The 57671-nt window shown below is 63.0% G+C and carries 46 protein-coding genes, 1 tRNA gene and 1 pseudogene (1 of these 48 running past the window's edge); 30 read left to right on the top strand and 18 right to left on the bottom strand.

From position 1 onward, the window contains the following. The 8 genes from glyA to RS027_RS05180 all read left to right on the top strand — a co-directional run. A protein-coding gene (gene glyA, locus RS027_RS05215; RefSeq protein WP_311954890.1) for a serine hydroxymethyltransferase crosses the window boundary here: on the top strand, positions 1–636 show its 3' portion. It extends 663 nt beyond the left edge of the window; only the last 636 of its 1299 coding nucleotides appear in the window; its start codon lies off the left edge, out of view; the stop codon is at positions 634–636. A 24-nt stretch (positions 637–660) separates the two neighbouring features. Beyond that, the gene (locus RS027_RS05210) at positions 661–1911 is read left to right on the top strand and encodes a sarcosine oxidase subunit beta family protein (protein WP_311954867.1); all 1251 of its coding nucleotides are present in this window, start codon (positions 661–663) and stop codon (positions 1909–1911) included. Positions 1912–1923: 12 nt separating this feature from the next. Continuing rightward, positions 1924–2346 carry a sarcosine oxidase subunit delta gene (locus tag RS027_RS05205; protein WP_311954866.1) on the top strand — a complete coding sequence of 141 codons (423 nt, stop codon included), beginning with the start codon at positions 1924–1926 and terminating at the stop codon, positions 2344–2346. After that, positions 2343–5384: a sarcosine oxidase subunit alpha family protein gene (locus tag RS027_RS05200; RefSeq protein ID WP_311954865.1), complete on the top strand. Its 3042-nt coding sequence runs from the start codon at positions 2343–2345 to the stop codon at positions 5382–5384. The genes RS027_RS05205 and RS027_RS05200 overlap by 4 nt, the downstream gene beginning before the upstream one ends. After that, entirely contained in the window at positions 5377–6027 is a 651-nt protein-coding gene (locus RS027_RS05195; RefSeq protein ID WP_311954864.1) for a sarcosine oxidase subunit gamma, read from the top strand. The genes RS027_RS05200 and RS027_RS05195 overlap by 8 nt, the downstream gene beginning before the upstream one ends. Positions 6028–6088: 61 nt before the next feature. Then, entirely contained in the window at positions 6089–6433 is a 345-nt protein-coding gene (locus tag RS027_RS05190) for a cupin domain-containing protein (RefSeq protein ID WP_311954863.1), read from the top strand. Between the two features lie 45 nt (positions 6434–6478). Beyond that, entirely contained in the window at positions 6479–7348 is an 870-nt protein-coding gene (purU, locus tag RS027_RS05185) for a formyltetrahydrofolate deformylase (protein WP_311954862.1), read from the top strand. A 13-nt stretch (positions 7349–7361) separates the two neighbouring features. Further along, complete coding sequence (locus RS027_RS05180) at positions 7362–8741, top strand: L-serine ammonia-lyase (protein WP_311954861.1); 1380 nt, start codon at positions 7362–7364, stop codon at positions 8739–8741. 229 nt (positions 8742–8970) lie between these two features. Here RS027_RS05180 and RS027_RS05175 read toward each other — a convergent pair whose 3' ends face one another. From RS027_RS05175 to RS027_RS05160, 4 genes are all read right to left on the bottom strand, one after another. Then, positions 8971–9894, bottom strand: a complete 924-nt coding sequence (locus RS027_RS05175) for a CobW family GTP-binding protein (RefSeq protein WP_311954860.1) — start codon at positions 9892–9894, stop codon at positions 8971–8973. Then, positions 9881–11512, bottom strand: a complete 1632-nt coding sequence (locus tag RS027_RS05170; protein ID WP_311954859.1) for an amidohydrolase — start codon at positions 11510–11512, stop codon at positions 9881–9883. Before RS027_RS05170 ends, RS027_RS05175 begins: the two co-directional genes overlap by 14 nt. Before the next feature lie 20 nt (positions 11513–11532). After that, on the bottom strand, positions 11533–12996 hold the full coding sequence (locus RS027_RS05165; RefSeq protein ID WP_311954858.1) for a sodium:solute symporter family protein: 1464 nt from the start codon (positions 12994–12996) through the stop codon (positions 11533–11535). Between the two features lie 108 nt (positions 12997–13104). Next, positions 13105–14337: a Zn-dependent hydrolase gene (locus tag RS027_RS05160; protein WP_311954857.1), complete on the bottom strand. Its 1233-nt coding sequence runs from the start codon at positions 14335–14337 to the stop codon at positions 13105–13107. 137 nt (positions 14338–14474) lie between these two features. Between RS027_RS05160 and RS027_RS05155 the strand changes: the two genes are divergently transcribed. Further along, positions 14475–15362 (top strand): LysR family transcriptional regulator, encoded by an 888-nt coding sequence (locus RS027_RS05155; protein WP_311954856.1) that lies wholly within the window; start codon positions 14475–14477, stop codon positions 15360–15362. 165 nt (positions 15363–15527) lie between these two features. Here RS027_RS05155 and RS027_RS05150 read toward each other — a convergent pair whose 3' ends face one another. Genes RS027_RS05150 through RS027_RS05135 form a run of 4 tightly spaced genes read right to left on the bottom strand, consistent with a single transcriptional unit; the run spans position 15528 to position 22188 of the window. Continuing rightward, positions 15528–16688 (bottom strand): DUF3322 domain-containing protein, encoded by a 1161-nt coding sequence (locus RS027_RS05150; protein ID WP_311954855.1) that lies wholly within the window; start codon positions 16686–16688, stop codon positions 15528–15530. After that, on the bottom strand, positions 16685–20062 hold the full coding sequence (locus tag RS027_RS05145; RefSeq protein ID WP_311954854.1) for an ATP-binding protein: 3378 nt from the start codon (positions 20060–20062) through the stop codon (positions 16685–16687). Before RS027_RS05145 ends, RS027_RS05150 begins: the two co-directional genes overlap by 4 nt. After that, positions 20062–20694, bottom strand: coding sequence for a DUF4194 domain-containing protein (locus tag RS027_RS05140; RefSeq protein WP_311954853.1), 633 nt, complete (start codon positions 20692–20694; stop codon positions 20062–20064). Before RS027_RS05140 ends, RS027_RS05145 begins: the two co-directional genes overlap by 1 nt. Positions 20695–20751: 57 nt before the next feature. After that, positions 20752–22188, bottom strand: coding sequence for a DUF3375 domain-containing protein (locus RS027_RS05135; RefSeq protein ID WP_311954852.1), 1437 nt, complete (start codon positions 22186–22188; stop codon positions 20752–20754). A 239-nt stretch (positions 22189–22427) separates the two neighbouring features. On the opposite strand from RS027_RS05135, the gene tehB reads away from it, so the two are divergent. Then, positions 22428–22994, top strand: coding sequence for a tellurite resistance methyltransferase TehB (tehB, locus tag RS027_RS05130; protein WP_311954851.1), 567 nt, complete (start codon positions 22428–22430; stop codon positions 22992–22994). A gap of 157 nt (positions 22995–23151) precedes the next feature. Here the strand turns inward: tehB and RS027_RS05125 are convergent, their stop codons facing one another. Beyond that, positions 23152–23586: a universal stress protein gene (locus RS027_RS05125; RefSeq protein ID WP_311954850.1), complete on the bottom strand. Its 435-nt coding sequence runs from the start codon at positions 23584–23586 to the stop codon at positions 23152–23154. 384 nt (positions 23587–23970) lie between these two features. On the opposite strand from RS027_RS05125, the gene RS027_RS05120 reads away from it, so the two are divergent. Further along, positions 23971–24903 (top strand): EamA family transporter, encoded by a 933-nt coding sequence (locus tag RS027_RS05120; RefSeq protein WP_311954849.1) that lies wholly within the window; start codon positions 23971–23973, stop codon positions 24901–24903. A 41-nt stretch (positions 24904–24944) separates the two neighbouring features. Here the strand turns inward: RS027_RS05120 and RS027_RS05115 are convergent. The 3 genes and pseudogenes from RS027_RS05115 to RS027_RS05105 all read right to left on the bottom strand — a co-directional run. Next, a pseudogene (locus RS027_RS05115) lies at positions 24945–25220 on the bottom strand (proline racemase family protein); the annotation flags it as partial. 240 nt (positions 25221–25460) lie between these two features. Further along, a tRNA-Met gene (locus RS027_RS05110) sits at positions 25461–25537 on the bottom strand. Positions 25538–25575: 38 nt separating this feature from the next. Further along, positions 25576–28404 carry a DUF349 domain-containing protein gene (locus RS027_RS05105; RefSeq protein WP_311954848.1) on the bottom strand — a complete coding sequence of 943 codons (2829 nt, stop codon included), beginning with the start codon at positions 28402–28404 and terminating at the stop codon, positions 25576–25578. A gap of 194 nt (positions 28405–28598) precedes the next feature. Here RS027_RS05105 and minC point away from each other — a divergent pair, with 194 nt between their 5' ends. From minC to RS027_RS05075, 6 genes are all read left to right on the top strand, one after another. Continuing rightward, positions 28599–29375, top strand: a complete 777-nt coding sequence (minC, locus tag RS027_RS05100) for a septum site-determining protein MinC (protein WP_311954847.1) — start codon at positions 28599–28601, stop codon at positions 29373–29375. A 99-nt stretch (positions 29376–29474) separates the two neighbouring features. Continuing rightward, positions 29475–30293: a septum site-determining protein MinD gene (minD, locus tag RS027_RS05095; protein ID WP_311883152.1), complete on the top strand. Its 819-nt coding sequence runs from the start codon at positions 29475–29477 to the stop codon at positions 30291–30293. Further along, positions 30290–30541, top strand: a complete 252-nt coding sequence (minE, locus tag RS027_RS05090) for a cell division topological specificity factor MinE (protein ID WP_311883150.1) — start codon at positions 30290–30292, stop codon at positions 30539–30541. The genes minD and minE overlap by 4 nt, the downstream gene beginning before the upstream one ends. An 18-nt stretch (positions 30542–30559) precedes the next feature. Beyond that, entirely contained in the window at positions 30560–32053 is a 1494-nt protein-coding gene (sbcB, locus tag RS027_RS05085) for an exodeoxyribonuclease I (RefSeq protein WP_311954846.1), read from the top strand. Positions 32054–32330: 277 nt separating this feature from the next. Further along, on the top strand, positions 32331–33374 hold the full coding sequence (locus RS027_RS05080; RefSeq protein WP_311954845.1) for an IS110 family RNA-guided transposase: 1044 nt from the start codon (positions 32331–32333) through the stop codon (positions 33372–33374). Positions 33375–34215: 841 nt separating this feature from the next. Continuing rightward, a complete protein-coding gene (locus RS027_RS05075; protein WP_311954844.1) occupies positions 34216–35094 on the top strand; it encodes a group II intron maturase-specific domain-containing protein in 879 nt (292 codons plus the stop codon). Positions 35095–35336: 242 nt separating this feature from the next. Here the strand turns inward: RS027_RS05075 and RS027_RS05070 are convergent, their stop codons facing one another. Continuing rightward, on the bottom strand, positions 35337–38207 hold the full coding sequence (locus tag RS027_RS05070; RefSeq protein ID WP_311954843.1) for an insulinase family protein: 2871 nt from the start codon (positions 38205–38207) through the stop codon (positions 35337–35339). Positions 38208–38221: 14 nt separating this feature from the next. Further along, positions 38222–38896: an SOS response-associated peptidase gene (locus RS027_RS05065; protein ID WP_311954842.1), complete on the bottom strand. Its 675-nt coding sequence runs from the start codon at positions 38894–38896 to the stop codon at positions 38222–38224. Positions 38897–39096: 200 nt separating this feature from the next. Between RS027_RS05065 and RS027_RS05060 the strand changes: the two genes are divergently transcribed. Next, complete coding sequence (locus RS027_RS05060; protein WP_311954841.1) at positions 39097–39711, top strand: TetR/AcrR family transcriptional regulator; 615 nt, start codon at positions 39097–39099, stop codon at positions 39709–39711. 26 nt (positions 39712–39737) lie between these two features. Then, positions 39738–40391: a 1-acyl-sn-glycerol-3-phosphate acyltransferase gene (locus tag RS027_RS05055; RefSeq protein ID WP_311954889.1), complete on the top strand. Its 654-nt coding sequence runs from the start codon at positions 39738–39740 to the stop codon at positions 40389–40391. On the opposite strand, the gene RS027_RS05050 is transcribed toward RS027_RS05055, so the two are convergent. Next, positions 40388–41653: an HlyC/CorC family transporter gene (locus RS027_RS05050; RefSeq protein WP_311954840.1), complete on the bottom strand. Its 1266-nt coding sequence runs from the start codon at positions 41651–41653 to the stop codon at positions 40388–40390. The genes RS027_RS05055 and RS027_RS05050 overlap by 4 nt on opposite strands. Positions 41654–41757: 104 nt before the next feature. Next, the gene (locus RS027_RS05045) at positions 41758–42555 is read right to left on the bottom strand and encodes a cytochrome C assembly family protein (protein WP_311954839.1); all 798 of its coding nucleotides are present in this window, start codon (positions 42553–42555) and stop codon (positions 41758–41760) included. Between the two features lie 237 nt (positions 42556–42792). Between RS027_RS05045 and ffh the strand changes: the two genes are divergently transcribed. The 11 genes from ffh to RS027_RS04990 all read left to right on the top strand — a co-directional run bounded on the left by ffh (position 42793) and on the right by RS027_RS04990 (position 54227). Beyond that, a complete protein-coding gene (ffh, locus tag RS027_RS05040) occupies positions 42793–44253 on the top strand; it encodes a signal recognition particle protein (protein ID WP_311954838.1) in 1461 nt (486 codons plus the stop codon). Positions 44254–44456: 203 nt separating this feature from the next. After that, positions 44457–44705: a 30S ribosomal protein S16 gene (gene rpsP, locus RS027_RS05035; protein WP_311954837.1), complete on the top strand. Its 249-nt coding sequence runs from the start codon at positions 44457–44459 to the stop codon at positions 44703–44705. Positions 44706–44737: 32 nt separating this feature from the next. Next, complete coding sequence (gene rimM / locus RS027_RS05030; protein ID WP_311954836.1) at positions 44738–45307, top strand: ribosome maturation factor RimM; 570 nt, start codon at positions 44738–44740, stop codon at positions 45305–45307. Between the two features lie 2 nt (positions 45308–45309). Next, complete coding sequence (trmD, locus tag RS027_RS05025) at positions 45310–46095, top strand: tRNA (guanosine(37)-N1)-methyltransferase TrmD (RefSeq protein ID WP_311954835.1); 786 nt, start codon at positions 45310–45312, stop codon at positions 46093–46095. Positions 46096–46276: 181 nt separating this feature from the next. Then, positions 46277–46630, top strand: a complete 354-nt coding sequence (rplS, locus tag RS027_RS05020) for a 50S ribosomal protein L19 (protein WP_311954834.1) — start codon at positions 46277–46279, stop codon at positions 46628–46630. A gap of 117 nt (positions 46631–46747) precedes the next feature. Then, the gene (xerD, locus tag RS027_RS05015; RefSeq protein ID WP_311954833.1) at positions 46748–47629 is read left to right on the top strand and encodes a site-specific tyrosine recombinase XerD; all 882 of its coding nucleotides are present in this window, start codon (positions 46748–46750) and stop codon (positions 47627–47629) included. A 6-nt stretch (positions 47630–47635) separates the two neighbouring features. Further along, a complete protein-coding gene (locus tag RS027_RS05010; RefSeq protein WP_311954832.1) occupies positions 47636–48370 on the top strand; it encodes a DsbC family protein in 735 nt (244 codons plus the stop codon). A 107-nt stretch (positions 48371–48477) separates the two neighbouring features. After that, positions 48478–49794: a homoserine dehydrogenase gene (locus RS027_RS05005; RefSeq protein WP_311954831.1), complete on the top strand. Its 1317-nt coding sequence runs from the start codon at positions 48478–48480 to the stop codon at positions 49792–49794. 4 nt (positions 49795–49798) lie between these two features. Further along, positions 49799–51187 (top strand): threonine synthase, encoded by a 1389-nt coding sequence (gene thrC / locus RS027_RS05000; RefSeq protein WP_311954830.1) that lies wholly within the window; start codon positions 49799–49801, stop codon positions 51185–51187. Then, positions 51187–52983, top strand: coding sequence for a single-stranded-DNA-specific exonuclease RecJ (locus RS027_RS04995; protein WP_311954829.1), 1797 nt, complete (start codon positions 51187–51189; stop codon positions 52981–52983). Before thrC ends, RS027_RS04995 begins: the two co-directional genes overlap by 1 nt. Before the next feature lie 47 nt (positions 52984–53030). Further along, positions 53031–54227, top strand: a complete 1197-nt coding sequence (locus RS027_RS04990) for an MFS transporter (RefSeq protein WP_311954828.1) — start codon at positions 53031–53033, stop codon at positions 54225–54227. A 141-nt stretch (positions 54228–54368) separates the two neighbouring features. Here RS027_RS04990 and RS027_RS04985 read toward each other — a convergent pair whose 3' ends face one another. Both RS027_RS04985 and RS027_RS04980 read right to left on the bottom strand, forming a co-directional pair. Next, a complete protein-coding gene (locus RS027_RS04985; RefSeq protein ID WP_311954827.1) occupies positions 54369–56975 on the bottom strand; it encodes a heavy metal translocating P-type ATPase in 2607 nt (868 codons plus the stop codon). After that, positions 56972–57385 carry a MerR family transcriptional regulator gene (locus RS027_RS04980; protein WP_311954826.1) on the bottom strand — a complete coding sequence of 138 codons (414 nt, stop codon included), beginning with the start codon at positions 57383–57385 and terminating at the stop codon, positions 56972–56974. Before RS027_RS04980 ends, RS027_RS04985 begins: the two co-directional genes overlap by 4 nt. Between the last annotated feature and the right edge of the window lie 286 nt (positions 57386–57671).

The following is a 57671-nucleotide window of genomic DNA, read 5'->3' as shown; positions in this document are numbered from 1 at the left end:
GTTACCACTACAACCCACAAGACCCTGCGCGGGCCCCGGGGTGGCTTGATTCTTGCCGCCGGCGGTGACGAGAAACTGTACAGAAAGCTTAATAGCGCAGTGTTTCCGGGCCAGCAAGGGGGGCCGTTGATGCATGTGATTGCCGCCAAGGCGGTGGCCTTCAAGGAAGCCATGAGCCAAGAGTTTGTGCAGTATCAGCGCCGCGTGATCGATAACGCCCGCGCCATGGCGGAAACGGTCATCGAGCGCGGCTACGAAGTGATTTCCGGCGGCACCGATGACCATCTGTTCCTGCTGTCGCTGATCCAGCAGGGAGTAACCGGCAAGGATGCAGACGCTGCCCTGGGGCGCGCCCATATCACCGTCAACAAGAATGCGGTGCCCAACGACCCGCAGAGTCCTTTCGTAACGTCGGGGCTGCGCATCGGGACGCCGGCAGCTACCAGTCGCGGCTTCGACGAAGAAGACTGCAAGGCGCTTGCCGGCTGGATTTGCGACATTCTTGACGTTCTGGCCGACCAGGGTAATACCGACGCGGTCGAGGCCGAGGTCCGGGAAAAAGTGGCCGCGCTATGCGAGCGTCATCCGGTCTATGCCGGACAAACAGATAGCGTTCGCGAAACCGCTGGCGCCTAAGCACAAACGTCTGGGAGACTTCCTATGCAACGTTATTCCGGCTTCGGGTTGGTCAAGCATGCGCTAAGCCATCATGCGAATTGGCAGCGTCAGTGGCGCAACCCCACGCCCAAGAAGCAGTACGACGTGATCATCGTTGGGGGCGGCGGCCATGGCCTGGCCACCGCCTACTATCTGGCGAAGAACCATGGCATCAAGAATGTCGCGGTGGTGGAGAAAGGTTGGCTGGGCGGCGGTAACACCGCCCGCAACACTACTATCGTGCGCTCCAACTATCTGTGGGACGAGTCGGCGCGGCTTTACGATCACTCTCTGGACCTGTGGAAGGGGCTGTCTCAGGAGCTCAACTACAACGTCATGTTTTCTCAGCGTGGCGTGATGAACCTGGGGCACAATCTTCAGGATATGCGCGATATTCAGCGCCGGGTGCATGCCAATCGGCTGAACGGCATCGATAGCGAGGTGATTCTCGCCGATCAGATCAAGGAAATCGTGCCGATTATTGACACCTCCAAGCGCGCTCGCTACCCGATACTCGGGGCTTCATGGCAGAAAACCGCCGGCGTTGCGCGTCACGACGCGGTGGCCTGGGGCTACGCCCGGGCGGCAGATGCTCTAGGGGTCGATATCCTGCAGAACACCGAAGTCACCGGCTTCAAGATCCGCGATGGACAGGTGTACGGCATACACACCAATCGTGGCGACATTGAGTCCAAGACCATCGGTTGCGTGACGGCGGGTAACTCCGGCGTGGTCGCGGGAATGGCCGGTCTCAAGCTGCCGCTGGAGTCGCACCCGCTACAGGCGCTGGTCTCTGAGCCGATGAAGCCGATCCTCGATACCGTGGTGATGTCCAACCACGTACACGGCTACATGAGCCAGTCTGACAAAGGTGACCTGGTGATCGGCGCCGGTATCAACGGCTATCTTGGCTACGGCCAGCGGGGCAGCTACTACACCGTAGAGCATACGCTGCAGGCCATTGTGGAAATGTTTCCGACCCTTTCTCGAGTACGCATGAATCGCCAGTGGGGTGGCATTGTGGACACCTGCGCGGATGCGTGCCCCATCCTTTCGAAGACCAAAGTCAAGGGGTTGTTCTTCAACTGCGGCTGGGGTACCGGCGGCTTCAAGGCAACGACGGGCTCAGGACACGTATTCGCGGCAAGTCTTGCCAAAGGCGAGATGCATCCCCTGGCTGCACCATTTTCCATCGATCGCTTCAATACCGGCGCGTTGGTGGATGAGCATGGCGCCGCGGGCGTTGCGCACTAAGGAGAAAATTATATGTTCTACATTAACTGTCCTTACTGCGACGAATATCGCGACGAAGAAGAGTTTGCCCCCAAGGGGCAGGCGCATATTGCCCGCCCGGCGGAGCCGGAGAGCTGCTCGGATGAGGAGTGGGGTGCTTATTTATTCTTCCGCGACAATCCGCGGGGTGTGCATCATGAGCTGTGGGTGCACGCGCTGGGCTGCCGCAAGTTCTTCAACATCACGCGTAACTCGGCAAGCTACGAGATCTTCGAGACCTACCGCATGGGCGAGCAGCCCCAGGTTACGGCACAAAGCCTGGCGGATAAGGCCAAACAGTCTGGCGCACAGGCGGCGGACGGCGGTTGGCAGACCGTTGGTTCACGCCCTGAAAACGAAACGCTCAACAAAAGCAGCGATACATCCGATGCGACCAGCAAGGAGGGAACGGCATGACCCAGGCAAATCGTCTGCAGCAGGGCGGTCGTATCGACCGCTCCCGCTCACTCAGCTTTACCTTCAACGGCAAGACCTATCACGGGCACGAAGGCGACACCCTGGCCTCGGCCTTGCTGGCGAACGGCATCGATATCATTAACCGCAGCTTCAAGTATTCTCGCCCTCGCGGCCTCGTCGCCGCCGGTGCGGAGGAGCCCAATGCGATTGTCCAGCTGGGCAATACGGAAGCCGCCCAGGTGCCCAACGTGCGCGCCACTCAGCAGGGGCTTTATGAGGGGTTGAGCGCGCGCTCGACCAACGGTTGGCCGAGTGTCCAGCGCGACCTGATGAGCTGGGTCGGCAAGCTGGGCGGTGGCTTCATGCCGCCGGGCTTCTATTACAAGACCTTTATGGCCCCGGCCTCCATGTGGATGACCTATGAGAAGTATATCCGCAAGGGGGCGGGTCTGGGGCGTGCGCCCAGTGAACTTGATCCGGACATTTATGACCACCTTAACCAGCACTGCGATGTCCTGGTGGTAGGCGCCGGCCCGGCGGGTCTGGCGGCGGCGCTGACGGCGGCTAACAGCGGCGCCCGGGTTATCCTCTGCGACGAGCAGGAAGAAATGGGCGGCTCGCTTTTGGACAGCCGCGACACCCTGGGCGGTGCGCCAGCGGCTCAATGGGTGAAGACGACTCTGGAAACCTTGGCCGGCTGGGATAACGTGACCCTGCTGCCGCGTACTACTGCCAACGGTTATCACGACCATAATTTTGTGACCCTGCACGAACGGCGTACCGAGCATCTGGCAGATACCGCACCTTTGGTCAACAATCGCCGCCAAGCGCGCGCGCGTTTGCATCGGGTGCGTGCCAACCGGGTGGTGCTGGCTACCGGCGCGCACGAGCGCCCGCTGGTATATGGCAACAACGACGTACCCGGCAATCTGCTGGCCGGTGCCGTGTCTAACTATATTCATCGCTACGCGGTGGTGCCGGGCAGTAAATTGGTGCTGTCCACCAGCAATGACCACGCCTATCGCGCGGCGCTGGATTGGTTCGATGCCGGGCGCGAGGTGGTGGCGATTGTGGATGCGCGGGCCAATCCGGAGGGCGATCTGGTCAAGGAAGCCAAATCCAAAGGCATTCGCGTGATCACCCGCTCCGCCGTGATCGAGGCCAAGGGGGCCGAACGTGTCAAAGGAGCCCGAGTCGCGCAGGTCGATTTGGAACGCTTTGCCGTTACTGGCCAGGTAGAAGAGCTTGCTTGCGATACCATTGCTACGTCCGGCGGTTATAGCCCGGTGGTGCACTTGGCGTCGCATACCGGATCGCGTCCCACCTGGCGAGACGACCTGCTGGGTTTTGTGCCCGGCGAGGTGAAGGGCATGTACCCGGTGGGCGGCGCTCATGGCATCTACGCGCTGAGCGATGTGTTTGCCGACGGTAAACAATACGGCGCGCAGGCGGCCGAGGCCAGCGGCATTGATTCCGTCGTTGAGCCAACACTGCCGCAGATAGAGGCACATCTGGACTCGCCGGCCTGTGCCCTTTATCAGGTGCCCCACGAGAAAACGACCCTGCGTGCGCCCAAACAATTCGTCGATCAGCAGAACGACGTCACCGCGGCGGGTATTGAAGTCGCGACCCGTGAAGGCTTTGAATCCATCGAGCACGTCAAACGCTATACCGCCATGGGCTTCGGCACCGACCAGGGCAAGCTTGGCAATATCAACGGCATGGCTATCGCTGCGCGGATGCTCAAGCGCACCATTCCGGAAGTGGGCACTACGGTGTTTCGCCCCAACTATACGCCGATCACCTTCGGCGCCATTGTGGGTCGTCACGCCCGTGAATTGTTTGAGCCGGAGCGCTACACCGCCATGCACGAGTGGCACGTGGAAAACGGCGCCGAGTTCGAGGATGTCGGTCAGTGGAAGCGGCCCTGGTATTTCCCCAAAAAGCAGGCTGGCAAGACGGAGTCCATGGATGACGCCGTGGCCCGTGAGAGCCTGGCGGTGCGCACCGGCGTCGGCATTCTGGACGCCTCGACCCTGGGCAAGATCGATATCCAGGGCCCGGATGCCCGGGAGTTTTTGGGTCGTATCTATACCAACAAGTGGGCCAAGTTGGCGCCGGGCCGAGTACGCTACGGGCTGATGTGCAAGGACGACGGCATGCTGATGGACGACGGCACGACTAGCTGCCTGGGCGAGAACCACTTCCTGATGACCACCACTACCGGCGGCGCTGCCGGCGTGATGGAGTGGCTGGAGCTGTGGCACCAGACCGAGTGGCCGGACATGCAGGTGTATTTCACCTCGGTGACCGACCACTGGGCGACGATGACCGTGACTGGCCCCGATGCTCGCAAACTACTCTCCGAGATCACTGATATCGATCTTGCTAAAGAACAGTTCAAGTTCATGGACTGGCGTAACGGCAAGGTCGCTGATGTGCCGGCCCGGGTGTTCCGCATCTCCTTCACCGGCGAGCTGGCCTATGAGATCAACGTCCAGGCGAACTATGCCATGCACGTGTGGAAGACCCTGTTCGAGCACGGCAAGAAGTACGACCTGACGCCGTACGGCACCGAGACCATGCACGTGCTGCGCGCCGAAAAGGGCCTGATTATCGCCGGGCAGGATACCGACGGCTCGGTGACACCGGAAGATTTGGGCATGTTCTGGGCCATTGGCTACGACAAGCCGTATTCCTGGATTGGCAAGCGCGCTTTAACGCGCCCCGATACCGCGCGCAAGGACCGTAAGCAGCTGGTGGGGTTGCGGCCTACCGACCCCAAGGTAGTGCTGGAGGAGGGCGCTCATATCGTTCTCGATAAAGACCAGCCCATTCCCATGGATATGCTGGGGCATGTGACCTCGAGCTATTACAGCCCGAATCTGGAAAGTGGCTTTGCCCTGGCGGTGGTCAAAGGTGGCCGGGATCGCATGGGCGAGAAGATCTATCTGCCCACGAGGGACGGTCAGGCTCATGAAGCCGAGATCGTCAGCACTGTATTCATCGATCCCAAGGGAGAGCGCCAGCATGTCTGATATTACTTACGGCAAGGTCGCGACCTTTGATACCCGCCCGGCTACCTCGATTCCCATGGAGTCACCGCTGTCCGTGGCCTACCACCGGGGCAGCGCCCCAATGCCGGCTCAGGACAGCCAGGTCGTTCTCGAGGAGAAGCCTTTCCTTGGTCATCTTATCCTGCGCGGCGGCGCTATCGTCCTTGATGAGGCGGTGCGCGATGTGCTGGGTATCAGCCTGCCTGGCCAGCCGTTGGGGCTGGCGCTGGATGCCAGCGGCGAGCGTAGTGTGCAGTGGTTGTCGCCGGACGAGTGGCTGGTGATTGTGCCCGGCGGCGAGGAGTTTGAGCTGGAAAATCGCCTCCGCGAGAAACTTGGCGATGCCCACTTCGCTATTCTCAACGGCAGCGGCGGCCAGACCCTCATCGAGCTGACCGGTGACAAGGCGCTTGAACTACTCATGAAATCGGTGACCTATGACGTTCATCCCAGCAATTTCCCGGTAGGCAAGGCGGTCAGTGTGCAGTTCGCCAAGGCCAGTGCCATTCTGCGTCATCCCAGCGAAGACCGCTTTGAACTGGTGCTGCGCAGAAGTTTTGCCGACTACTGCTATCGCTGGCTGCTGGATGCCGGTGAGGAGTACGGCATCGGCGTCACGCGCTGAGGCTGGGCAAGCGCTGAGCGCGGAAGCCGTTCCCTGTTATGACTCTTAAGAAGGAAAGATTATGTCTATCAAGATTAAAGCACTGCGTGATGCACAGCCGGACGTACTGCTGGACGCTACGCCGTGGGAAAAGCTCTCGGGTGAGCCGCATACCGTTAATCTCAACGCCTATGCGTCGGAAGACGGCACCAAGACTATGGGAACCTGGATCTGCACGCCAGGCAAATGGGCAGTGGACTATGACAAGTGGGAATACTGCGATTTCCGCGAAGGCTACTGCATTCTCACGCCGGAAGGCGGCGAACCTATTCACCTCAAGGCCGGCGATATCTTCATTGTCGAGCCCGGCTTTAAGGGGACTTGGGAAGTGGTAGAGACGGTGCGCAAGTACTTCGTTTTTGCCTAAACGCATTCGTCGCTCCCACCTTTTACGTTCAAAGGAGTTAAGCTCATGGGTCGTCGCACGGACAGCTGGATTCTGACTGCCCAGTGCCCTAGCCGGCTCGGCACCGTGGACGTGGTAACACGCTTCCTCAAAGAGAGCCGCTGTTACATTACCGAGCAGCAGTCGTTCGACGACCGTCTGAGCAGTCGCTTCTTTATTCGTACCGAGTTTTGGCCTGAAGGTGACGCTGACTTCGATGCCGACGCCTTTCGGGCCGGCTTTGTGGCGCGGGCCGCCGAGTTCGGCATGACCTTCGAGCTGACCCCGCCGGGACGGCGGATGCCAGTGGTCATCATGGTTTCGAAGGCCGATCACTGCCTCAACGACCTGCTTTACCGCTATCGCACCGGACAGCTTTCCATCGATATTCGCGCCATTATCTCCAACCACCCGGACCTGGAGTCACTGGCCGAGTGGCACGCGATTGCCTTCCACCACCTGCCCATTACCCCCGCTACCAAGACCGAGCAGGAGGCGAGGGTTTGGCAGGTGGTCGAGGAGAGTGGGGCCGAGCTTGTGATCCTGGCGCGTTACATGCAGGTGTTGTCCAGCGATATGTGCACCCGGCTGGCCGGACGCGCCATCAATATTCACCACTCTTTGCTGCCCGGATTCAAGGGGGCCAAGCCCTACCACCAGGCCTTCGAGAAGGGCGTCAAACTGGTTGGCGCCACGGCCCACTACATCAATGAAGACCTTGATGAAGGGCCGATCATCAGTCAGGGCGTGGAGCCGGTCAGCCACGCGGACTACCCCGAAGACCTGGTGGCCAAGGGGCGTGATGTCGAGTGCCTGACCCTGGCCCGGGCGGTGGCCCTGCACGTGGAGCGCCGGGTCTTTCTGCACGCCAGGCGAACAGTGGTGTTTGACCGTTAAGGGGTAAGAAAACATGTCAATCAGCGTTTTCGATTTGTTCAAGATTGGTGTCGGGCCGTCGAGCTCGCATACCGTGGGCCCCATGCAGGCGGCCTATGACTTTATCGATGAGTTAAAGAATCAGGATTTGCTCGAGCGCGTTGTTCGTCTCGAGATCCAGCTCTACGGCTCCCTGTCGGCCACGGGTATCGGCCACGGCACCGACCGGGCTGTCATAATGGGGCTGATGGGCGAGCGGCCCTACAGCATTGACCCCGCCCACATCGGGCCTTGTATAGAAGAGCTTCGGCAGTCCGCTACGCTACGTCTGGATAGCCGCTACAACGTATCCTTCCTGTGGGATCGCGATATGCAACTGCTGGAGGAAAGCCTGCCGTATCATCCCAACGGCATGCGCCTGATCGCCCATGGCGATACCGGCGAGCTGTACCGCAATACCTACTATTCGGTGGGCGGAGGCTTTGTCGTGGACCAGGCTCAGGTCGACCAGGGCAACCTCAATACGACTACCACCGAGTTGCCCTATGAATTCAACAGCGGTGATGAACTGCTGGCACTGTGCCGACAGCATGATCTGAGCATCAGTGAATTGATGCTGGAGAATGAGAAGGCGTGGCGCAGTGAGGCGGAGGTGCGCGATGGCCTGTGGCAAATATGGGAAGCCATGCAGGCCTGTGTCCAGCAAGGGCTTCTAGGTGAAGGGGTGCTGCCAGGCGGACTCAATGTCAAGCGCCGTGCGAGCGATCTGTATCGCCATCTGGAGGCAGCAGAAGGCGATAAAAGTCTGATCTCTACCACCTTCTCGGCCATGGATTGGGTCAACGTCTATGCCCTGGCGGTCAACGAAGAAAATGCCGCCGGCGGGCGTATGGTCACTGCGCCGACCAACGGCGCGGCCGGCATCATCCCGGCGGTACTGCACTACTACATGAAGTTCCAGGCCGATGCCGACGAGCGCTGTGTGGTGGACTTTCTGCTGGCCGCGGCGGCGGTCGGCACCCTATGCAAGAAGAATGCCTCCATTTCTGGCGCCGAGGCGGGCTGTCAGGGCGAGGTGGGCTCGGCCTGCGCCATGGCCGCCGCCGGCCTTACCGAAGTACTCGGGGGGGCTCCGGCCCAGGTAGAAAATGCCGCCGAGATCGGTCTTGAGCATAACCTGGGGCTGACCTGCGACCCGGTGGGCGGCCTGGTGCAGGTGCCCTGTATCGAGCGCAACGCCATGGCCTCGGTCAAGGCGATCAACGCCACCCAGCTGGCGCTGCACGGCGACGGCAAGCATTTCGTCTCCCTGGACCAGGTGATCCGCACCATGCGCGACACCGGTAACGACATGAAGGACAAATACAAGGAAACCTCTCGGGGCGGCCTGGCGGTGAATACTATCGAATGCTGAGGCAAAGAGCGGGGCACGCTCGCGCGTATTGTTGGATTGCGTTGCGCCGTGCTTGCGCAATGGTTCAAAAGCCTACGAGGCTGCCGTGGTCATTGAATGCGGCTACCCAGGTCGCCCCACAGAAGTAGACGTAGGCCACATGGCTGAGCTATGAGCGCTGAGTGATGGTGCAGTGCGACGTCGTTTATGTGCCTGGATTGGACATGTATAACCACCTCTAATGGACTGTTTATGATGAGCCCTTTAATAACAATCTCACGGCTTGTTCAAAGGCGCTGAAGCGTTCACCGGATAGGCCGATAAAGACGAGCCTGGTTTCCTTGGGCGCGCGCAGCGCGGGTTGCCAATGCAGCCTCCCTCCGGTGAATTGCAATAGTTCGATATCGCCACTGGCTTCGACAAGCATAAAGCCCTTGGCACGAAAAAGTACGTCCTGGTATGCCTCAAGCAGCGCCGAGAGACGTGTCTTGTCGATTTGTTCCTGGCCGGACAGGCTGAAGGTATGCCACTGACTGTGCGACGCGGCGTGGTGGCTGGATGGGCCTGGAGGGCGAGAAGAAATGGACGGCTGGGCAGGTGGGCTGCTCGGTGTTTCTTCTGCCTCGTACTGGATAAGGGCGTGTGGGTTGAACTGCCTTAACCACTGTTCGAATTCGCGTTTCCCGTGGGGAGTCAGACGGTTGATTCGCAGGGTATCCGCGGCCTTGACCTGGTCGTGCCAGGCATCACCTACCAGCGGGTCTGCTGCGTGTTGCCGCGCCCGGGAGCCATCGACGATGCACGCTACCTCGGCCAGGCGCAGCCTATGAGAAACACGAGCAATATCGGCAATACGTGCCGGGTTCGCGACACCGCTTGCCTCGATGATGATCGCTCCGGGCTCTGTACGGATACGCAACGCTTGAGCGAGCTGCTCTGCCAGAGTGCCGCCCAGGGTACAGCAGATACAACCATTGCTGAGCTGCATGACATTGTCATCACGATATTCAATCAGCGCCGCATCGATATTGATGTCGCCGAAGTCGTTGACGACGATCAGGGCATCCGGGGGCAAACCGCCTTGGATCAGGCGGTTGAGGTAAGTGGTCTTGCCCGTGCCGAGGAAGCCTCCGATGACCGTTACAGGAATCGGCGCGCACTTAGTCGTCGGCATGTACCTCGCCCCCCAGGACGGTGGCTTTCACACGGATATCCTTTAGATGGTTTGGCTCACAGGCCAGCGGATCCTCCTCGAGGACAGTAATATCAGCAAACTTGCCGATTTCCAGACTGCCGACCACATGATCCAGCCGCAGCGTATAGGCAGCGCCAAGGGTAATCGCCTCCAGCGCTTGCGGAACCGTGAGCTTCTCCTGTTCGCCAAGCTGAACTCCCGAGGCGCTACGCCGCATGACCGCACACCAGGCCGTGAAAAGCGGTCCGAGCGGCGTGACGGGTGCATCGCTGTGAATAGCCAGGGGAATATTCAAATGCCTGGTGGAAGCCAGAGGCTCGAGGCGCTGGCAGCGCTCAAAGCCCAGCGTGCGGGAAAGGTGGATATCGCCCCAATAATAAAGGTGGTTGGCGAAAATGTTCAGGCAGATGCCAAGCCGGGCAGCACGCCGCAGTTGCGCATGATCCATGATTTGACAGTGCTGCAAGGTGTGACGGTGATCGAAACGTGGCCAGAGCTCCTGGGCCTCCTCAATGGCATCGAGCATCAGCTCTACGGCCTCATCGCCGTTGCAGTGGATGTGCAGTTGAATACCGGCTTGATGGTAATGATGGACGATATCTTTCAACTGCTGCGGCGGTGCGTTCCAAATGCCGTTGGGGCTGCCATCATGATAATAGGGCCATTTCAGCCGTGCGGTGTAGCCCTGAATGGAGCCATCGGTCATTAGCTTGACGGGGCCGAAGTGGAGCTTGTCGCTGCCGCGGTGCTGACAATCGCGTAGTCTCGCCACGCCCTCTTCCGGAGACCAGTTCAAAGCCGCCATGGCAGGTACCATCCGTACCGGGTAGGCGGTATCAGCAGTGGCCACTTCCAGAGCAGTTATTCCTTCATCGGAAAGCGGGTTGTATAGGTCGGTAATCGTGGTAATGCCACTGTGTCGCGCGATGCGCGCGTAGCGTTGCAAGGTTTCGGTGGAGGCCACCAGATCGAAGATACTGAAGCCCAAAGCGTCGAATACCACATGCATGGCGGCCATTTCCTGTAGCTCGCCATCGGGTTTGCCATCCTCTCCCAGGCGAATGCCTTGGGTATCTTCTACCTGCTCGATACCGGCCAGCTTAAGCATGGCAGTATTGACCGTCAGAACGTGAAGGTTGGCATGAAACACCACGACCGGGCGTTCGCTGACGGCGGCATCCAGCACATGCCGATCCAGTCGTTCGCCGGGGAAGTAGACCGGGTCGAACCCCCAGGTGATGATCGGCGATGCCTCATCCACCGTGGCGGCATATGCCTTTAGCCGCTGCTGCATCGCTTTGATGCTGCGTAAGCCTTCCCAATAGCGCCCATCAGGATCGGTGCGTCCGAAATACCCCAGGTAACCGTAGTTCCATAAGGCGCCTTCCAACGCATGGCTATGCCCTTCGACGAAGCCCGGTAGAAGAATGTCGTTGGCAAACCGCGCGTCGTGATGGGCGCCCTTAAAATCTTGCATGGAATCCTGGGTCCCAACGGCTAGGATACGCCCGTCGCGTACAGCGATATGGGTGGCCTCCGGCTGGGAGGGGTTCATGGTAATGATGCGTTTGGCAGAATAGATTGTCGTCATGTTCATTATACTAGCCTTCCCATACATCACAGTTGATCTTTATCAGCATTTTTTTCACTAGGGTGAAGTCTTGATTTTGCAGTAGGAAGGTCTTCCCAATAAATAGCTTTAACACTTTCGTCCCTAGCGTGGTCAGTGACGAGGCTCACGCCAACAAGGAACACTAGTGAGACAAGAAACCCAGGGATAACAGGATCGATATTTGTACCAAGGAAGGGCCAAGCTATAGTGGTGATGGTTGCTAATGTCATGCTCATCAAGCAGGCGGTACCGGTAGCCCGACGCCAAAACATGACGGCAAGAAAGGGGATAACCAACGTTGTAGCGGTTATCCGCAGGGCCCACTGATACATGGTGATAATGTCTGTCACCAAGTATGCTAATAACACTGCTGATAAGGATATCAGTATCACGCTAAGCCGAGCAGCGAACATCTTGTTTTTTTCATCTGCGCCGGGGTTGATCATGCGATGATAGAAGTCCTGGGCGAGATTGGAGCTTCCCTGAAGAATAAAAGAGTCCGCGCCGGTCATTAATGCTGACAACAGGCCTACTATCACAATGCCGCCGATGGCGGGATGTAATAGCTCTACCGTGACATAGGAAAAAATTAAATCAGCGCGCATATCCAGGGGAACAAACTGTCTTGCAATAACGCCTATCATGTACGGCAATAAAGAGATACCCAATACTATTCCAAAGCCAGTCATTCCGGCCTTTATTGCCACGGCTTCGGTGCGGGAAGCAAAAATACGCTGCCATGTTGACTGCCATACTAGGTAAAAAGGCGCTACGGTCAGAGCGAAGATAAGTATTTCACCCAAGCCTTCTTTTCCTGTAGGGGATAAATATTCTTTAGGCGTGTTGGCTATAATATTATTAAGGCCTCCGCCAAAGGATACGGCGGCAACTGCCAAAATGATTATCCCTGAAAAAACGATGATGCTTTGCATTGCATCGGTTACTATAGTAGCAACCAGTCCGCCTAGTATAGTAAATCCCAGGATGAGTGCAAAAGAAAGCGCAATTCCGTAATTGAGAGGGATGTTGAAGACAATATTGAAGATTGTGCTCATTCCAACAATTTGTAGTGCAGTAGTAGGAATGGAATATACTATGGCAGAAAATATAGAGGGAAGTATTCCTGCTTTATGCCCAAATCGTTCGCTAAATAAGTCGGCCAATGTGTAAAGTCGCTGCCGTCTAAGCGGTTTGCTGAAAAAATAAATGAGAAGCATGCTGACAAGTATTCCGGGGAGTGCAAACTTAAAATAACCTGACATGCCAACACTAAATCCCATGCCAACCCAGCCAATAAAAACGGCAGCGCCACACCAAGTGCTTATGATTGTTCCGGCTATGCTCCAGAAGCCCATGTTCCAGCCAGCAATCAGGTAGTCATCAAATGTTTTTATCTTGGTAAAATAGTAGATTGCAATTGAGAACATGAATATAAAGTATGCAACTGTATAAGTTAGATACCAAGCCATAGAGTTTCTCCATTGTGTTTATTTTTATGATTAATAGTTTTCATTATTGATTTTGCTGTTTTTATCCTGCTTGTGTAACAATGAAAATTGTTGGTTTTGTTGAAAGGTTCAACGAGCTAACTTGAGCAATGCAAGAAGCAGTGTATTAGCGCCAGCGGAAAGGTCTTCAGGGGTAGCGCTTTCTGCTTCGTTGTGACTGAGCCCCCCAGCGCAAGGGACAAAGATCATGCTGGTAGGCGCTACGCGAGCTACATGACAAGCATCGTGGCCCGCACCGGAAAGCATGCGCCGATGGGGATAACCCAGTTGACGGACAGCTGATGAGACGGCATCAATGCAAAGCGTATCGAAGTAAACGGATGGCGTATCCATTATCCGCTGTATCTCGACTTCCGTACTTTCCTGATGCGCGGCCGTATTAGCCGCTTCATGAAGTTGGGCCTCCATGATATCGAGCGTTTCGATGGTGGCGTGGCGCATATCGACGGTAAGCGCTACTTCACCAGGTATGGTGTTATGGGAATTGGGTAAGCAATCGATGCGCCCTACGGTCGCAACGGCGGATGGCGCCTGCCTTTCTGCGATCTTCCTGACCGCATCAATCGTTTGAGCTGCGCTGAGCAGGGCATCACGACGGCCCACCATGGGAGTGGAGCCCGTATGCGCGTCCTGGCCGTGAAAAGTCACCCGATACCAGCGAGAGCCCTGGACACCGGTGACCACACCGATAGTTTCCTCTTGTCGCTCAAGGATTGGACCCTGCTCAATGTGCGCCTCGATGAAGGCACCGAAACGGTGATCGCCACAGGGTAGCGTTCCCGTATACCCGATATTTTCCAATGCTTCGCCAAGCGTGATGCCATCGGCATCCTCCCGACTGAGACCATAGTCGAGTTCATAGGTGCCGCCAAAGACCCCCGAGGAAATCATGGGTGGAGCAAAGCGGGCGCCTTCTTCGTTGGTCCAGACGCAGATTTCCAACGGAGCGGCGGTTTCAATATTTTGATCGTTTAGCGTTTCAAAAATTTCCACGCCGGCTAACACGCCATAGACGCCGTCGAATTTTCCGCCGTGGGGCTGGGTGTCGAGATGGCTGCCGCAGGCGATCGGCAGGCGCTGCGGATCAGTACCGGGGCGTCGGGCGAAAATGTTGCCCATGCGATCAATGCGAATTTCGCAGCCAAGCGCGCGGCACCACTCGATGAACAGATCGCGGCCTTGACGATCCTCCTCGGTGAGCGCAACCCGGCAGCTGCCGCCTGCAGGCGTGGCGCCGATTTCCGCCATGCGCATCAACCGCTGCCAAAGACGATCCTGATTAACTTTGATTTCTTCGGCCATAAAGCTTCTCTTGTCAATTGTTTTTGCTATTACCAAAGGGGCGATAAAGCGATTACCGCTTTAATGACAGTAGTAGAAGGTTTGCTGATACGTATAATATCAATATTCTATCCTTTGATGTTTTTAAGGTATCAGTGATGAGACATTTCCAGCCGTATGTTCGTCATTTTGTTGCGGTAGCGGAGGAGCTGCATTTCCGTCGCGCGGCGGAACGTCTGCATATTGCGCAGCCGGTACTGAGTCGAGCGGTTCAGCAGCTTGAGGAAAAAGTAGGGGTGGTACTGCTGCAGCGCAGCCGTCGGCACGTCGCCCTGACTGCCGCTGGAAAACTTTTTCTGGAAGAGTGCCGTGCTGCCCAGCGGATCATGGAGCGCGCGGAAAGGCGGGCAGTCAAAGCGCACCTTGGAGAGATGGGAAAATTAGTGATTGGTTATACCGATTTCGCCATCAATGGCCGTTTACCTTCGATCCTGGCGGCTTTTCATGACGCCTTGCCTGCGGTAGATATCGACTTGGTTCGGCGAGATTCCCATGAGCAGCTTGAAGATATCGCCAGCGAACGCCTGGACATGGGGTTTTTGACGGGGTCAGTCAGCGGAAATGAACTGCAGCACTACCCCGTTCATCAAACGCCATTTGTTGCAGTTTTGCCTGCTAATCATCGACTCGCCGCTTTAAAAGCCGTGCCGGTCAAGGCGTTAGCTGAAGAACATTTTGTGCTGGGGGAAATATATCAGTGGCGGCACCTGGTGCCACAGATCCAGGCTTTATGTCTGCAGGCCGGATTCGTGCCCAAAATCGCCCGGGAGGCCCCTAACAGCGATAGTATTTTTGGTCTGGTGGCTGCAGGGATGGGGGTTACCCTTTATCCGGATTGCCATCTCAATTATGACAGACCGGGTGTTGTTATACGGCCGCTCGCGGATAACGATACGAAGCTCATCACAGAGATGGCCTGGTTATCAAATAGCACAAATCCGACGGTATATCGGTTCATCGAGATAACCAGGGCACTACTGGAATAAGAGCGGCTTACCCTTGGTATCTGGGCTTGGTTTACTGGACTCGCTAGGTGTAGGAGCCGCTTTGTGGCCTTGATCGTGAGAGTTCAAGATGAGCGTAAGTTGTTGAGCCGGTGCATGGATCCGCTGGCCTAAGGGCACAGACCAGAGACAACTGCTGCCAGCGCGCTATAGCGCCGAGAACTTGATGTGCTCTTGCTCCAGGCGCAGGTGGCGGCCGGGCTCCAGGGTGCCAAGCAGGTAGTAAACGGTCTGCTCGTCGGCCGTCAGGTTGGGTAGCTCGCCGGTGTACGGTGAGGGCTCGGTGCCCCAGAGATGGCGGTGGTCTGTCAGCGTGGCGGTGTCCATCAGCAGAGAGCGGCTGTGGGGCAGGGTGTTGCGGAGCTGGCTGAGAATCCGCAGGCCGTGGGTGTCGATGTCGCCCCAGTAAAGCACCTCCTTGTCCTTGAGCCAGTGGGCATCGGCAAGCTGGTGGCCGATGCCGTAGCCCTGACCGAAGATCACCAGCGCCGACGGCGTAGGCGGAAAGGCCAGGGCGGTGATGTCGTTTTCCACGATATACACCCTGCTGACCGACAGGCGGAGCGCGGCAAACTGCTCAACGGGAATTTCGATATCGTCGAGTCCGGCCAGGCGGTGCGCGCTATCCAGAAGGCGCAGGCGCAGGCGGGAAGGCCGGCGGCGAAAGCCGTAGCGCTGTTCGAAGCGGCGCGCGCCGGTCGCGTCACGGTCAATCGCCTCTTCCGGCAGGAGCTGATCAAGCAGCTCGCCGAGCAGCCCGCGGTTGCCTTCAATAAACTTGGTGTGCACGCCGGGGATTTCCAGCTGGCGAATATATAGCCCTGGCCTGGGGTGCTGCGCCATCCATTCCAGCGTGGCCAGCAGGGCAGGCCATTGGGCCTCAAGCGCCAGCACTTTCAGCGGCTTGCGTCGGCACCAGTGGGCAAGCAGCGGAAAACGCCGGATGATATCGGCGGCGAGCGTTTGATATCGGCGAGCGTCGTCCCGCCGGCCGATCTGGCGCAGGGCGGCGTCAAGCGTGGGGATGACCACGGCCACCGGCAGCGTATTACGCCCCAGCTGGCGGTGGTTGACGGTGCGCCATTCCGGCACCAGGTCCTGGCCGGCAGCGTTTTGCCAGTGCGTGGCCCAGCGCCGGGCGTCGTGGAAGTGCTCCAGCAGCCCGCCCGCCGTGGGCTTGTTCAGCACCAGGCGAAGCGGAAAGGTATCGTCCGGCTGCTCGCCGGCGCGCAGCAGATCGCCTTTTTGCCAGCGCCTTTCCAGCTGCCGGCGTATATCGGATAAGCGGGTCCAGCGGGGTTGACTCATGAGTGGGGCCTGCCTTCTTCCCTTGCCGCGCGCTCTTCGCGAAAGGCCTCGATGGTGAGGTTACGCAGCAGCGACTCCCGGCCTTCGGGGTTGGCCACAAAGCTGACGTGGGAGACGTAGGGCTCAATGATGTGAATTTTTTGCAGCGGCGTGACGATCAGCAGCTGCAGGTTGAGCTGGCGGAACAGCTCCAGGCCGAAGCGGGCCGACTCGTCGGAGCCGCGGCCAAAGGCTTCATCGATCATCACGAAACGGAAGCTGCGCGAGCGCACTTCTCCCCACTCCAGCCCGAACTGGTAGACCAGGCTGGCGGCAAGCACGGTATAGGCCAGCTTTTCTTTCTGCCCGCCGGATTTACCCCCGGAGTCGGTGTAGTGCTCGTACTCGCTGCCGTCCTCACGGTAGCGTTCGGAGGCGGCAAAGGTGAACCACTGGCGCACGTCGGTTACCTTGCGGGTCCAACGCTGGTCCAGCTCGGTCGTGCCTTCGCGGCCGCGAAAGCGTTCGATAATCGCCTTGACCTGGAGAAACTTGCGCTCGTCGTACTGGTCGTCTTCAACGCCCAGGGTGGTGTTTTCGGTACAGGCCTTCAGGCTTTCCTGAAACTCGCGGATGTCCACGTCGGTATTGGGCTGGGCTTCCAGCAGGATGTAGCGCCCGGGGTTGTATTCGATATCGGCCAGCGAGCGGTTGATCTGGTCGATACGCTCGCGAATCAGCTGGCGTTCCTTGTGCAGCTGGCCCTGAAAGCTGGCAATTTCGTTGATGGTGTTTTCCTGCAGCAGCTCCTGGAAGCGCTGCTCGAAGCGGGGCAGGTTGTCGGCCTGCAAGGCGTGCAGCATGGCGCGGTATTCGGGCACGGCGTCGAGGCTTGCGTCCACCTCCTGGGTATCCAGCGGCCAGTCGTGCTGAAACCGACTCATGGCCTTGAGAATGCGCGCTTCCAGACGTCCCAGCTGCCCGGTTTCGTTGTCGATTTTTCGCTGCAGCCATTCGCGAAACTCCTGCTCGCGGTTGGTGCACGACTCCACCGTCAGCTGCTGCTCGCCCAGCGCTTCGGGGCGCAGGGCATCCAGTTCCTTGAGAGCCTCGGCCTGTCCGGGCTCCCGTTCTAAAAGCGCCTGGGCCTCTTCCAACGCCTGCTGCGCATTGCGCTGCTTGTCTTCGGTGCGGCCCAGCTCGCGGTTGAGCTGGCGCTCGGCGTCTTCCTCTTCGCGGATATGCGTTTCCAGCGCCGTTAGCTGCTCGGTCAGCATCTGCAGCTGGCTGGAGGCGGACTCCAGCGCCTGCTTTTCCCGGGTCAGCTCGGCGATGCGCTGTGCCGGAGTGTGCCAGTCAATCTCGCTGAAGCTTTGCACCTGCAGCAGGGCGGTGATGGCGTCCCGCTGGGCGGTCAGCTCACGGCGGCGGGTGTCGATCTCGGTCAGCTGTGTGGCCAACGCTTCGAGGGCTTTTTCCTGTTCGGCCTGGCGGTTTTCCAGGGCGGCGATTTTCTGCTCGTTGCTCCAGCCGAGGACAAAGCGGCTGCGGTCATCCAGGCGGTGGCGGTCGTCCTTTTCGTGGCGGTGATGGCCGGACTTGATCTGCCCGGAAGCGGTGAGGGCCCGAGGCTCACGGCGGAACTGCTCCAGGTCGTCGCAGCAGGCGTAGTCGAACCGGCGGGCCAGCTCCTGCTCAAGCCAGGGGAAAAAGGCCGAATCGGGGCGGATATCGAGCTTGTCGATCAGCGACCGGGCGTGCCGCTCAGGCGGCGCGGTCGCCTGGGGGCGGCGCACCCGGAAGTAGACCAGCCGCCCGCGCAGGTTGGTGGACTCGACCCAGCGGGCGACGCTGGCGTAGTGCTCGTCGGCGACCAAAAGCGACAGCGCAAAGCCGTGGAGCACGCGCTCGGCCGCGCCTTCCCAGGCGCTTTCCTGCTCGCGCACGCGAAGCAGCTCGCCGGCAAAGGGCAGATTGTCGGCGTCCAGCTCGAGGGCCTGGCACAGGGCGTCACGAATCCCCACCTGGTGCGAATGAATATTGGAGCGGCGCTGGCGCAGGGAGGACAGCTCGTTTTCCAGCGCCTCGTGCTCTTTGCCGTACGCTCGGCGCGATACCTCAAGCTCCGTGCGGCGGTTGTCCAGCTCGGCGGCCAGATCCTGAAGCTCGTCCTTGCGTGCGTTGAGCGTGCCCAGCTGGCGGGTAAAGGTGTCCAGGTCGGGCTGGCGTGTCATGTCCAGGCCGTCGGCAAGGCGCGCGTAGTCGTCGGCTTTTTGCCGGCGCCGCTGGCGTTCCTGGCCCTGCCGGTGGATGTCGGCAGCCAGCTGCTCCAGGCGGTCGCCGCCCTGCTGGGCAATGGCTTCCTTGATCTGGTCACGCTGGCCGCGCTGTTCGGTCAGGGCGTCGGCCTGCTGCTGCAGGCGACGGCGCTGGCGCTCGTGCTCGGTTTCCAGATGGCCAAGACGCTTTTTCAGCAGCTGCTGGCGATGCCAGGCAAAATAGCTTTTCAGCGCATCCCGGCTGTTTTCCCAGCGCTGGCGCAGGCTAACGCTTTGCGCGTGCCGGTCGCCGTCGGCCACCAGGGGCGTCAGCGCCTCAATCTGGCGGCGGGCCTTGAGCACGGCGGCATGGGCCCGGCTCAGGTCGTCAAAATGGTGGAGCAAACCGTCAATGCGCGGCTGCACATCGAAGGCTTCGAGCATGTGTTCGCGGACAAAGTCGGTCAGGTTGCCCACGGACTTCATCGACACGGTCTGGTGAAACAGCTCCAGCGCCTGGTTGTTTTTCAGCCCGAACAGCCGGCGGAAGGTCGCCTCGTAAGGCGGAAAACTATCGAACAGCTGAACGCCCGGGCGGGTGCGCAGCTGCTTGCGCAGCGTGGCGAGGTCGTTGTTGAAGTGGGCCAGATGCTCGCGGATCGTCAGGGCGTCTTCGGCGACCAGGTAAAAGCGGTCGGGCTGGCCGTGCTTGTCCCGGTGCCAGAAGACCTGGGCCAGGGTGACCTGCTGGTCGTAGCCTTCGTTGCCGAATACGGCGAGCAGCACGGAATAGCTGTTGTGGTCGCGCAGGGCGACGGGTTTGGCGGTGTGGCCGCTGTCGCTGCGCTCGGACTTGTAGTAGCCCTGAACGTAAGAGCGCAGCGAGCGCTCCCTGTGCTGCGCCCCGGCGGCCTTGTTGTAGGCTACGCGCTGGGTGGGCACCAGCAGCGTCGTCATGGCATCCACCAGGGTAGACTTGCCGGAGCCGATATCGCCGGTGAGCAGGCCGTTGTCGCCGTTGGCCTCCACCCGCCAGACCCGGCAATCAAAAGTCCCCCAGTTGAGCACCTCGAGGTATTGCAGCCGAAAGCCGGCGCGGGTGTCGCTCTCCACCATGTCAAGCAGCTGTTCCTGCATCAGTCCTGGCCCTCTTGTGTCGCTGACGGGTCGCCTGCCGGCGTGATGTGGCGCTGATAGTCCGCCAGGCGCTGGTCGAATTCGTTCAGCCACTGGGCGTCGACGTAGGCCTTGATGATCCGGCGGATTTCAATTTTATCCGGCTGGTCGCGCAGGCGGCGGATAAACCCCAGCTCGGCGACCCTGTTGAGGTGGCTGTCGATCCGGTCGACCAGGCGCGCCTCGTTGGAGCTTTCGGGGAGGAAGGTGCGCATCAGGCTGACTACCTCCTCGCGGTCCAGAATGACCCGGACGTCGCCGCCGGAGGTATCCGCCTCGGCCAGTTTGCGCCGCAGCAGGGCGATCAGTAGGCTGACCGGATAGGAAAGCTGGCGGCGGCTCATGAGCCGGGGCAGCGCCGCGGTGCCGGTATCGTCCTCCCGGGTGGCAAGCCAGGCGTAGCCCTCCGCCTCGTCCAGCTGGAAGGCGAGCCCCAGCACGGCCACGTAATCGCGGATGCGTGGCTGCAGCGTCATGATCTGCTGCCACAGGTCGGGATCGTCATCCCGGTAGACCACTCCCTTGAGCAGCTTGATCACGGCCAGGGACAGCGCGTTATCTGAAGCGGTGTCGTGAGGTTCGGGCGCGGTCATGTCAGCAGGGTCTCCACGGCAGGGGGAGGTAAGGATAAGATAACGCCAATACCCGGCCTAACGGGTAAAGATGACGCGTTGAATTCGCGCCAGGCGTCCGGTGCCGGTATCATCCATCCAGCGGATGCTATCCTGACGGCTGTCGTCAAAGCTTGCATGGCTATCCTCGCTGGCGATGCTGAGATAGGTAACCAGTTCGGCGAGCCCTACCTGCAGGGGGTGGCGCTGGATCACGTCGGCGAGCGTGGCCTGGGGGCGATTGCGCAGGGTATCGCGGATATGGCTTTCAAGGCGCTGGCGATCCACGATCAGCTGATTGAACAGGGCGTCGGGATCCACATCCGACTCGTCTCCGACGTCGACCTCGGACTCGATCACCGGCTTTAGCGGCGGCGAAAACAGCGGTCGCTCCATGGCCAGGTGTATGCCGGCCTGGGGCGATTCCATGGTCATCAGCGTGGCCTCGGGCGGCGTCTCGCGCAGCTCCAGCGCCCGGCCTTCCAGCGATTGGATCAGCTGCATGATACGCTTGTTTTCCAGGTAGGTCTGGTCATCCAGAAAGCGCCGCAGCTGCCGGGAGAGACGAGCCACGGTGCGCTGGGTCTGCTCGCCGGCGTCCAGCCAGTCAAAGTGAATCCGCTTGAAGCGTGCATCCGGCCGGAGCCTTTGCACCGCGTCCAGCTCGAAGACGCGAGCAAGGCCCTCAGACAGCTCCTGCTGGCGCGTAGGCGACATCAGGAACTCCCAGAAAGCGCGAAAGGTCCGCCCCTGGTCGGTGTCGGCAATGGCGTCGCGCTCGCCGAATATCTGCTCCAGCAGTTCGCCCTTGCTGCCCTCCCAGGCGGTAATCTGCTCCCGGGCTTCGCGGTCCAGCTGGCGGAAGTTATGTTCCACTTGACGAAAGTCTGCCAGCAGCTCCCGGGCGGTACCGCTCAGCTGTTGGAAGCGCTCGCGCTGGGCAGTGTCATCCATGATGGCGATTTCGCCGGCTTCCACCCGGGCGATCTCACGGTCAATGGCCGCGCGGCGCGAGTGCAGGTCGTCCAGCCGGGCCTGCTGGTCGGTCTCGGTCCCGGCGATCATCTGCTGGAGCAGGTCGAACACGGTGCGCAGGCGCGACTCGGTGCCCACAAACTGGCGCTGGGTGAGGCTTTCCAGCCAGCCGAGAGCCTTTTCCGTGGCCGGGGTCAGATCAAAGTGGGCCTCGTCGCTGCCCAGCGGGTAAAACTTGCGCAGCCAGCCCTTGTCGTTGTCTGCCCAATCATTCAGGTAGTCACCGGCGCTACGCGGAAAGGCCGCCTCGCCGTGGGTTTCCCGCAGCTGAAACAGCAGGTCTTCCAGCTGCGAGCGCAGCCCGGCCTCGGCCAGGGTGCGCGCATTGGGCTGGATAAAAGCCGCGTCGAGAAAGCTGATGATCAGCGCAGCGTGGTCGGCCAGCAAAAGCCGCCAGGCAGGGTGGAGGCGGCGTAGCTGACTGAGAGAGGCGTAATCCAAGGCGCGTACCTTAAAGGCGGTGACAAACATCGGATGATAGGGCAGACGGGCGTCGGGTTAAAGCCGGCCGATGGTGTGGACTCTGCCATCAATCATGACTTTCTCCGGCTTTCTGTATAGCGGAGCTGATTGGATGACCTGAAGCAATACACTGGCGAAAATGCCCGGATAGTGCACCCTGCTCCTGCGAGCAAAGTGGTAATATAGGTGCACCTTTTCAACAGCTCCAGGTGGACACCATGACCTCCGATTTGAACAGCCGCTACGGCTTGAACCCTGCCCACAGCGAAGTGGTAGAAGCGTGCAAGGTGATTGAGCCCTGCCATGCCCTGGACATGGGCTGCTCCAGCGGACGCAACGCGCTATATCTGAGCGGGCTCGGCTTTGACGTTACCGCGGTGGACAGTAACCCCGGTGCGATCAGTAGCCTGCAGCAAATGGTTGATGCGGAAGGCATCACCAACGTCAAGGCGCAGGTATACGACATCAGCACCGCTGCCCTTGACGCCGATTACGGCTTTATCGCCTGTACCGTCACGCTGATGTTTCTCAACCCGGCAAGCGTTCCCGCGGTGCTGGCCGACATGCAGGCACACACCCAGCCCGGCGGCTACAACCTCATCGTCTGCGCCATGAGTACCCAGGAACACCCTTGCCCGATGCCTTTCCCCTTTACCCTGCAGGAAGGCCAGCTACGCGAGGCCTATGACGGCTGGGAGCTGGTCAAATACAACGAAGCTCTGGGCACCATGCACAACGGCGCGCAGCTGCAATTTTCCACCATGCTGGCGCGTAAGCCGGCGTAGGGGCTTCAGCTTGAAACGGGCGCTGAAGGGCAAAACGCCCGTTGGTTTTATTCTTGAATGCGGGCAGGATGAGCCCGAGAGTTTTCATGAAGATTCTATTCTCTACTTTCCGGGGCCATACGCCTAGCGCTTGGCTCTTTCCGTCAAAGCGCACGGGCTAGCCAACGACAATCACGGCGCAGGACGCCACATGCATCACCCGGTAGGAAACGCTGCCTACCACCAGACTTTTGATGTTGCTATTACCCCGGCTTCCCATCACGACGGCCTCAACGCCCAGGCGCTTCGCTTCCGACAGGATGACCTGCGCCGGCTTGCCTGCACGCACGATGGGCTGCACCTGGGGGCTATCGATCTCGACCTGCTGGCAGACCTGCTCGATGACGTCCAGCCCTTTCCGCTGCACGAGTTCCTCCGCATTGAGCGCGGGCACCCCTACTACTTTGCCTATGCCATCCTCGGCGGGAGGCGCCTCCTGAGTATTCAGCACGTACAGGCCCCCTGCATCGGCAGCAACAAGCTTGGTAGCTACTTCGAGCGCTGCGCGGGACTGATCTGAGCCGTCAACGGGCACCAGGATAGACTGGTACATAATGGCCTCCGAAATATCTCAAATTATGGTAGCTAATATTGCAAACCAACCTACCATAGCAAGGGGGTTCCTGCCTGACCTGGATCACAAATGCGCTCAGGCAGGGGGCAGGGAAGCTTCAGAAAAGACGGCGGTCTCAAGTTCCAGGTCCAACGAGTTATGGAACTCGTTATGCTGTCGGGTCCCGCCTGATTAATTACGCGGGACCCGACACTTAAGAAACTGCCGTCATTTTTTATTTTTTGATCAGAATTTTTCTGACGCGTGCCATCTCCTGCATGTCGGTTGTTCATTGGGACCAAATCATACCGGATGGGTGGATGTTGCACTTGCCCATTGAGGGCGCCAATATTGTCTCGCCTATTTGCCACATAGAAGTGTTTCATGTCTTCCTTCTCTACCGCTGCGGCAGCTCCGCGTTTCTTTCCTCGTCCGCTGGCTTTGCTGGTGTTGATGGGCGTGGCGACGATGTTTGCCGGCAATCATGTGGCAGCGCGGGTCACTTTCGATAATGGAACGGGACTCTTGTTGGCGATCCTTGTGCGCGCTGCTGTCGCGGTGATGGTGTTGGGCGCCCTTGTGGTCGTGCAGCGCAAAAGCTTGGTGTTACCGACACAGAGTCGACCCTGGCTGATGCTGGCAGGGTTGTTGATTGCGGTACAAAGCCTATTCCTGTATTCGGCAGTCGCGCGGATTCCCGTCGTTGTGGCGCTGCTGTTGATGAATACTTTTCCTATCCAGCTGGGAGTGCTGACTTGGGCGCTGGGCGGACCAAGGCCGAGCGGGCGAATGGCGCTGATCATGGCGATTATTCTGGCAGGGCTGGTGGTGGTGCTTGAGGTGCCGGCATGGCTCGCCAATTCGGAGGCCATGGGACCCGGCTGGCTGAGTGGTGTTGGGCTCGGGTTGGGGTCGGCGACGGCTTATGCTGGTGCGCTATGGCTCACTGAGCACCGGCTCGGTGGAGTCAGCAGTACCTTGCGAAGCTTGTTAACCATGGCCACGGTGCTGCTGGTCATGGTGCTGGCAGGCGGGTTAGGGCTGGTGCCGAGCGGCATGGCGCTGCCGGAATCAGCCCGGGGCTTGTGGAGCCTCGTCACGCTGGCCTTGCTTTACGGCGTGGCCTTTTCGGTGCTGTTTATTTGCCTGCCGCGCCTCGATATCGCGCGTAACGCTCCGGCCATGAACGCAGAGCCCGTGGCTGCGCTGGTGCTGGGGTTTTTGGTGCTGGGACAGGCGCTTTCCAGCATCCAGCTTGTCGGGGGCGGCATAGTGATGGCTGGCATTGTGCTACTCGGGATGTCGCGCCAAGCGTGACATTACCTTGCCGTCGGTAAACAGTAAGCGCCGCGCGTATCTCACGAGGCGTTTATTCCCCAGGCAAAAGGATCGTTTTCATCGATGATGAGCGTTGTATCGGCGCTCAGATAAGCTTGCCCGCGGATGTAGGGGCGCACAGAGTTCTCCTCCCGCTCGTAATACGCATCAAACTGGCTGCCCGTGACGCTCGCTTGCCGCCAGTTTTGTCTAGGCGCCAGTTTGCCATCTTCAGCTAGGCAGGCCAGTTTGGCACTGGTTCCAGTGCCGCAGGGCGAGCGGTCATATTGCTTGCCCGGGCACAGCACGAAGTTGCGGCTGTCGGCGTTAGGTGTTCAGTCCCGAAGTGTAATGGTCCATGGTATGAACCATTGTCCGAGGAGGATCCATAGCCCAAATACTTCATAAGTGCGTCAAGCCCCTAACCAATATCCCGCTGCCAAGCAAAATACGAGCGCTGGGTCACACCGGTGTCACATATATGTCACAGGCGGTTTTTCTTTCACCCAGCACAAAAAAGGCAGACCAGTAAGTTACTGATCTGCCTCTCGAAATATTGGTAGCGGGGACCGGATTTGAACCGATGACCTTCGGGTTATGAGCCCGACGAGCTACCAGACTGCTCCACCCCGCATCAACGTGGGGCACAGTATAGTGGGTTTTTGTGAGATGTCAAACATCTTTATGTTCAGCGGACGCTTCGTTGCCCTGGCCGCCGGAGAGCTGATGCACCAGAGCGTCGAAGTCGTTGACGTTGGCGCCCCAGAGCTCCCGCGGCATGGGGCCCAGGGCGAGCAGGTCAGCGAGGAGGCTGCCCAGCTCGTCGGCGGTGCTGCGCTCGTGACCCAGCCCTAGCCCCTCGTTGAGGCGCTCCACCTGGATGGCCAGGCGCAGCGGCTCATCGCTTTGGCGCACCTGGCCGGTGGCCAGCAGCGAGAGGTGTACGCGCAGGCGAGCGAGGCTATCGCGCTGAGATTCATGAGCGCGGGCGTCAAAGCGCTCCGCCCGGTGGCGGCTGGCGTTGCGCTGGCGGTGGGCCTCGGTAAAGCGCTCGAACAGCGGGGCGTCGAGCGCCTGCGCGGCGTCTACTTCGCGGACGGCGTCGCCGTCCAGCGCGGCCTGGTCGGCCGCCAGATGGGCATTGAGCAGCGGGACGCTTTGCTGCCAGCGGGTAATGACAGCATCGGTTTCGAGCTGATCAAGCCGCTCGCGCCGGGCGCGAGTGATGCCGGTCAGACGCTTTCGCATGCCGTCGCTGCGCCGGCCCCGGGGCAGGGGCTCAAGCGCTTCGGCTTCCTGTAAAAAAGCCTCCAGCGTCGGCGCGTCGGTGCTGTGCTGGGGCTGCCAGGCATCCATGCGGTCAAGCAGCGCCTGCATGGCGTCCAGGCGCTGCTGCTGGCGCTCGGCGCGCTCGGTCCTGTGCGCGTCGCGCGCGGCGAACAGACGGTCGCAGGCGCGGCGGAAGGTGCGCCACAGGGGCTTTTCTTCGCCCTTGGGCGCGCGGCCGAGCTGGCGCCACTCCTGCTGCAGGGCCTTGGCCTGTTCGATGCGCGCGTCGAGCGGCTCTGTGCCGTGCTCAAGCGCCTGGGCCTGCTCTACCAGGGCGCGTTTCTGCGCGGCAATGTCCCGGGCGCGCCGGTCGATCAGCGCCTGCAGGCGGTGGCGGGCACGGCCGAAGCGTCGGCCCACGGCTTCAGAGTGCTGGCGGGGGACCGGGGAGTATTCTCGCCACTGATAGCGCGAGCGGTCGCGGATCTGGCGCAGCGCGTCGGGGTCGGCGTTGTCGGCGGGCTGTTCCAGCAGCATTTCCAGCTGTTCGCAGAGCGCTTCCCGGGCGGCCAGGTTGGCGCTGCGCTGCTGGTCAAGGCTCTCGCGCCAGGGCTTGAGGCGCTGGTGAATACGGTCCGAGGCGGCGCGGAAGCGGTGCGACATCTCCCGGGTGGCGGCGGCGTCGCCCAGGGCCTTCCACTCCTTGACCAGCTGGCGGTGACGGCGATCCAGCGCGGTGTCGGTGAGGTCGGCGTTATCCGCCAGCGTTTCAATGCTGGTGCACAGCTGCTCGCGTTTGGGGCCGGCGACAAAGCCGCGCCAGTCGCGCAGCTCGGCAAGCCTTGCGCCGAGCTGTCTCAGGCGTGCCTGGAGCGATTCGCTGTCGGGGCCGCGAAGCGCCTGAACGCGGGGCTTGAGCTGCTGGTGCAGGCGGCTGGCCTCGTTGAATTCGCCGCGCTCGAGGTGCTGCTCCAGGGTGCTAAGCGCCTGGCCCAGGGTGTGCGGCTCGGCATCGGTCCTGGGGGCGTCCTGTTGCTGTGCCTGCCGCCGGGCCTGGGCAAGCAGCGGCGGCAGCGGCAGCTCATCCGGCCACTGGCAGGCGTCGGCTTGCTCGGTAAGCGCCCCGCTATCGGCGTTATCCAGCGCGTTCTGAAGCCCGTCGGCGGCGTCGAGGTAGCGCTGCCAGGCGGCGCTATAGCGCTCGTAGCGCTTCATGGCCCGGGCGTAGCGCTGGCGGGCGGGTTCGTCGGGCGGGTGAATGTCGGAGAGCGCCTGCCACTGCTGGCCGGCGAGCCGGCGCTGGGCGCGCAGGCTATCGAAGTTCTGGGCGCTCGGTGCCTGGCCCTGGCAGAGCTCGTCCAGGCTGTTTTCAAACGCCACAAGAAGCGTTTCGCGCTCGTCTTCTGCGGACCGTTGACGGTGCTGATGCTGTTCCCGGGCGTGCTCTTCGGCGGCGTGATCGTGGAGCGTTTTTTCGCCGCGCGTAACGGCGTGCTGGTAGCGCGCCTCGGCGTCGCTGCCCGGCGGGTGGGCAAGGGCCTCCCACTCCTTTTGCAGGTGGCGCAGGCGGGCCTGGTAGTGCGGCTCCCACACCGAGCGGGCGAGGCTTTCCAGCTGCTGAAGCAGGGCGTCGCGGCGCTGCTGTTGGTCGCGCACCCATTGAGCATCGGCCTTCAGGCGATTAAGGTGCTCGCGTGCCCGCTGGGCCACCTGGCGGTCCCGGCGCGACTCTTTCATCAGCCGCTTGAGCCCGGCTTCGCTCGATACGCGCTGCGCCGCTCGGTGGCGAACCGTGGCCACCCGGTTGTGGCAGGCCTGGTCAATCAGATCGCTTTCGTCGTCGAGGCGGGCAAGGGCGGCCAGGCGTAAATCGAGATTGTCCCCTTGAAAGGCGACGTCGCGCAGTAGCCGGGCATCGTCAAGCTGTTCCAGCTGGCGCTGGCGTTCGGCAAGCGGGCTTTGGCCCTCGCGGCCGCACAGCCGCGCGATTAGCGCTTCCCGCCAGGCGTCATCGTCGGACCGCTCGGCAAAGGCGTGCGCCAGGCCCGGGAGGTCGTCCAGGGCGCACAGCGCCGCCAGGCGGATGTCGGCGTGGCTGTCCCGGGTCAGGGTTTCAAGCCCGCGGCGGTCCTCGGGGCGGCTAGGGTCGAGTTGCTCGAGCGCCCGGCGGCGGACGTCGGAGCTAGGGTGCTGCCAGCGAGGGGCAAACAGGCGACGTAACAGTCCTTGCATGTCTCATCCTGCATAAAAAAGGGCCGAACGTGAAAAAAACAAGCCATTGGCAGTTGGTGGTTGCAGTTGCCCACGCTGTCGCTTAGCTTTGGCGGTGGCATGGTCGGTGTTGCGGGGAGTATCGCCCCACCGTCCGGCGCATGTGACGGGTGCGCTACCGTTTATTTTACCGATCCCAACATGGAGTTTCGGCCATGAGCCTCAATGTGGATGGTGCCGAAGAGGCCTTTACGTTTAAAGGCGGCATGCTGCCCATGACCGTGATGGAGCTTGGCAGCGCCGACCCCGAGCGTATCCGCCAGCAGCTGGAAAGCAAGCGTAACCAGTCGCCCGCTTTCTTTCAGCATACACCGGTCGTGCTTGGCGTGGAAAAACTGGATGAACCGCATCTGGCCCTGGAGCGCATTTGCGCGGTGTGCCGGGACCACAAGCTGTTGCCGGTTGCCGTACGCGGCGGCGCTGACCCGGTACGCCAGTCGGCCTGGGCGCTGGGCCTTGGCTGGTTTGCGCCGGTCGAAGAGCAGCGCGCCCGGCGGTTGACCAGCGTGGAGAAAACCCCCGAAGCCGCCCCCACCGAGGCGCCTGCCGAGGCACCGGTGGAGCCCGCGGCCGCCGAGCCGCCGCCGGACATGGCGCCGGTGGTGGGGGCCCGGCTGTACCGCGGCACGGTGCGCTCCGGCCAGCAGGTCAGCTCGGCCGACGGCGATCTGGTCGTGATCGGGGCGGTCAACGCCGGGGCAGAAGTGCTGGCCGCCGGCAATATTCATGTGTACGGCGCCCTGCGCGGGCGGGCGCTGGCCGGCATTCACGGCGATCTGGAAGCGGGCATTTTTTGTCGCGAGCTGAAGGCGGAGCTGTTGTCCGTTGCCGGCAATTACAAGCGCCTGGAAGACATTGACCCGCAGCTTTTGGATGCGCCCGCCGAAGTGCGTTTTTATCATCAGCAACTTGAGATCAAGCCCCTTGCATAGCGCAGGCGCTTGTCGTGTGAGCCGTGCGCAGCAGCCTGCGCGGCAGACGATGTGTTGCCATCTGCGTATGCGATGGGCGTTACCTAAAGGACAGTAACCTTGGCCAAAATCATTGTAGTGACCTCAGGCAAAGGAGGGGTCGGCAAAACCACCAGCGCGGCCGCCATTTCTACCGGGCTTGCGATGCGCGGCAAGAAAACCGTGGTCATCGATTTTGACGTGGGCCTGCGCAATCTGGACTTGATCATGGGCTGCGAGCGTCGGGTCGTTTATGACCTGGTCAACGTCATCCAGGGCGAGGCAGGGCTCAATCAGGCGCTGATTCGCGACAAGCGCGTGGAAAACCTGTTTATCCTCCCGGCGTCGCAAACCCGCGACAAGGAGGCGCTCACCCGGGAAGGTATCGAAGAGGTGTTCGACAAGCTCAAGGAGCAGTTCGACTACATTATCTGCGACTCCCCCGCGGGGATCGAAAGCGGCGCCCAGCTGGCCATGTATCATGCCGACGAAGCTATCGTGGTGACTAACCCCGAGGTCTCGTCGGTGCGCGACTCTGACCGTATTCTGGGGCTGCTGGCGGCGAAGACCCAGCGCGCCGAGCAGGGGGGAGATCCGGTCAAGGAGCATTTGCTGATCACTCGCTATAACCCCAACCGCGTGACCAGCGGCGACATGCTGACCCTTGACGATATCCGCGAAATTCTGGCGATTGACCTGCTGGGGCTTATTCCCGAGTCCGAAGCGGTGCTGCGGGCGTCCAATCAGGGCGTGCCGGTCACCCACGATTCGTCCAGCGATGCCGGCCTGTCTTACACTGATACCGTGTCGCGTCTGCTGGGTGAAGATATCCCGCTACGTTTCCATGAAGCCCAGAAGAAGGGCCTGCTAAACCGCATGTTCGGAGGAGGTCGCCGGTGAAACTGCTGGAGTTTTTAAAGCGCGAGCGTAAAAAGTCGGCGCCGGTGGCAAAAGAGCGCCTGCAAATCATCGTGGCCCACCAGCGTAATCAGCGTGGCCAGCCGGACTATATGCCCAAGCTGGAGCGCGAGCTGGTCGAAGTCATCCGCCGCTACGTCGATATCGACGACGATGCCGTGCAGATTTCCATGGACAGCGAGGACAGCTGCTCGGTGCTGGAGCTTAACGTGACCCTGCCCAAAACCTGAGGGGGAGACTGATTTTTCATGGCGCCATCCACTGCCGCCCCGGCCAGTTTTCTCTGGCACGACTACGAGACTTTTGGTGCCGATACGCGCAGGGATCGGCCGGCCCAGTTTGCGGCCATCCGCACGGATGCCGCGCTCAACGAAATCGGCGAGCCGGTGGAGCTTTACTGCAAGCCCGCCGATGACGACCTGCCGCACCCCGTGGCGTGCCTGATTACCGGCATTACGCCGCAAAAGGCGCGCCGTCACGGCCTGCCGGAAGCCGAGTTTGCCGGCGAGGTGCTGCGCCATATGAGCGAGGCCGGCACCTGCGCGTTGGGCTATAACAGCCTGCGCTTCGACGACGAAATCACCCGCCAGCTGTTTTACCGCAACCTGATCGACCCCTACGCCCGGGAGTGGCAGAACGGCAACTCGCGCTGGGACCTGATCGACGTGGTGCGGGCGTTTTACGCGCTGCGCCCCGACGGCATCGAGTGGCCGCTGCGCGACGACGGCGCGCCCAGCTTCAAGCTTGAAGACCTGACCGCGGCCAACGGCATCGAGCACGCCGGCGCCCACGACGCCCTTGCCGACGTGCGCGCGACCATTGCGCTGGCGCGGCTGATGCGCGAGAAAAACGCCGGCCTGTTTGACTACCTGCTGGCCCGGCGCGGCAAGCGGGCCGTATCCCGGGAGCTGGATTTGCCCGGTGCCAAGCCGCTTTTACACATCTCGAGGCGCTACCCGGCCAGCCGCGGCTGCAGCGCGCTGGTGATGCCGCTGGCCGAGCATCCCACCAACCCCAACGGCGTTATCGTCTACGATCTGAGCGTTGAGCCGACCGCCATGCTCGAGCTTTCCGCCGAGCAGATCCGCGAGCGGGTGTTTGTCAGCCAGGCGGACCTGAGCGAGGGGGAAACGCGCATTCCGCTCAAGGTGATTCATATCAACCGCTGCCCGGTGCTGTTCCCGGCGAGCTTTTTGAAGGATATCGACGGGCCGAAAAAGGGCGAGTACGGCGATATCGTCGCGCGGCTGGGGATCGACCTGCCCCTCTGTCGCCGCCACTGGAAGACGCTGTACGAGGCCTCCGGCGTTGCCGCCAAGGCAGCCGAGGTGTTTAACGCGCCCTACGCTGACGAGGTGCAGGATCCGGATCTGATGCTGTATTCCGGGGGCTTTTTCTCCAAGTCCGACCGCCAGCAAATGGAGCGCGTGCGCCAGACCCCGGCCTGGGACCTGGTGGGCGAGCGCTTTGCCTTTCAGGACTCGCGGCTTGAGGAGATGGTGTTTCGCTACCGGGCGCGCAGCTACCCGGAAACCCTGGAAGGCGAAGAGCTTGCCCAGTGGGAAGCGTTCCGTTGGGAACGTTTGAACGACCCGGCGCTTGCCGGCTTTACCCTCAAGGATTTTGCCCGGGAGATCGAGCAGTACAACCAGCAGCCGCTGGATGACCGCGCCCGGCAGATCCTCGAAGAGCTGGTGATGTTTGTGGAAGCCATGCTGCCCGCCCAGGCGTTTGAGGGGTAAGCAAAACCAGGCAGGCTCTACAGCAGGTTTTCGTAGGAGGCCGGCTGTGCCGGGCGATGCAGACCGCAGGGTTGCCTGAACCAGCTGCCGCACCTGAAATCGAGTCATCGCAAGTACCCGGAAAGCGGGCATAAACTTCGCGCGGCGATCTCCTTACTCTGCCGGCAACAGGAAACCCCGAGATTGCTTCGCTGCGCTCAATGAAAGGGACTCCTCCCCACTCCGATGCCTCATCGGGCAGAATGGCGTTGAGACCACCAAAAGAGGGGGAAGAGTCATGAACCAGCATACGGCGATTGGCATTGATTTGGCAAAGCAGGCGTTTCAGGTGTGCATCGTGAATACCCGTCAACAACGCGTTCGTACCAACAAAGTGCTGAAGCGCGCGGAGCTGCTGGATTACCTGCGGCGTCAGCCAAGCTGTCGCGTCTTCATGGAGGCCTGCGGCGGCTCGCATCACTGGTCGCGGCAGTTCCAGGCCATGGGGCATGAGGTACGGCTTATTGCACCGCAGTTTGTCACCCCGTTTCGCAAGGGGCATAAGACCGATGCCAACGATGCGCTGGCGATCGTGGAGGCCGGGTTGCGACCCCACATGCGTTTTGTGCCTCAGAAAAACCTGGAGCAGCAGGACCTGCAGAGCCTGCATCGCATCCGAGATCGTTACATCAAACAGCGCACCCAGCTGATCAACCAGGTACATGGCCTGCTGCAGGAATACGGCATTGTCTCCGGGCGCGGTCAGGCGGCCCTGAAGCGGACCCTGTGGCGTGTGCTGGAGGACGCGGAGAACGAACTGACGTTCACGATACGCGAGCTGCTGGCCGACCAAATGGCCGAGCTGGACCATCAAAATGAGCGCATTCACCGCCTGGACAAGCAAATGGAGCAGCTGAGCCGCGCCATTCCGGCGTGTCAGCGGCTGCAGGCCGTGGAAGGCGTCGGCCCCGTCGTTGCCACCCAGCTCTACAGCGCCCTGGGTAACGGCAAGGCGTTCAGCAAAGGACGACAGGCGTCGGCCTACCTGGGCCTGACACCGCGCCAGTTCAGCAGCGGCGGCAAGGTGGCCATGACGGGGATAGGCCGAACCGGCCAGATCTCCCTCAAGGCCGCGCTGATCCGCGGGGCGCATTCGGTAATCCAGCGGCTGGGCGACAAGCAGGACAGCAAAAGCCACTGGCTGAGAGCGCTGGTCGACCGCGTGGGCAAGAACAAGGCGGCCGTTGCCCTGGCCAACAAAACCGTGCGAGTGGCCTGGGCGCTGCTGCACGGCAACACGACGTACCGGGCGGATGATGTAGACACCGAATTCCAGTGCTGATGGCCGGTTGGCCACCAGTACAGGGGATGCTGGCACGCTAGTGCCATCACCTTGTTGCCGAGCCACGAGGGATGAAAAACAGGTCAGACCGACCTTCTCAAAACCTGATCATTGCGATGGCTGAAAGGCCTAATGCTCGTTGAGGAGAGAAGGTGCGCGACGTTCATCAGGGTCAGGGGATAGCGACCCCGTATAAAGACCGACTATACGCACGCATCGGCTGTGTTTTTCAGGCTTTCGAGGCTTGCAACCGGGGAGGAGTCCCTATACGCAATGACGCAAGAGAGTAAGTGCTCGCCATAGCGTATCAAGGGCATGGATAAACAGAGTTGGAATAAAAAAGGCCGCTACCCGGAGGTAGCGGCCTTTTGCGTTGTGCGCCAGGCATGGCGCGTAGCACCGATAGGTGCTGTTCCCGAGGGTGGTGCCTCGGGATGACTTGGGGGTGAAAGTCCCCTGCGGACCCTGATAGCGGGAACCGCTAGCCGAACAGCAAGGGTGTCCGCCGCGAGGCGGAATCTGAAGGAAGCTGAAGGCAAACTCCCGGCCCGACGAACAGGAATCGCATATGAGGCAGCCACATCTGGGCGAGAGGGCAATGAGACTCGAAGCCCAATAGCCATCCGGAAGGTGTGGAGGTAAATGCGGCGGGTAGATGGGAGGAAGGTCGCGCGTCTTACCCTGGGAGGTCTGGCGGTCTGCCACGGTGCTACCGGCGTCGAAAGGCGACGGGATGGACCGCCAGACGTCAGCAGAGGCCATAGTACGTGCCGGTTGACCGCGGCACCAAGGGCCGAACATGAAGAACCGCGAGTAGGCGATGACGTCTCGAGGACCGATCATGAAGACAGCAACTGGCGCTAATACCGTCACCCACCCAGAGGGGCAGGGGCAGTACTCCGAGCTCCAGCCGGTGGGCGTCGAGACGGTCCCGGCGTCGTCATCGTGGACGAACGCGGAGCCCGCCTCGCTCATGGAAGCGGTGGTCGCCACCGACAACATGCAGCAGGCTTGCCGTCGGGTGGTCGCCAACAAGGGGGCACCGGGTACCGATGGCATGCCGGTGGACCAGCTGGCCGATCACCTGAAGCAATACTGGCCGACGCTGCGCGAGCGGCTGCTGGCCGGAGAGTACCACCCCAGTCCAGTTCGAGCCGTCGAGATCCCCAAGCCCAAGGGCGGGGCGCGACAGCTCGGCATCCCCACGGTCAGCGACCGGCTGATCCAGCAGGCCGCCTCGGCCATGAAGGCTCACGTCACCGCCGGCCACCGTTGGGTGGTCGACCTCGACCTGAAAGCCTTCTTCGACCGAGTGAATCACGACCTGCTGATGGCCAGCCTGAGTGATTTTCTCGAGAATTCGCTCCGGCTGACGGTCAATCACGACAAGAGCGCGGTGGACCGGCCGTGGAACCGGGGGTATCTGGGCTATACGCTGACTCGGTACAGGCTGCCGAAGTTGACCATCGCCAAGGCCAGCATGCAGCGCTTGATGCAGCGTGTCCGCGATATCCTCAAGCGCGGCAGGGGGCGCAACATTCGGCGTATCACCCAAGAGCTGGCTCCCGTCCTGCAGGGCTGGGCCAGCTACTTCAGTCTCGTCGACGTGAAGCGCCCCTTGGAAGCGCTGGATACGTCGCCGACTGCGTTGCGTGATCTGGCGGCAATGGAAACGTCCGAAAACTCGGCGCCGCAAGCTTCTGGCGCTGGGTCTGGGTAGCCAACGTGCCTGGAAGTCAGCGGGGAATGGACGAGGTCCCTGGTGGAATGCCGGCGCCTCGCACATGAATCAGGCCCTGCCACGCATGTGGTTCGACCGGCAAGGCCTGATCTCGGTACTCGATACGGTAAGAGGGCTTAGCCGTTCTTCATGAACCGCCGTATACCGAACGGTACGTACGGTGGTGTGGGAGGGCGCCGGGGGTAACCCCGGCCCCTACCCAATTCTATAGCGCTAAGCGATTAGTCGTCAGCGGTAAACGTCTTCAGCTCGTCGCGGTAGGCGCCGACGTCGCTGGGCTCGTCGCCCGGGTCAAAGCGGATGTCCAGGCGGCGCTTTTGCAGCTTGGCCCAGAGGTTGCGCAGCTCCTCGACGCTTACCTCAAGCGCCTCCTCGGCGCGGCGCTCGCGGCGGTCAAAGCGGACGTCTTCAAGGGCGGTGGCCTGCCAGTAGCGGTCGGCCAGCTGGCCAAGGCCGGTGGCGCGCTCGCTGAGTTTGCTGTGCACCGCCTGGCGGTAGGGGGCAAGGGCCTCATCGTCCAGGGACTTCAGGCGTTCGTCCACGTCGGCCATAAAGGTGCCCATGCGCTCGGCAACGGTGGCGCTGTCGCTGCCCGGGGACTGCACCACCAGGGCCAGGCCCGGGGCATCCAGCAGCGGGTAGTAGCCGGCGTTGACGATGTAGCCCAGCTGCTCCTGGGTGCGCAGCTGCTGATAAAACGGCGTCTGCAGCCACTGGGCCAGCACGCTGACGGCAGCCTGCTGGCGCGGGGTAGCGTTGTCGCCCTGGAGGTAGCGCAGCACCAGCGCTTCGTCTCGGGTGCTGTGGGGGCGCAGTACGCCGTCGTCGGCGCTGACGGCCAGCGGCTCAAGCGCGGGAATGGCCTCGCGGGTCAGGCGCGGATTCAGCTGCTTTTTGATGCTTTGGGCCTGTTCCCGGGCCTGATCGGCGTCGAGGTTGCCCACCGCCATGGCGTCAACGTAAAGCTCGCCGAGAAAGCGCTGGCGGAAGTCTTCCAGATGGTGGCGCTCAAGGCGCTGGCTGGCGGCAAGCAGCTCCTCTACGGACCACTGCGGGGCCAGCAGCGCCTGGTTCAGGGTGCGCCGCGCCTGGCCAAACAGCGCCGAGTCCGGGGCATTGCGCCACTGGCGCTCGAGCCGATGCTGCACGCGCTCAAAGCTACCCGGGGTAATATCGCCGCGCTGTATCTGCTCGATCACCCGGGTGATCAGCGGCGCCTGGCCGTCGCGCCAGCCGGAAAAGGCGAGCGTCATGCCCCGGGCGTGGGCGTAGGCGCTGAACGACTGCCCGGCGAGCCGCGCGGGGTAGAGCGCCTCGTTCAGGCTATCGTTGAGCCAGCCGGCCAGCAGGCGGTCGAGCACGGCTTCCTCGGCGGAGCGCCGCACGCTTGGGTGCTGCAGACTAACGCGCCATTCCACCTTGGGCGTATCGAACCGTTCGACCTGCTGGTGCCAGGCGGTGAAGCGGGGGGTGTCTTCCACAATGCTCGGGGCGTCATCGTGGCCGCTTTGCAGGGTCAGATCCTTGGCGATGAAAGGGTTGGGCTCAGGCAGCGCCAGCCCCTGTAACGCGGTACCGCCCTCGGCGGCCGGGGTTTGTTGCCACTGGGTATCGAACCAGGGCGAGACGCGCTCGCTTTCGACCTCGGGGCCGGAGTACACGCGGATCATGCGGTCCGGGGTCAGCGCGTCCAGGTAAGTGCGGGCGCGCTCGGCGTCAAAGCCGTCCATGCGGTAGGGCGCGTACTGCACGTCCTTGACCGGGTAGCGCGACAGGCGCATGGCAAGCTCGGAGGCTTCATGCTGGGGCGAGCCGTGCTGCTGGAAGCGGAACGACTGCTGCTCGAGGGCGGCCTGCTCGTCGTAGCGCCATGCTTCCAGCCCTTCGGCGGCGACGTTGTCGATCGCGGCAAAGAGCGTCGCCTGAACGTCGTCCAGCCGCTCGGCGCCGTCGGGGGTGAGGCTTATGCTGACGGTGAACAGCGCGTCCTTGCCGTCGCGGCGGCCCACGCCGGCCGACAGGCCGTCGGCAAGCCCGGCGTCGCGCAGCGCGGCCAGCACGCTGCCTTCGCCCTCATCGCCCAGCAGGTGGGCCAGCAGCTGGGCGGGCTTGTGGGCGTATTCCTCCAGCGGGTCGGGCACCGGGAAGAGAAAGCGCAGCTGGCGATTGTCGGTCAGCGTCTGGCGCTCCAGATAGACGGGAAGCGAGTCCTTGTCGATCAGCGGCTCGTCGATGGTCGGACTTTCGAGCTCGTGGTCGGCAATGGCGGCAAAGCGGTCGATGACCATCTGTTCAAGCTCGTCCAGCGGCTGGGGCGCGACTACGGCTAGGTGCATCACGTTGGCGTCGTAGTAGCCGCGATAGAAGTCGATGACCCGCTCGCGCAGCGACGGCTCGCCTGCCGGCCGATCGGCCAGGGTCTCGACGCTGCCCACGGAGAACTGCGTGCCGGGATGATCAGGGTTGAGCACCTGGTTGAGCACGTCGTTTTCCCGCCGGCTTTCGTTGCGCCGGCGCGCCTGGTATTCGGAATCCACCACGCTGCGCTCGCTTGAGAGCTTGTCGGCGTTGAACAGCGGCGAAAGAAAAAAGGCGCTGAAGCGGTCAAGCGCCCCGGGCAGGGCAGAGGGCTCGATGTCGAAGAAGTAGTTGGTGTCCTGGGGGGCGGTAAAGGCGTTGTGCGCGCCGGCGTGCCGGGTGATATAGGTCTGGTAGGCCTCGGGCTCGGGGTAGGGCTCGGTTCCCAGAAACAGCATGTGCTCGAGCAGGTGGGCCAGGCCCTGGAGGTCGTCGGGGTCCTGGGCGCTGCCTACGCTTACGTTCATCGAGGCGGCGGCCTTGTCGGCCTCGGGGTCGCTGACCAGCAGGGCGGTCAGGCCGTTTTCCAGCGTGAGTACGCGGTAGTCGCGGCTGTCAAAGGGGCTGGTGATCGGCGCCTGGACCTCGGCAATGCGCGAGTCCGGCGACGACGAGTCGGCCTTGGCAGGCAGCCCGGCGGTACCGACAACGAGCACAGCGCCCAGCGCCAGCGGGGCGCGGCGCGTCAATGATCGCGTTAGAGAGGGGGGAAGAAAACAAAAGCGTGACAGCATCGTGTCTCCTGTAATCAGGGTTGCCAGGTCAGCATCGGGCCGACGGGATGGGCGCAGCTCGGAGACTGGTTAGCGGGGTTATTGACCTGCCTTGATACCGGGAAAGCGCCCAATAGTTCCAGCGGGGCCGGGGTCAGCAAGGTTTTTACCTGCTCAACAGGCGTATCCGGGTTCAGCCAGCATCCGGCGTCGGCCGGGTCGATCACCGCCGGCAGGCGGTCGCTCAGCGGAGCAAGCCAGGGGCTGGCGGGCACGGTGATCAGCGCCGCGGAGTCGTTGAACGCGGTGAGCGTGGTGTGGTAGCGACACCACAGCCCGGCGAGCAGCAGCGGCGCGCGGCTGACCTGGGTGATCATATACGGCTGCTTGCCCCGAGGGCTTGGCTTCCACACGTAAACGCCGCCCGCGGGGATCAGGCAGCGCCGGGCGTGAAAGGCATCGCGGAACATGGCGCGGGACTCAAGCGACTCGGCCCGGGCGCAGTGGGGCGCGTGGTCGAGCACCTCGAGCCAGGGGGGCGTCAGCCCCCAGAACAGCGGCGACAGGCGATTTTCGCCCTGCTCCTGGCGCACGGCCGAGACCGCCCGGCGCGGGGCCAGGTTGGGCGAAGTCGTCAGCGTGTCGGCGGCGGCCAGGTCGGGCAGCAGCCGAGGCAGGTCCAGCGGGGGAACATAAAGGCGTCCGGTCATGTGCGCCTCAGCGGTAGTGGATGGCGCCGGTGCCGATGACAGCACGCGGTTAGGCGGTAAAGCGACTCGAAAACGCTGTTCGATCTGGGGTATCCTAAGCCCTCGTTCGTCCGTGTTAAAGCGCAAACGCCAGAGCACGGATCAACGTGCCGGTTTCGCCGTTGTCGCCAACGCCCTTACGCCAACCCGATGAGATTGCCATGGCCCGTCCAAGACAGCATGCGCCCGATACCCTCCATGCGCAGGTGATGGCGGTCTGCGATAGCTGGTTAGCCTCCCGGCCGGTTCACGATTTGTCGCTGCGTGCCATTGCCCGGGAAGTCGGCTGCGCGCCGAGTACGCTGCTCAAGCTGTACGGCAGTTTTCACAACCTCTTGCAGTACGTCAACGTCGAAACCCTGTCGCGGCTGCAATATATCATCAGCAACCTCAAAACCGACGCGCCGGAGCCCTGGCTGCGCTCGCTGGCCCATGCCTACTGGCAGTTTTCCGCCGAGGACTGCTTCCGCTGGCAGCTGCTGTTTGACTATCCGCTGGCCGACGGCGGCGAGCTCGACCAGCGCCAGAGCGGGCTGATTGAGGCGCTGTTCGTCGAGGTGGAAACCTGCCTGCGCAACTTCCAGCCGGCGCTTGGCGAGCTCGAGGCGCGCCAGCTGGGGCGCATGCTGTGGGGCAGCGTCCACGGCCTGGTGCAGCTCGGGCTCAACGAGCGGCTGGGCTACTGGCAGGGCGAGCAGCTCAAGATCGACGAGCTGCTGGACCAGCTGCTGACCACGGTACTGGCCGGGCTGCGCGATCGGGGGCCGGCCGAGTGACACCCAGGCCGCGAAGACAGCGCCTGGTGGTGCGCCGACTCATCCGCTACGTGATCCTGGCGCTGGTGCGGCTTTGCTATCGGCTGACGGTGCGCGGCCGCCGGCACGTGCCCCGCCAAGGGGCGGCGCTTCTGGTGTGCAACCACGTAAGCTACATGGACGCGCTGGTGCTGGGCGGCGCCTGCTCGCGCCCGCTGCGCTTTGTCATGGATCAGCCAATCTACGACTCGCCCTGGCTCAAGTGGCTGTTCCTGCTGGTGGGGGCGATTCCCATCGAGTCCGAGCGGCGCAACCCCGGCTCCTTGCGCCGGGCGCTGGACGACATCAGCGAGGCGCTCGCCAACGGCGAAGTGGTCATGGTGTTTCCCGAGGGGAAGCTGACCACCGACGGCGAGGTGCAGACGTTTCGCCGCGGGCTGGAGACGATTCTGGCGCGCAATACGGTGCCGGTGATCCCGGCAGGGCTTGCCGGCCTCTGGGGCTCCTGGACGTCGCACTGCGGCGGGCCGGCGCTGAGCCACCCCCCCGGGCGCTTTCGCGCTCGGGTCAGCCTGCATTTTGGCGAGCCGGTTGATCCTCAGGCGGTGCAGAACGAGGCGCTGTGCCGCTATTTTGAAGCCCGGGTGCGCGTGCTCAAGGCCGGCGCCGACGAGGAGATCCGCCGCGGCGGGGTCGACTAGCGCCGCGCCGGCTGCCAGCAGCGCGCCGCGGTGATCAGGTTGCCGCGGATGTCGATGATTTCCAGCCGCACGCTGCCAATCTGCAGGCTGGCTGGGCCCTGGGGAAACGACTCCAGGTGCTCAAGGATCAGCCCGTTGAGCGTCTTGGGGCCGTTGGTGGGCAGATCCCAGCCCAGCGCCTTGTTGACCTCGCGGATGTTGGCGGTGCCTTCGATGATGTGGCTGCCGTCGTCCTGGGGGTAGATCTCCCGGGCCTCGGACACGTCGGTGGTGAACTCCCCCACGATCTCTTCGAGAATATCCTCAAGCGTCGCCAGCCCCTTCACGTCGCCGTACTCGTCCACCACGATGCCGATGCGGCGCTTTTGCTGCTGGAAATTGAGCATCTGGGTATGCAGCGGAGTGGACTCGGGAATGAAGTAGGGCTCCCGCGCCTCCTGGACAATCGCCGCCTTGGTGATTTCGGCGCGCGATAGAAAGCGCGCGGCGTTGCGCAGGTGCAGCATGCCGATGATGTTGTTGATGTCGCCCTTGTAGACCGGCAGGCGGGTGTGCTGGCTGGTGCGGATCTGGGTCAGGATGGCCTTGAGGCTGTGATCAAGATCGATACCGATGACCTCGTGGCGGGGCACCATGATGTCGTTCACGGTGACGTTTTCCAGATCGAGAATCGACAGCAGCATCGCCTGGTGGCGGTAGGGAATCAGCGTGCCGGCTTCGTGGACCACGGTGCGCAGCTCCTCCTGGGTGAGACTGTCGCCGCCGCCGTCCACGCGCTTGACGCCGACCAGTCGCAAAAGGCCGTTGGAAATCATGTTGACCAGCCACACCAGCGGGTAGAGCAGCTTGAGCAGCGGCTCGAGTACGTAAGACGCCGGATAGGCAATGCGCTCGGGGCGGATCGCGGCGTAGGTCTTGGGCGTGACCTCGGAAAAAATCAGGATGGCAATGGTCAGAAGCGCGGTGGCTATGGCCGGCCCCGAGACTTCGCCGAAAAAATGGATGGCGATGATGGTGGCGATGGAGGCCGCCAGGTTGTTGATGAAGTTGTTGCCGATCAGGATCATGCCGATCAGCCGGTCCGGGCGCGCGAGCAGGCGAACAACGCGACGGGCGCGGCTATCGCCGGCGCTGGCGTGGTGGCTCAGGCGGTAGCGGTTGATCGACATCATGCCGGTTTCGGAGCTTGAGAAAAACGCCGATAGCAGGATCAGCAGCGCCAGCAGGCCGAACAGTAACCCCAGAGGGAAGTCGTCGTTCAAGTGGAAGGTTCCTCTGTCGCCGTTTCAGGGTCGCGTTTCAAGCTTGATTGTTAAAAGCCCCGCTGCGGGGTGTCAAGCAAGGTATCAAGGCGGGAGTCAGCGGCTCAGGGGGTGAGCAGGATTTCAAGGACGAACTTGCTGCCGAAGTAGGCGAGCAGCAAAAAGCCGCAGCCCCAGAGCGTCCACTTCACCGCCCGCATGCCCCGCCAGCCGAAGCGATAGCGGCCGGTCAGCAGCACCGCCAGCACGCCCCAGGCGACAAAGGAAAGCACGGTCTTGTGCACCAGGTGCTGGGCAAACATGTTGTCGATGAAGATCAGGCCGCTGACGATGGAGATGCTGAGCAGCACCATGCCGGCCCAGATCAGCTCAAACAGCACCCGCTCCATGGTGGTTAGCGGCGGCAGCGACTGGACGATGCCGCGGATATGGTGATGGCGCAGCGCCTGGTTCTGCAGCCCCACCAGCACCGCCTGGGCCGCGGCGATGGCAAGCACGGCAAAGGCTAGCGTCGAGGTGACGATGTGCAGCAGGATGCCCGACGTAATGTCGCCCTGAATGCCGTGGCTTGGCAGCCCCGCGGCGAGCACCAGCGCCACCCCGGCCAGCGGAAAAAGCGCAATGCCGGCGTTGAGCACCGGCTTGAACAGGCTGGCGACCAGCACCACGTTGGCGGCCACCGCCATGAACAGCGCCACGCTGGTGGTAAAGCCGGGCAGAAAGCCGGGCGTGCGGCTCAGCAGTTCGATAATCGCGGGGATGTGCAAAAGCAGCGCCACCACGGCCAGCAGGCGGACAATGCCCTGGCGCGGGGGCACCCGACGCAGAAGCGTCATGCCCTGCCAAATGGCGGCAGCGAGATAGAGAACAAGAGCAATCGTGGCGAAAGGCAGCGCCTGCATGATGCCATCCGTGCGCTCGGTGGCGCAGTGTAGTGGGAACGAAAGGGACAACCGCTGCGCCGCGCGGGCAATCATAGAGGTATGCCGCCAGCTTACGGTAACTGATCGCCTACTATAACGAATCCTTGCAGTCTCGCACAGCGGTGGCGGATGGAGACTCGCGGCGCCAGCGCGTATAATGGCCGCCATCTTGTCCAGGGCGCTTGCGTCTGGTGACCAAAAGGGGGACTAACGCCCATGTTTGAAAATCTTAGCGACCGTCTATCGCAGACGCTGAAGTCGATCAAGGGTCAGGCGCGCCTGACCGACGATAACATCAAGGATACCCTGCGCGAGGTGCGCCGCGCGCTGCTGGAGGCCGACGTCGCCCTGCCGGTAGTCAAGGCCTTTGTCGACCGCGTGCGCGAGCGGGCGGTGGGCCAGGAAGTGTCGAAAAGCCTCTCGCCGGGCCAGCAGTTCGTCAAGATCGTCCAGCAGGAGCTGGAAGCGATCATGGGCGAGGCCAACGAGAGCCTGGTGCTCAAGGGCCAGCCGGCCTCGGTGCTGATGGCCGGCCTCCAGGGCGCGGGTAAAACCACCTCGGTGGCCAAGCTGGCGCGCTTTCTGCGCGAGCGCGAAAAGAAAAAGGTGCTGGTGGTGTCCGCCGACGTTTACCGGCCCGCCGCCATCGACCAGCTGGAGACGCTAGCGAAGGAAGTTGAGGTGGACTTCTTCCCTTCGGACTCCGGGCAAAAGCCGGTGGATATCGTCAAGGCGGCGATGCACCACGCCAAAATCCAGTTCCACGACGTCGTGCTGATCGACACCGCCGGCCGGCTGGCCGTCGATGAAGCGATGATGGAAGAGATCCGGGCGCTGCACCAGGCGGTGACACCGGACGAAACCCTGTTCGTGGTCGACGCCATGACCGGCCAGGACGCGGTGAACACCGCCAAGGCCTTCCACGAGGCGCTGCCGCTTTCCGGCGTGGTGCTGACCAAGGCCGACGGCGATGCCCGGGGCGGGGCGGCGCTGTCGGTGCGCCACATTACCGGCAAGCCGATCAAGTTCATGGGCATGGGCGAGAAGGTCGACGCACTGGAGCCGTTCCACCCTGACCGGGTGGCGTCGCGGATCCTTGGCATGGGCGACATGCTCTCGCTGATCGAGGAAGCCGAGCGCACCGTCGACAAGGACAAGGCCGAAAAGCTCGCCAAGAAGGTCAAGAAGGGCAGCGGCTTTGATCTGGAAGATTTCCGCGAGCAGCTCCAGCAGCTCAAGAAAATGGGCGGCATGGGCGGTCTGATGAGCAAGCTGCCGGGTATGGGGCAGATGGCCGAAATGGCCCAGGGCCCGGGGCCGGAAAAGGAGCTTGGCAAGCTGGAGTCGCTGATCAACTCGATGACGCCCAAGGAGCGCCACAAGCCCGAGATCATCAACGGCTCGCGCAAGCGGCGCATCGCCGCCGGCGCCGGGCTGCAGGTGCCGGACCTCAACCGCCTGCTCAAGCAGCACAAGCAGATGCAGAAAATGATGAAAAAGGCCGGCAAGAAAGGCGGCATGCAGAAGATGATGCGCGGCATGGGCGGCGGTGGCAGCATGCCCGGAGGTATGGGCGGCCCCGGTGGCATGGGCGGCCCCGGAGGCATGGGCGGTCCTGGCGGCATGGGTGGCCCCGGCGGCATGGGCGGCGGCCCGGGCGGTGTACCCCGGCGCTGACGCTGCCGGCTTTTCGCCGCGCAGGCTTTCCAAAACCGGCGCGGTTACGTAGAATGCGGCCTCTTCATGCGTGGGTGATGCGCTTTGGCGCCGCCCGTGAAGGCGTTAACAAGCACTTATATCCCGACAGAGCGCGCGTGTCCGGTACGGGCATACCCCGCGGCGGCGCGCTCTAGTCACCTCAACCGAAGGATATTGTTCGTATGGTTACCATTCGTTTGGCACGCAGCGGCGCCAAAAAGCGTCCTTTTTATCACCTGTCCGTGACCGATTCGCGTCGCGCGCGCGACGGCCGCTTCATCGAGCGCGTGGGCTTTTTCAACCCCGTCGCCCGGGGCCAGGAAGAGCGTCTGCGCATCGATCTGGACCGCATCTCCTACTGGCAGGGCCACGGCGCGCAGCTGTCCGACCGCGTGGCCGAGCTGGTCAAGGAAGCCGGCAAGCAGGCCTGAGGGCGCTGCCGTGCTGTTAGGTGAGGTGCTTGATGTCTGATCCCGCGCGCCCTACATCCCCGTCCGACGCAAGTCGCGTGGCATCGGAGGACTGCGTGGTGCTGGGCCAGCTGACAAGCCCCCACGGTATTCAGGGGTGGCTTAAGGTGTACGCCTACACCAGCCCCGCTGACAGCATTTTTGACTACCCCGAATGGTGGGTGCGAAAAGGCGGTCGCCTTTTATGCTACCGCGTCATTCAGGGGCGCCGGCAGGGCAAGGGGCTGGCGGTTCAGCTTGACGGCGTGAATGATCGCAGCGCGGCAGAAGCGCTGGTGGACGCAGACATCGTCATGCCCAAGGACGCGCTCCCCGAGCTTGCCGACGACGAGTACTACTGGCACGAGCTTGAGGGCCTTGCGGTCTTCACCCGTGCCGGCGAACGGCTGGGGCGGGTTGCCGGCCTGTTCGAGACCGGCGCCAACGATGTCATGATGGTGCGCGGCGACCGCGACGCCATTGATCGGCGCGAACGCCTGCTGCCGTATCTGCCCGGTGACGTTATCACCGCAGTGGATCTGGACGCCGGCGAGATGCACGTCGACTGGGATCCGGACTTTTGACGTTGGCTAATGCCGCAGCGCCGGGCCTATGGGTCGGCGTAGTGTCATTGTTCCCCGAGATGTTCGGCGCCCTGACCGGCCACGGCGTGACCGGCCGGGCGGTGGAAAAGGGCCGGCTGGCGCTTGAGTACTGGAACCCCCGGGACTACGCTACCGACCGCCATCGCAGCGTCGATGACCGCCCCTACGGCGGCGGCCCGGGAATGTTAATGAAGGTCGACACCCTGCGCGGCGCCATTGCCGATGCCCGCGCCCGCGCCGAAGAGGCCACCGGCCTTGCGCCGACGGTGATCTACCTCTCGCCCCAGGGCAAGAAGCTCGACCAGCAGGGCGTGCAGGCGCTGGCCGCCCAAAGCCCGCTGGTGGTAGTGGCGGGGCGCTACGAGGGCATCGACGAGCGCGTGGTCGAGCGTGACATCGACGAGGAATGGTCGATCGGCGACTATGTGCTGAGCGGCGGCGAGCTGCCGGCCATGGTGCTGATTGACGCGGCGGCAAGGCTGATCCCCGGGGTGCTCGGGCATCAGGACTCCGCCGTCGAGGATTCATTCAACCAGGGGCTTTTGGACTGCCCGCACTACACGCGCCCGGAAGTGATCGACGGCGCGCGCGTGCCCGAAGTGCTGCTAAGCGGTGACCACGAAGCCATCAGGCGCTGGCGGCTGAAGCAGTCGCTCGGGCGTACCTGGCTGCGGCGACCGGAGTTGGTCGACCGGCAGACCCTGGAGAAAGCGCAGCGCCGGCTGCTGGATGAATTCATCGAAGAGAACGCGTTGTCCCCCCGCTAGACGGTTGGCCAGCTAAACGGCCGGCCGGAGGGGGCGCGCGGCGGTGCAGGGCGAAGGCCGGTAGCCACGCACCTGCGTCACCCATGACGACTCCCGCGCACTCGCATCGAGCGCCGGGATCACGGTTTGCCCACCCACAGCAGTACGCGGCAGGCCACCACGACATATCAGGAGCAAGACGATGAGCAAGAACAAGGTGATCCAGGCGCTTGAAGCCGAGCAGATGGAAAAGGAAATGCCGGCCTTTGCCCCGGGGGATACCATCTCCGTGCAGGTCAAGGTAAAAGAAGGCAGCCGCGAGCGCCTGCAAGCGTTTGAAGGCGTGGTGATTGGCAAGCGCAACCGCGGCCTGAACTCCGCTTTCACCGTGCGCAAGGTCTCCCACGGCGTTGGCGTCGAGCGTACCTTCCAGACCTACAGCCCGCTGGTGGATTCCATCCACGTCAAGCGCCGCGGTGACGTGCGTCAGGCCAAGCTCTACTACCTCCGCGAGCGCAGCGGCAAGTCCGCGCGCATCAAGGAAAAGCTGGCGTAAGCCCGCCTTTCGCCAAGCCTTCGGGCCGCTTGATGACCCCGTCACCGCTTTGCGGGGCGGGGTTTTGCTTGTCTGCCCGCCTGGGGCATGACTCCCCCAAGCCAAAGGCCGGTGCCCATGGATCTGATTGATGCCTTCCTCGATGCCCAGTGGCTGGAGCGCGGCGCCAGCGAGCATACCCTGGCCGCCTACCGGCGCGACCTGACGGCGTGGTGCCGGGTGCTGAACGACGCCGAAGAGTCCCTGAGGGCGCCGCCGCCGGAGAGGCTGGTGGCGTGGTTCGAGGCGCGCAGCGCCGAAGGCTACCAGCTGCGCAGCAACGCCCGTCTGCTTTCGACCCTGCGCAGTTTTTACCGCTGGGCGCGGCTGACCGGGCAGGTAGCAAGCGATCCGCTGGCGGGCATTCGCCTGCCGCCGGTGCGGCCGGGCCTGCCCAACGTGCTCGACGAAGACGAAGTCGAGCGGCTCATGGCCGCCCCGGACACCGGCGCGCCGCTTGGGCTGCGCGATCGCACCATGCTGGAGTTGCTCTATGCCTGTGGCCTGCGCGTCTCCGAGCTTGTAGGCTTGAGCGTTGACGCCGTGAACCTGCGCCAGGGGGTTGTGCGGGTGCGCGGCAAGGGCGACAAGGACCGGTTGGTGCCGCTGGGCGCCGAGGCCGCCCACTGGCTTGAGCGCTACATCGACGCCGCGCGGCCGGCGCTGATGCAGGACGTCACGCGCCCGGCGCTGTTTCCCGGGCGCGGCGATAAAAGCATGACGCGCCAGACGTTCTGGCACCGCATCAAGGCCCATGCGCTGCGCGCGGGCATCGCCACGCCGCTGTCGCCGCACACCCTGCGCCACGCTTTCGCCACGCATTTATTGAATCATGGCGCCAATCTGCGTGTCGTACAGCTGCTGCTGGGGCATAGCGACTTGTCCACCACGCAGATTTACACGCACGTTGCCCAGGCGCGTCTTGAGCAGCTGCACGCTGAACACCATCCACGAGGTTGAACGATAATGGGTCGACATTTTCTTTTCCGTCTGGCGTTTGCCGGCGCGCTGCTCCCAGGACTTGCCGCCGCTGCCCCCGCGCCCGATACGCTGACCGATTCGCTGCGCATCAACGGCCAGAAGGTGCCGGTGGAAAGCGTAAGCGACACGCCGCTGGACGGCATTTACCACGTTGAGCTCAAAGGCGGTGAGTCGTTTTACGCCAACGCCGACGGCAGCTACTTCGTGGTAGGCGATCTGTACCATAACGAGGGCGACAAGCTCACCAACCTCAGCGAGCAGGAAAAAAACCAGGAGCGCGCCGAGGCGCTGGCGGACGTGCCGGACAGCGAACGCGCGATCTATCGCGGCGTGGATGAGCCGCGCGCCACCGTCACGGTGTTTACCGACACCAGCTGCCCGTACTGCACCCGGCTGCACGAAAGCATCCCCGAGCTCAACGAGCGCGGCATTGAGGTCGACTACCTGGCCTTTCCGCGGGGCGGCATGCAAAGCGCGGCGGCCCGGGTCATGCAGCAGGCCTGGTGCAGCGACAACGTAAGCGAGGCGCTCAGCCAGGCGTTTGACGATGAAACGCTCAGCGCCGGTGCCGGCTGCGACAATCCGGTGGCCAAGCAGCACCAGCTGGGCCTGGAGCTCGGGGTGAAAGGCACCCCGGCGATCGTTCTGCCCGACGGCACCATGGTGCCGGGCTTTGTGCCGCCCGAGCGGCTGGCCGCCATGCTGGGGCTTGACAGCTAGCCAGGCCCTGGGCCACAGCGCTAACCAAACGCAACGTGACATCATGCTGACTGCACCGGTCGATGGCCTTATCAGGCGCCGGTGCGCAACAAAAAAGGGGATTTATTGTGAAACCGGTGAGAGTAGGCATCTGTGGTCTGGGCACCGTGGGCGGTGGCACCTTCAACGTACTGACGCGCAACGCCGAGGATATTGCGCGCCGGGCGGGCCGGCCGATTGTGGTGGAGCAGGTCGGGCATCGCAGCATTCATCCGGACTGCGACATCACCGGTATCAAGGCCACCGGCGACGTCTTTGAAGTGGCCGCCAACCCTGACATCGACGTCATTGTCGAGCTCATCGGCGGCTACGACCTCGCCCGAGAGCTGGTGCTCACCGCGATTGAGAACGGCAAGCACGTGGTCACCGCGAACAAAGCGCTGATCGCCGTTCACGGCAACGAGATATTCCAGGCCGCTCACGAGAAGGGCGTTATCGTCGCCTTCGAAGCGGCCGTCGCCGGCGGCATTCCGGTGATCAAGTCGCTGCGCGAAGGCCTGGGCGCCAACCGCATCGAGTGGGTAGCCGGCATCATCAACGGCACCGGCAACTACATCCTCACCCACATGCGCGACGAAGGCCGCGCCTTTGAGGACGTGCTCGCCGAGGCTCAGGCGCTGGGCTACGCCGAAGCCGACCCCACCTTCGACGTCGAAGGCATCGACGCTGCGCACAAGCTGACCATCATGGCTTCCATCGCCTACGGCGTACCGCTGCAGTTTGACAAGGCCTACACCGAAGGCATCGGCCGCATTACCGCTGAAGACGTCGAGCAGGCCGATAACCTGGGCTACATGATCAAGCACCTGGGGATCGCCAAGCGCACCGATAACGGCCTGGAGCTGCGCGTGCACCCCACGCTTGTGCCCAAGGAGCGCCTGCTGGCCAACGTTAGCGGCGTGAAAAACGCCATTGCGGTGATGGGCGACGCCGTCGGCCCGACGCTTTACTACGGCGCCGGCGCCGGCGCCGAGCCCACGGCCTCGGCGGTGATTGCGGACATTCTCGACGTCGCCCGCGACATCAACACCGCGCACCCGTACCGCGTGCCGTACCTTGCCTTCAGCGGCGTCAATGAAGACATGGACGCCCCGGCGATCATGCCCATGGAAGAGATCACCACGGCCTACTACCTGCGCCTGCTGGCGGTGGACCGCCCCGGCGTGCTGGCCCGGGTGGCGACGATCCTTGCCGAGCACGGCATCTCCATCGAGGCGCTGATCCAGAAGGAAATCACCGAAGGCGAGCTGGTGCCGATCATCATGATGACCCACCGCACCAAGGAGCGGCAGATGAACGACGCCATCCGCGAGATCGAGTCCATGGCCGATATCGCCGGCGCGGTTACCCGTATCCGGGTGGAGAGCCTGGACGAAGGAGAATAACGCCATGCGCTATATCAGCACCCGGGGCGAGGCCCCGGCGCTCTCCTTCGAGGAGGTCGTGCTCACCGGCATGGCAAGCGACGGCGGCCTCTACGTGCCGGAAACGCTGCCGTCGTTTACCCGTGACGCTCTGGCCGACATGGCCGGGCTGTCCTACGCCGACATTGCCTTTCGCGTGATCAAGCCCTTCGTCGGCGGTGAAATCGACGACACCACCCTGCACCAGCTGGTGGCGGAGGCCTATGCTACCTTCAGCCACGACGCGGTGGTGCCGCTCAGGCAGCTGGACGCCAACCACTTCCTGCTCGAGCAGTTCCACGGGCCCACGCTTGCGTTCAAGGACGTCGCCCTGCAGCTGCTCGGCCGTATCCTCGATCACTTTCTCAAAAAGCGCGGTGAGCGCGCGGTGATCATGGGTGCAACGTCCGGGGATACCGGCTCGGCGGCGATCGAGGGCTGCCGCCACTGCGACAACCTCGATATCTTCATCCTGCACCCGCACCGCCGCGTGTCGGAAGTGCAGCGCCGCCAGATGACCACGGTGCTGGCGGACAACGTCTTCAACGTCGCCATCGAGGGCAACTTCGACGACGCCCAGGCCATGGTGAAGGCAAGCTTCGCCGATCAGACGTTCCTCAACGGCACCCGGCTGGTGGCGGTGAACTCGATCAACTGGGCGCGCATCATGGCGCAGATGGTCTACTACGTCGCCGCCGGCGTCGCCCTGGGCGCGCCCCGCCGCGAGGTGAGCTTCTGCGTGCCCTCGGCCAACTTCGGCAACGTCTTTGCCGGCTATATGGCCTACAAGATGGGGCTGCCGGTGAAGCAGTTCATCGTTGCCACCAACGCCAACGACATTCTGCACCGCACCCTTGCCGACAACGACTTCTCCAAGCGCGAGCTGGCGGCGACCCTGGCGCCGTCCATGGACATCGTGGTGTCGTCGAACTTCGAGCGCCTGCTGTTTGACGCCTACGACCGCGACGGCCGCGCGGTGGCCGCGCTGCTGGAGCGCTTCCAGCACGAGCCCGCGGCCCTTGCCGACGCGCCCCTGGCCAAGCTGCGCCAGAAGTTCTCAAGCCACAGCGTGGACGACGCCACGATCCTTGAGGTCATCCGCGAGGCCCACCGGCGCACCGGCGAGCTGCTCGACCCGCACACCGCCACCGGCTACCGCGCCGCCGAGCGCGCCCGGGCGGACGCCGCCACGCCGATGATTACGCTTGCCACCGCGCACCCGGCCAAGTTTGCCGACGCCGTGATCGAGGCCGGCTTCCCCGGCGTTGAGCTGCCGCCGCACATGGAAGGTCTGCTCGAGCGCGAAGAGCGCTTCGCGGTGCTGCCCGCCGAGCTTGCCGCCGTGCAGCGCTTCGTTGCGGAAAACCGCCGCTGATGAGCGTACTGGCAGAGCTACCCCAGAGCATGGCCCGGCCGCGCCTGGAGCCGCGACCCCAGGACCCGGACGTCTACGCCCGGGCGAAGGCCGAAGGGCTCACCGCGCTTCAGGCCCGGCTTCTGGCCTCGCGGCTGCCGGGCTACGCCGAGCCGCTGGGCCCGCTGGTGACCCCGGGGCTGCGCTATCTGGCGCACCCGGAAAAGCTCGCCGACGGCCGCCGGGCTGCCGAGCGCATCGCCCAGGCGGTGACCGAAGGCGAGCACATCGGCATTCTTACCGACTACGACGTCGACGGCATTACCTCCCACGTGGTGATCCGGCGCACTTTGGTTGAGCTGTTTGGCGTGCCGGAAAGCAAGCTCCACAGCCTGATCGGCCACCGCATTCACGACGGCTACGGCATCAGCCTGCCGCTTGTCGAGCGCACGCTGAACCTGACGCCGCGGCCGACGCTTGTGATCACCGCCGACTGCGGCAGCTCCGACGAGCCGCGCATTGCGCGCCTGGCGGCGGAAGGCATCGACGTGGTGGTCAGCGACCACCACGCCCTGCCCGAAGAGGGGCCGCCGGCCTCGGCCTACGCCTGCGTGAATCCCACCCGCAGCGACTGCGACTACCCCGATGCCACCATCGCCGGCTGCATGGTCGCCTGGCTTGTGGTGTCGCTTGCCCGTGGAGTGCTCATCGAATGGGGCGCGCTACCGGCCGCCACGCCCAAGCTCTCGCCCTGGCTATCGTACGTGGCGCTGGGCACCGTGGCCGACTGCGTGTCGCTCGGCGCAAGCCCGGCCAACCGCGCGGTGGTTACCCAAGGGCTCAAGCTGATCAACCGCATGGAGGCGCCGTGCTTTCGCGCCATGGCCGAGCGGCTGGGACCGGACAGCGTGCCGTTCGACGCCGAAACCCTGGCGTTTCAAATGGGCCCGCGCATCAACGCCCGCTCGCGCCTGGACGACCCCTACGCCGCGCTGCACTTCATGCTCGCCGAAAGCGACGCCGTGGCGGCCCGCCAGCTTGGCATCCTTGAAGACGACAACCAGTCGCGCAAGGCCATCGAGGCGGAGATGGCCGCCGAGGCCCGGACGCTTGCCGCCGAGTCGCTCGCCGCCGATGAAAAAGCCATCGTGGTGTTTGTCGAAGACGGCCACCCGGGAGTGCAAGGCATCGTTGGCTCGCGGCTGGTGCAGGCCTACGGCCGCCCGGCGCTGGTGCTCACCCGGGCATCGGCGCCGGGCATGCTCACCGGCTCCGGGCGCTCGATTGACGGCCTGCACCTGCGCGACGCGCTCCAGCGCACCTTTGAGCTCGCCCCCGAGGCGCTGCCGCGCTTTGGCGGGCACAGCGGCGCGGCGGGCATCGGCCTGCCCGAAGAGCGGCTGGCCGAGTTCAAGGCGGCGTTTTTGCGCGCGGTGGAAGAGCAGCTGGGCGATGCGCCGCTTTATCCCAGGCTCTGGACCGACGGCGAGCTTGAGGCCGGCCAGCTGGACCTTGCCACCCTTGGCGAGCTGGAGGCGCTCGGCCCCTACGGGCGCGAGTTCGACCCGCCGCTGTTTGAAGGGCGCTTTATCGTCGACTCCCTGCGCCCGGTGGGCGCCGACGGCACCCACCTGATGATGGAGCTTTCTGCTGGCCCCATCACGCTCAAGGCCATCTGGTTTCGCGCGCTGACTCCCGGGGAGCTTCCGGCTTTCGCCATGGGCGATACCCTGCACTGCGCCTACAAGCTCAACCGCAACCGTTTCCGCGGCCGCGAGAGCCTGCAGCTGATGGTCGAGCACGCCGAGCCGCTTTGAGCTCCCACGGTGCCAAGCGACGTATTGACTGACTCAAGGACCGGCTGATGCCCGTATTGTCGAATACTCATGCGCCGTCGCCGCTGGCCTTTCTGGGCCCGGCGTTTGCCTTTCTGGCGGTGATGCTGGGCACCACGCTGCCCACGCCGCTGTACCCGATCTATCAGGCCGAATACGGCTTTTCCCAGCTGGTGATCACGGTGATTTTTGCCGTCTACGCCATCGGCGTGATCGGCGCGCTGGTGGTGACCGGGCGCTGGTCCGATCAGCTGGGCCGCCGGCCAATGCTGCTGGCGGGGATGCTGATCGCGGCGGCGAGCGACCTGGTGTTTCTGGTCGGCGATAGTCTGGGCATGCTGCTTGCGGGGCGAATGATCTCGGGGGTGTCGGCGGGGATTTTTACCGGCACCGCAACGGTGGCGGTGATCGAGCTTGCCCCCGAGGCGTGGAAGCCCAGAGCAACCCTGGCCGCTACCGCGGTTAACATGGGCGGGCTGGGGCTTGGCCCGCTGGTTGCCGGCATATTGGTGACCTGGCTGCCGGCGCCGCTTGCGCTCTCCTACGCGCTGCACCTGGCGCTGCTGGCCGTCGGTATGCTGCTGGTCTGGCGCGCGCCGGAGACCGTGGCCCGCAAGGCATCTTTGGACCTGCGCGTGCAGCGCCTGCGCATTCCGCCCCAGGTGCGCCGGGTGTTTGTGCCCGCCGCGCTGGTGGGCTTTGCCGGCTTCGCCGTGCTCGGGTTTTTCAACTCCATGGCGCCGGCCTTCATGCAGGAAGTGCTGGGCGAGCCGAACCTGGCGCTCATTGGCCTGGTGGTGTGCCTGGTGTTTATCGCCTCGACGGTGGGGCAGTCGCTGCAGGGACGGGTGGCGCCCCAGTGGCGGCTGCCGCTTGGGTGCATGACGCTGCTGATCGGTGCTTCGCTGATCGGCGCGGGGATTTTTGCCGCCAGCATGGCGACGTTTTGCGGCGGCGCGCTGCTGGCCGGCACCGGCCAGGGAATCGGCTTTCGCGCCGGCATGGGGGCCATTGCGGCGGCTTCGCCGGCGGACCAGCGCGGCGCGGTGACGTCGGCGTTTTTTGTCGTCGCCTACGTGGCGCTGTCGATCCCGGTGGTGGGCATCGGCCTTGCCACCAGCCGTTTGGGGCTGGTGGCCACCGGCACCGGGTTTGCCGGGCTGGCCGCGCTCCTGTGCGGCGTGGCGCTGGTGCTGGTGCTGCGCATCCCGCGTGGCGATACCTGACCCCTTCAGCGTGAAGTTGCTTTGCGAGCGATTTTTACCCCGCCGTGGTCGCCCTGACCGCGGCCTATGTCGATTGGCTCAGCCAGAACCAGTAGACGATAAAGCCGATCAGGCCAAGGCCTGCAAGGTTAACGATGACGTTCATGCGGCCTCCTTCTGTTCCCGAGTCTCGGTGCCGTTGCCGGTGCTGCCGTCGGCAGCGCCTTGGCTAGCGGCGCTTTCCTCGCCGCGCGGGGTGAACAGCCGCAGGCGGTTGGCGTTGCTCACCACGGTGATCGACGAAAGCGACATGGCGGCACCGGCGATCATCGGCGAGAGCAGCATGCCGGTCAGCGGGTAGAACACCCCGGCGGCAATGGGAATGCACAGGGCGTTGTAGCCAAAGGCCCCGGCCAGGTTCTGCTTGATGTTGGTAAGCGTGGCCTGGCTGAGCTCGATCGCCGTGGCGACGCCGTGCAGCGAGCCGCGCATCAGCGTCATGCCCGCGCTTTCAATCGCCACGTCGGTGCCCTGGCCGATGGCAAAGCCGACGTTGGCCCGGGCCAGCGCCGGGGCGTCGTTGATGCCGTCGCCGACCATGCCGACGATGTGGCCTTCCTTTTGCAGCCGCTCGATTTCCTCGTGCTTGTCCTCGGGCTTGAGGCCGGCGCGGCAGTCCTCAATGCCCACTTCGTCGCCCACGGCGCGGGCGGTGTGGCGATTGTCCCCGGTGAGCATGATCACGTGCAGGCCGTCATCCTTAAGCCTTGCAATGGCGCTTTTGGCATCGTTGCGCACCGGGTCGCTGATGCCGAACAGCGCGGCGAGCTCGCCGCCCACGGCAAGGTAGACGATAGTGCGCGCCTTGTGCTCGAGCGCCCGGGCGCTGTCGCTGCCGGCACTGAGGTCAATGCCTGAGTCTTCCAGCAGCCGGGCGTTGCCCAGCAAGAGCTCGCCCTCATCGCTTTGGGCCTTGACGCCGCCGCCGGTAACGCTGTCAAAGTCGCAGATGGCGGCGGCTTCGGCGCCTTTTTCTTCCTGGCAGTAGCTGAGCAGGGCGGTGGCCAGCGGGTGCTCGGAGCCTTGCTCAAGTGCGGCAACCAGCCCGAGGACTTGCTGCTCGTTGCCGGCGCGGCCTGTATCAAGTACTTCCGCCTCGGTGACGCGGGGGTTGCCTTCGGTCAGGGTGCCGGTTTTATCCACCACCAGCGCGGTGAGCTTGCTTGCGGTTTGCAGCGCTTCGCCGTTTCTCACCAGCACGCCGTGCTCGGCGGCCTTGCCCACGCCGATCATGGTGGAAATCGGCGTGGCCAGCCCCAGCGCGCAGGGGCAGGCGATGATCAGCACCGAGGTGGCCGCCACCAGCATGTGGATCACCCGCTCGTCCGTGCCGAAGTTGAACCAGGCAAGAGCGGTGAGTACGGCGATGATCATCACCGAGGGCACAAAGACGCTTGAGACCCGATCGGCCAGATCGCCGATGGGCGGGCGCGAGCCCTGAGCGCTTGCCACCTGCTGGGTAATTTGTCCCAGGCGGGTATTGTCGCCCACCCGGGTGGCGCGGTAGACCAGCCCGCCCTTGCCGTTGACCGTACCGGCGCTGACCTCACTGCCTTCGTTCTTGGCCACGGGAATTGGCTCGCCGGTGAGCATGGACTCGTCGATGTGGCTCTGGCCTTCGGTGACGTCGCCGTCCACCGGCAGGCGCTCGCCCGGGCGCACGCGGATATGATCGCCTTCCTGCACGGCGTCGATATCGACTTCCTGCTCCTCGCCGTCGCGGATCACTCGGGCGGTGCGGGTCTGCAGGTCCAGCAGGCGCTTGAGCGCGTCGCTGGTGCGTCCCCGGGCCTTGAGCTCCATGGCGTTGCCCAGAAGGATCAGCCCGATGACCATGGCCGAAGCTTCAAAATAGATCCCTCGGGCGGCTTCGGGGAGCCAGGGGCCCAGCAGCACCACGACCATGGAATAAAGCCAGGCGGTGCCGGTCCCCATGGCCACCAGGGTATCCATGTTGGCCTGGTGGCGCTGGGCGTTTTTCCACGCGCTGGTGAAAAAGTGCCGGCCGGGAAAGGCCATGATGGCCAGGGTCAGCGCGCCGATCACCAGCCAGTAAAGCCGTCCGCCGCCGACCGGGTCGGGGTGGTAGACAAACATGCTGGCCATGAGCGGCACGGCCAGGGCCAGGGAAGCGATGCTGCCCCTGAGGCGCTTTTTGTAGTCCCGAGCTTCCTGCTCCGCCCGGGTGATTTCGGCGTCGCGCACGTTCACTATCGGCTCGGCGTCGTAGCCGACGCCCTGGACGGCATCGATCAGCGCGCTTTCTTCGGCGCTGCCCGTCACCTCGGCGGTGTGGGTGCCGAAGTTGACCGCGGCCGAAGTCACGCCCGGAGTGCGCTCGAGCGCCTGTTGCACGGTTTTCACGCAGCTGGCGCAGGTCATGCCGCTGACCGCCAGGCGCGTTGTCGCGCCGTCGGCGGATTTCCCGTGGCTGTCGGCAGTGCCGGCGGCGTCCTTGGCCGGCGCTTCGGCGCGATCAGCGTCGCTGGCCACAGGGACATCAGGGTCGCCGGGCGGAAAGCCGGCGTCCGCCAGGGCGCGGTCGAGAGCGTCACCGTCAAGGGCGGCGGTCACGTCCAGGCGCTTTTCGGCCGGGGTGCCGACCACCTCGGCGCAGTCATCGTGGGCCTCAATAGCCTCACGCATGCGCTTGACGCAGCCCTGGCAGTTCATGCCGGGCACGTAGCGCGTTAGTGTTTGCGACTTCATGGCGTCTCCTCGGGAAAGCTTTCGATCAGGCGGCATACGCTGTGGCCGTCCGGGGTGCCGTCGGGCATATCCTGCCAGCTGACAAGGGCCGCCTCCATGCGCGTGGCCAGGGCCTCGAGCTCGGCGATGCGGGCGCGGATGCGCGGCAGGCGCGAGGCCAGCAGGTCGCGCACCAGCGGGCAGGGCGAGTCGCCCTGGTCGGCGTGGGCCAGGATGTCGCGGATTTCCGCGACGCTGAAGCCCAGCATACGCGCCCGCTGGATGAAGCCCAGGCGTTCAAGATCGTAGTCGTTGAACAGCTGATAGCCGTTATCCGGATGACGCTCGGGCGAAAGCAACCCCTCGCGCACGTAGTGGCGCACGGTTTCGGCGGTAACGTCCGCCCTGCGGGCAAGTTCGCTGACTTTCACTGGCGTTCCTCCTGGCGGCATCAAGCTAAGTGTGCTCGTAGTATAAAACCCTTGTGTTACACAAAGGTCAAAGGATGGCGGCGAGATGTGCCATGGCCATCGATACCTGCAGGTTTTTAGTTTATGACAATGAGGCGAATAATCTTTATTATTGGCGCTTTCTTAGGGGGCGTTAACAATTAGGCCAGCCATATGGCGGCTGACACGAGGCAGAGGAGTGACTGGTAGTTTCTTGCCAGTCGCTCATAGCGTGTAGATAACCGCCGGAACTTCTTGATTTTCTGAA

It is taken from the genome of Halomonas garicola (assembly GCF_031935715.1).
GTDB classification, from domain to species: domain Bacteria; phylum Pseudomonadota; class Gammaproteobacteria; order Pseudomonadales; family Halomonadaceae; genus Vreelandella; species Vreelandella garicola.
Note: the sequence above shows the minus strand (reverse complement) of the source record. Positions and strands in the feature narration are given on the sequence as shown.

What these genes read in the sequence shown, in the direction of transcription:
- RS027_RS04985 (WP_311954827.1), bottom strand. Translation starts at nt 56,975, where the DNA reads ATGAAGTCGCAAACACTAACGCGCTACGTGCCCGGCATGAACTGCCAG.
- RS027_RS05175 (WP_311954860.1), bottom strand. Translation starts at nt 9,894, where the DNA reads ATGCCGACGACTAAGTGCGCGCCGATTCCTGTAACGGTCATCGGAGGC.
- RS027_RS05125 (WP_311954850.1), bottom strand. Translation starts at nt 23,586, where the DNA reads ATGTACCAGTCTATCCTGGTGCCCGTTGACGGCTCAGATCAGTCCCGC.
- RS027_RS05200 (WP_311954865.1), top strand. Translation starts at nt 2,343, where the DNA reads ATGACCCAGGCAAATCGTCTGCAGCAGGGCGGTCGTATCGACCGCTCC.
- RS027_RS05140 (WP_311954853.1), bottom strand. Translation starts at nt 20,694, where the DNA reads ATGACCGCGCCCGAACCTCACGACACCGCTTCAGATAACGCGCTGTCC.
- RS027_RS05045 (WP_311954839.1), bottom strand. Translation starts at nt 42,555, where the DNA reads ATGCAGGCGCTGCCTTTCGCCACGATTGCTCTTGTTCTCTATCTCGCT.
- sbcB (WP_311954846.1), top strand. Translation starts at nt 30,560, where the DNA reads ATGGCGCCATCCACTGCCGCCCCGGCCAGTTTTCTCTGGCACGACTAC.
- RS027_RS05190 (WP_311954863.1), top strand. Translation starts at nt 6,089, where the DNA reads ATGTCTATCAAGATTAAAGCACTGCGTGATGCACAGCCGGACGTACTG.
- RS027_RS05080 (WP_311954845.1), top strand. Translation starts at nt 32,331, where the DNA reads ATGAACCAGCATACGGCGATTGGCATTGATTTGGCAAAGCAGGCGTTT.
- RS027_RS05075 (WP_311954844.1), top strand. Translation starts at nt 34,216, where the DNA reads ATGAAGACAGCAACTGGCGCTAATACCGTCACCCACCCAGAGGGGCAG.
- RS027_RS04990 (WP_311954828.1), top strand. Translation starts at nt 53,031, where the DNA reads ATGCCCGTATTGTCGAATACTCATGCGCCGTCGCCGCTGGCCTTTCTG.
- RS027_RS05070 (WP_311954843.1), bottom strand. Translation starts at nt 38,207, where the DNA reads ATGCTGTCACGCTTTTGTTTTCTTCCCCCCTCTCTAACGCGATCATTG.
- RS027_RS05160 (WP_311954857.1), bottom strand. Translation starts at nt 14,337, where the DNA reads ATGGCCGAAGAAATCAAAGTTAATCAGGATCGTCTTTGGCAGCGGTTG.
- RS027_RS05170 (WP_311954859.1), bottom strand. Translation starts at nt 11,512, where the DNA reads ATGAACATGACGACAATCTATTCTGCCAAACGCATCATTACCATGAAC.
- RS027_RS05210 (WP_311954867.1), top strand. Translation starts at nt 661, where the DNA reads ATGCAACGTTATTCCGGCTTCGGGTTGGTCAAGCATGCGCTAAGCCAT.
- RS027_RS05065 (WP_311954842.1), bottom strand. Translation starts at nt 38,896, where the DNA reads ATGACCGGACGCCTTTATGTTCCCCCGCTGGACCTGCCTCGGCTGCTG.
- minC (WP_311954847.1), top strand. Translation starts at nt 28,599, where the DNA reads ATGAGCCTCAATGTGGATGGTGCCGAAGAGGCCTTTACGTTTAAAGGC.
- rplS (WP_311954834.1), top strand. Translation starts at nt 46,277, where the DNA reads ATGAGCAAGAACAAGGTGATCCAGGCGCTTGAAGCCGAGCAGATGGAA.
- RS027_RS05205 (WP_311954866.1), top strand. Translation starts at nt 1,924, where the DNA reads ATGTTCTACATTAACTGTCCTTACTGCGACGAATATCGCGACGAAGAA.
- ffh (WP_311954838.1), top strand. Translation starts at nt 42,793, where the DNA reads ATGTTTGAAAATCTTAGCGACCGTCTATCGCAGACGCTGAAGTCGATC.
- rpsP (WP_311954837.1), top strand. Translation starts at nt 44,457, where the DNA reads ATGGTTACCATTCGTTTGGCACGCAGCGGCGCCAAAAAGCGTCCTTTT.
- RS027_RS05155 (WP_311954856.1), top strand. Translation starts at nt 14,475, where the DNA reads ATGAGACATTTCCAGCCGTATGTTCGTCATTTTGTTGCGGTAGCGGAG.
- RS027_RS05010 (WP_311954832.1), top strand. Translation starts at nt 47,636, where the DNA reads ATGGGTCGACATTTTCTTTTCCGTCTGGCGTTTGCCGGCGCGCTGCTC.
- rimM (WP_311954836.1), top strand. Translation starts at nt 44,738, where the DNA reads ATGTCTGATCCCGCGCGCCCTACATCCCCGTCCGACGCAAGTCGCGTG.
- tehB (WP_311954851.1), top strand. Translation starts at nt 22,428, where the DNA reads ATGACCTCCGATTTGAACAGCCGCTACGGCTTGAACCCTGCCCACAGC.
- RS027_RS05105 (WP_311954848.1), bottom strand. Translation starts at nt 28,404, where the DNA reads ATGCAAGGACTGTTACGTCGCCTGTTTGCCCCTCGCTGGCAGCACCCT.
- RS027_RS05150 (WP_311954855.1), bottom strand. Translation starts at nt 16,688, where the DNA reads ATGAGTCAACCCCGCTGGACCCGCTTATCCGATATACGCCGGCAGCTG.
- RS027_RS05180 (WP_311954861.1), top strand. Translation starts at nt 7,362, where the DNA reads ATGTCAATCAGCGTTTTCGATTTGTTCAAGATTGGTGTCGGGCCGTCG.
- RS027_RS05145 (WP_311954854.1), bottom strand. Translation starts at nt 20,062, where the DNA reads ATGCAGGAACAGCTGCTTGACATGGTGGAGAGCGACACCCGCGCCGGC.
- RS027_RS05060 (WP_311954841.1), top strand. Translation starts at nt 39,097, where the DNA reads ATGGCCCGTCCAAGACAGCATGCGCCCGATACCCTCCATGCGCAGGTG.
- xerD (WP_311954833.1), top strand. Translation starts at nt 46,748, where the DNA reads ATGGATCTGATTGATGCCTTCCTCGATGCCCAGTGGCTGGAGCGCGGC.
- thrC (WP_311954830.1), top strand. Translation starts at nt 49,799, where the DNA reads ATGCGCTATATCAGCACCCGGGGCGAGGCCCCGGCGCTCTCCTTCGAG.
- purU (WP_311954862.1), top strand. Translation starts at nt 6,479, where the DNA reads ATGGGTCGTCGCACGGACAGCTGGATTCTGACTGCCCAGTGCCCTAGC.
- RS027_RS04995 (WP_311954829.1), top strand. Translation starts at nt 51,187, where the DNA reads ATGAGCGTACTGGCAGAGCTACCCCAGAGCATGGCCCGGCCGCGCCTG.
- RS027_RS05120 (WP_311954849.1), top strand. Translation starts at nt 23,971, where the DNA reads ATGTCTTCCTTCTCTACCGCTGCGGCAGCTCCGCGTTTCTTTCCTCGT.
- RS027_RS05195 (WP_311954864.1), top strand. Translation starts at nt 5,377, where the DNA reads ATGTCTGATATTACTTACGGCAAGGTCGCGACCTTTGATACCCGCCCG.
- RS027_RS05165 (WP_311954858.1), bottom strand. Translation starts at nt 12,996, where the DNA reads ATGGCTTGGTATCTAACTTATACAGTTGCATACTTTATATTCATGTTC.